This is a genomic window from Micrococcus sp. iso_239 (genome assembly GCF_056173395.1).
Genome location: NZ_CM149672.1, coordinates 1,474,125 through 1,529,760, shown reverse-complemented (window position 1 = coordinate 1,529,760; position 55,636 = coordinate 1,474,125). Strand labels below are relative to the sequence as shown.

Annotated in this window: 53 protein-coding genes, 6 pseudogenes and 1 other annotated feature (2 of these 60 only partly in view); of the genes and pseudogenes, 35 read left to right on the top strand and 24 right to left on the bottom strand. The window is 67.6% G+C overall.

Annotated features, from left to right (window positions below; translation table 11 throughout):
- Positions 1-129, bottom strand: partial view of a ferredoxin reductase gene (locus AC0VX2_RS07055; protein ID WP_043279907.1) — the beginning only. It extends 630 nt beyond the left edge of the window; the window shows 129 of its 759 coding nt (coding positions 1-129); the start codon lies at positions 127-129; its stop codon lies beyond the left edge, outside the window.
- Positions 129-722: a molybdopterin-dependent oxidoreductase gene (locus AC0VX2_RS07050; protein WP_067115756.1), complete on the bottom strand. Its 594-nt coding sequence runs from the start codon at positions 720-722 to the stop codon at positions 129-131. Before AC0VX2_RS07050 ends, AC0VX2_RS07055 begins: the two co-directional genes overlap by 1 nt.
- A 217-nt stretch (positions 723-939) precedes the next feature.
- Here AC0VX2_RS07050 and moaA point away from each other — a divergent pair, with 217 nt between their 5' ends.
- Both moaA and AC0VX2_RS07040 read left to right on the top strand, forming a co-directional pair.
- Positions 940-1,998 (top strand): GTP 3',8-cyclase MoaA, encoded by a 1,059-nt coding sequence (moaA, locus tag AC0VX2_RS07045; RefSeq protein ID WP_043279905.1) that lies wholly within the window; start codon positions 940-942, stop codon positions 1,996-1,998.
- Between the two features lie 2 nt (positions 1,999-2,000).
- Entirely contained in the window at positions 2,001-2,237 is a 237-nt protein-coding gene (locus AC0VX2_RS07040) for a MoaD/ThiS family protein (protein WP_020625377.1), read from the top strand.
- Positions 2,238-2,359: 122 nt separating this feature from the next.
- Here the strand turns inward: AC0VX2_RS07040 and AC0VX2_RS07035 are convergent, their stop codons facing one another.
- The 6 genes from AC0VX2_RS07035 to AC0VX2_RS07010 all read right to left on the bottom strand — a co-directional run bounded on the left by AC0VX2_RS07035 (position 2,360) and on the right by AC0VX2_RS07010 (position 7,327).
- Positions 2,360-2,629 (bottom strand): nucleoside/nucleotide kinase family protein, encoded by a 270-nt coding sequence (locus tag AC0VX2_RS07035; RefSeq protein WP_136940210.1) that lies wholly within the window; start codon positions 2,627-2,629, stop codon positions 2,360-2,362.
- 367 nt (positions 2,630-2,996) lie between these two features.
- A complete protein-coding gene (locus AC0VX2_RS07030) occupies positions 2,997-3,500 on the bottom strand; it encodes a redoxin domain-containing protein (RefSeq protein WP_020624684.1) in 504 nt (167 codons plus the stop codon).
- A 184-nt stretch (positions 3,501-3,684) separates the two neighbouring features.
- Complete coding sequence (locus tag AC0VX2_RS07025) at positions 3,685-4,098, bottom strand: molybdenum cofactor biosynthesis protein MoaE (protein ID WP_020628091.1); 414 nt, start codon at positions 4,096-4,098, stop codon at positions 3,685-3,687.
- Positions 4,091-5,047 (bottom strand): bifunctional molybdenum cofactor biosynthesis protein MoaC/MoaB, encoded by a 957-nt coding sequence (moaCB, locus tag AC0VX2_RS07020; RefSeq protein WP_043282516.1) that lies wholly within the window; start codon positions 5,045-5,047, stop codon positions 4,091-4,093. The genes AC0VX2_RS07025 and moaCB overlap by 8 nt, the downstream gene beginning before the upstream one ends.
- On the bottom strand, positions 5,044-6,234 hold the full coding sequence (locus AC0VX2_RS07015; RefSeq protein ID WP_043282517.1) for a molybdopterin molybdotransferase MoeA: 1,191 nt from the start codon (positions 6,232-6,234) through the stop codon (positions 5,044-5,046). Before AC0VX2_RS07015 ends, moaCB begins: the two co-directional genes overlap by 4 nt.
- Before the next feature lies 1 nt (position 6,235).
- Positions 6,236-7,327, bottom strand: a complete 1,092-nt coding sequence (locus tag AC0VX2_RS07010; protein WP_070709080.1) for a ThiF family adenylyltransferase — start codon at positions 7,325-7,327, stop codon at positions 6,236-6,238.
- A gap of 284 nt (positions 7,328-7,611) precedes the next feature.
- On the opposite strand from AC0VX2_RS07010, the gene modA reads away from it, so the two are divergent.
- Genes modA through AC0VX2_RS06990 form a run of 4 tightly spaced genes read left to right on the top strand, consistent with a single transcriptional unit; the run spans position 7,612 to position 10,366 of the window.
- Positions 7,612-8,289, top strand: coding sequence for a molybdate ABC transporter substrate-binding protein (gene modA, locus AC0VX2_RS07005; RefSeq protein WP_020622151.1), 678 nt, complete (start codon positions 7,612-7,614; stop codon positions 8,287-8,289).
- Positions 8,267-9,073: an ABC transporter permease gene (locus AC0VX2_RS07000; RefSeq protein WP_020622152.1), complete on the top strand. Its 807-nt coding sequence runs from the start codon at positions 8,267-8,269 to the stop codon at positions 9,071-9,073. The genes modA and AC0VX2_RS07000 overlap by 23 nt, the downstream gene beginning before the upstream one ends.
- Entirely contained in the window at positions 9,070-9,807 is a 738-nt protein-coding gene (locus AC0VX2_RS06995; RefSeq protein WP_020622153.1) for an ABC transporter ATP-binding protein, read from the top strand. The genes AC0VX2_RS07000 and AC0VX2_RS06995 overlap by 4 nt, the downstream gene beginning before the upstream one ends.
- The gene (locus AC0VX2_RS06990) at positions 9,791-10,366 is read left to right on the top strand and encodes a hypothetical protein (RefSeq protein WP_024357654.1); all 576 of its coding nucleotides are present in this window, start codon (positions 9,791-9,793) and stop codon (positions 10,364-10,366) included. The genes AC0VX2_RS06995 and AC0VX2_RS06990 overlap by 17 nt, the downstream gene beginning before the upstream one ends.
- 43 nt (positions 10,367-10,409) lie before the next feature.
- On the opposite strand, the gene AC0VX2_RS06985 is transcribed toward AC0VX2_RS06990, so the two are convergent.
- On the bottom strand, positions 10,410-10,787 hold the full coding sequence (locus tag AC0VX2_RS06985) for a winged helix-turn-helix transcriptional regulator (protein WP_020622155.1): 378 nt from the start codon (positions 10,785-10,787) through the stop codon (positions 10,410-10,412).
- Between the two features lie 241 nt (positions 10,788-11,028).
- Between AC0VX2_RS06985 and AC0VX2_RS06980 the strand changes: the two genes are divergently transcribed.
- The 13 genes from AC0VX2_RS06980 (at position 11,029) to AC0VX2_RS06920 (ending at position 24,303) form a co-directional block, all read left to right on the top strand.
- A complete protein-coding gene (locus AC0VX2_RS06980; protein ID WP_216442065.1) occupies positions 11,029-12,276 on the top strand; it encodes an IS256 family transposase in 1,248 nt (415 codons plus the stop codon).
- A gap of 238 nt (positions 12,277-12,514) precedes the next feature.
- The gene (locus AC0VX2_RS06975; protein WP_020624281.1) at positions 12,515-12,889 is read left to right on the top strand and encodes a hypothetical protein; all 375 of its coding nucleotides are present in this window, start codon (positions 12,515-12,517) and stop codon (positions 12,887-12,889) included.
- A 146-nt stretch (positions 12,890-13,035) separates the two neighbouring features.
- Positions 13,036-13,293 carry a helix-turn-helix transcriptional regulator gene (locus AC0VX2_RS06970; protein ID WP_020624282.1) on the top strand — a complete coding sequence of 86 codons (258 nt, stop codon included), beginning with the start codon at positions 13,036-13,038 and terminating at the stop codon, positions 13,291-13,293.
- A complete protein-coding gene (locus AC0VX2_RS06965) occupies positions 13,286-14,467 on the top strand; it encodes a tyrosine-type recombinase/integrase (RefSeq protein WP_043278721.1) in 1,182 nt (393 codons plus the stop codon). Before AC0VX2_RS06970 ends, AC0VX2_RS06965 begins: the two co-directional genes overlap by 8 nt.
- A gap of 93 nt (positions 14,468-14,560) precedes the next feature.
- Positions 14,561-15,358 (top strand): hypothetical protein, encoded by a 798-nt coding sequence (locus AC0VX2_RS06960; RefSeq protein WP_070709076.1) that lies wholly within the window; start codon positions 14,561-14,563, stop codon positions 15,356-15,358.
- Entirely contained in the window at positions 15,351-16,457 is a 1,107-nt protein-coding gene (locus tag AC0VX2_RS06955; RefSeq protein ID WP_070709075.1) for an XRE family transcriptional regulator, read from the top strand. The genes AC0VX2_RS06960 and AC0VX2_RS06955 overlap by 8 nt, the downstream gene beginning before the upstream one ends.
- Complete coding sequence (locus AC0VX2_RS06950) at positions 16,454-17,896, top strand: hypothetical protein (RefSeq protein WP_020624925.1); 1,443 nt, start codon at positions 16,454-16,456, stop codon at positions 17,894-17,896. The genes AC0VX2_RS06955 and AC0VX2_RS06950 overlap by 4 nt, the downstream gene beginning before the upstream one ends.
- Before the next feature lie 9 nt (positions 17,897-17,905).
- Positions 17,906-18,751, top strand: a complete 846-nt coding sequence (locus tag AC0VX2_RS06945; protein WP_251393503.1) for a hypothetical protein — start codon at positions 17,906-17,908, stop codon at positions 18,749-18,751.
- Positions 18,752-18,822: 71 nt separating this feature from the next.
- Positions 18,823-20,964, top strand: a complete 2,142-nt coding sequence (locus AC0VX2_RS06940) for a DEAD/DEAH box helicase (RefSeq protein ID WP_221845033.1) — start codon at positions 18,823-18,825, stop codon at positions 20,962-20,964.
- A 35-nt stretch (positions 20,965-20,999) separates the two neighbouring features.
- Positions 21,000-21,894, top strand: a protein-coding gene (locus tag AC0VX2_RS06935; RefSeq protein ID WP_136940265.1) for an IS5 family transposase whose coding sequence is annotated in 2 segments (ribosomal slippage) — positions 21,000-21,356 and positions 21,358-21,894 — 894 coding nt in all. Because the reading frame shifts where the segments join, the coding sequence is not laid out codon by codon here.
- Positions 21,864-22,781: a hypothetical protein gene (locus AC0VX2_RS06930; protein ID WP_144820293.1), complete on the top strand. Its 918-nt coding sequence runs from the start codon at positions 21,864-21,866 to the stop codon at positions 22,779-22,781. The genes AC0VX2_RS06935 and AC0VX2_RS06930 overlap by 31 nt, the downstream gene beginning before the upstream one ends.
- Positions 22,782-22,849: 68 nt before the next feature.
- A complete protein-coding gene (locus tag AC0VX2_RS06925) occupies positions 22,850-23,857 on the top strand; it encodes an IS481 family transposase (protein WP_136940067.1) in 1,008 nt (335 codons plus the stop codon).
- A gap of 65 nt (positions 23,858-23,922) precedes the next feature.
- Complete coding sequence (locus tag AC0VX2_RS06920; RefSeq protein ID WP_070709204.1) at positions 23,923-24,303, top strand: hypothetical protein; 381 nt, start codon at positions 23,923-23,925, stop codon at positions 24,301-24,303.
- Positions 24,304-24,483: 180 nt separating this feature from the next.
- On the opposite strand, the gene AC0VX2_RS06915 is transcribed toward AC0VX2_RS06920, so the two are convergent.
- The 4 genes and pseudogenes from AC0VX2_RS06915 to AC0VX2_RS06900 form a co-directional block, all read right to left on the bottom strand.
- Positions 24,484-25,266, bottom strand: a complete 783-nt coding sequence (locus tag AC0VX2_RS06915; RefSeq protein ID WP_020628264.1) for a HEPN domain-containing protein — start codon at positions 25,264-25,266, stop codon at positions 24,484-24,486.
- A 1-nt stretch (position 25,267) separates the two neighbouring features.
- Positions 25,268-25,624 (bottom strand): hypothetical protein, encoded by a 357-nt coding sequence (locus AC0VX2_RS06910; protein ID WP_020628263.1) that lies wholly within the window; start codon positions 25,622-25,624, stop codon positions 25,268-25,270.
- Positions 25,625-25,675: 51 nt separating this feature from the next.
- On the bottom strand, positions 25,676-26,458 hold the full coding sequence (locus AC0VX2_RS06905) for an AbiTii domain-containing protein (protein WP_070709208.1): 783 nt from the start codon (positions 26,456-26,458) through the stop codon (positions 25,676-25,678).
- A 674-nt stretch (positions 26,459-27,132) separates the two neighbouring features.
- Positions 27,133-27,468, bottom strand: a pseudogene (locus AC0VX2_RS06900) (integrase core domain-containing protein); the annotation flags it as partial.
- A gap of 213 nt (positions 27,469-27,681) precedes the next feature.
- Between AC0VX2_RS06900 and AC0VX2_RS06895 the strand changes: the two are divergent.
- Together AC0VX2_RS06895 and istB are read left to right on the top strand one after the other, a co-directional pair.
- Positions 27,682-29,205, top strand: coding sequence for an IS21-like element ISMlu14 family transposase (locus tag AC0VX2_RS06895; protein ID WP_031943827.1), 1,524 nt, complete (start codon positions 27,682-27,684; stop codon positions 29,203-29,205).
- Positions 29,202-29,987, top strand: coding sequence for an IS21-like element helper ATPase IstB (gene istB / locus AC0VX2_RS06890; RefSeq protein ID WP_010078636.1), 786 nt, complete (start codon positions 29,202-29,204; stop codon positions 29,985-29,987). Before AC0VX2_RS06895 ends, istB begins: the two co-directional genes overlap by 4 nt.
- Before the next feature lie 118 nt (positions 29,988-30,105).
- On the opposite strand, the pseudogene AC0VX2_RS06885 reads toward istB, so the two are convergent.
- The 4 genes and pseudogenes from AC0VX2_RS06885 to AC0VX2_RS06870 all read right to left on the bottom strand — a co-directional run.
- Positions 30,106-31,049: pseudogene (locus AC0VX2_RS06885) on the bottom strand (IS3 family transposase); the annotation flags it as partial.
- Positions 30,616-30,750, bottom strand: a sequence feature (AL1L pseudoknot). Its footprint overlaps the pseudogene before it by 135 nt.
- A gap of 59 nt (positions 31,050-31,108) precedes the next feature.
- Complete coding sequence (locus AC0VX2_RS06880; protein ID WP_010078466.1) at positions 31,109-31,306, bottom strand: hypothetical protein; 198 nt, start codon at positions 31,304-31,306, stop codon at positions 31,109-31,111.
- Positions 31,307-31,350: 44 nt separating this feature from the next.
- Entirely contained in the window at positions 31,351-31,677 is a 327-nt protein-coding gene (locus AC0VX2_RS06875) for a DUF3024 domain-containing protein (RefSeq protein ID WP_257997793.1), read from the bottom strand.
- Between the two features lie 68 nt (positions 31,678-31,745).
- Complete coding sequence (locus AC0VX2_RS06870; RefSeq protein ID WP_100057176.1) at positions 31,746-33,029, bottom strand: IS256 family transposase; 1,284 nt, start codon at positions 33,027-33,029, stop codon at positions 31,746-31,748.
- 137 nt (positions 33,030-33,166) lie between these two features.
- Here AC0VX2_RS06870 and AC0VX2_RS06865 point away from each other — a divergent pair.
- A pseudogene (locus tag AC0VX2_RS06865) lies at positions 33,167-33,607 on the top strand (ISL3 family transposase); the annotation flags it as partial.
- A gap of 7 nt (positions 33,608-33,614) precedes the next feature.
- Here the strand turns inward: AC0VX2_RS06865 and AC0VX2_RS06860 are convergent.
- Positions 33,615-34,753: pseudogene (locus tag AC0VX2_RS06860) on the bottom strand (IS1380 family transposase); the annotation flags it as partial.
- A gap of 46 nt (positions 34,754-34,799) precedes the next feature.
- On the opposite strand from AC0VX2_RS06860, the gene AC0VX2_RS06855 reads away from it, so the two are divergent.
- Positions 34,800-35,694 (top strand): IS5 family transposase gene (locus AC0VX2_RS06855; RefSeq protein WP_475432447.1). Its coding sequence is split into 2 segments (ribosomal slippage): positions 34,800-35,156 and positions 35,158-35,694, totalling 894 coding nucleotides; the frame shifts between segments, so codons are not numbered across the junction.
- On the opposite strand, the pseudogene AC0VX2_RS06850 reads toward AC0VX2_RS06855, so the two are convergent.
- Positions 35,692-35,889, bottom strand: a pseudogene (locus AC0VX2_RS06850) (IS1380 family transposase); the annotation flags it as partial. The gene AC0VX2_RS06855 and the pseudogene AC0VX2_RS06850 sit on opposite strands and share 3 nt — an antisense overlap.
- Before the next feature lie 172 nt (positions 35,890-36,061).
- Here AC0VX2_RS06850 and AC0VX2_RS06845 point away from each other — a divergent pair.
- Both AC0VX2_RS06845 and AC0VX2_RS06840 read left to right on the top strand, forming a co-directional pair.
- The gene (locus AC0VX2_RS06845; protein ID WP_043282823.1) at positions 36,062-37,204 is read left to right on the top strand and encodes a calcium/sodium antiporter; all 1,143 of its coding nucleotides are present in this window, start codon (positions 36,062-36,064) and stop codon (positions 37,202-37,204) included.
- A 141-nt stretch (positions 37,205-37,345) separates the two neighbouring features.
- Positions 37,346-37,708 (top strand): annotated as a pseudogene (locus AC0VX2_RS06840) (transposase); the annotation flags it as partial.
- A gap of 12 nt (positions 37,709-37,720) precedes the next feature.
- Here the strand turns inward: AC0VX2_RS06840 and AC0VX2_RS06835 are convergent.
- Positions 37,721-38,871 (bottom strand): IS3 family transposase gene (locus AC0VX2_RS06835; protein WP_206400145.1). Its coding sequence is split into 2 segments (ribosomal slippage): positions 37,721-38,601 and positions 38,601-38,871, totalling 1,152 coding nucleotides; the frame shifts between segments, so codons are not numbered across the junction.
- A 287-nt stretch (positions 38,872-39,158) separates the two neighbouring features.
- Complete coding sequence (locus tag AC0VX2_RS06830; protein ID WP_043278777.1) at positions 39,159-39,680, bottom strand: adenine phosphoribosyltransferase; 522 nt, start codon at positions 39,678-39,680, stop codon at positions 39,159-39,161.
- Between the two features lie 133 nt (positions 39,681-39,813).
- On the opposite strand from AC0VX2_RS06830, the gene AC0VX2_RS06825 reads away from it, so the two are divergent.
- The 8 genes from AC0VX2_RS06825 to AC0VX2_RS06790 all read left to right on the top strand — a co-directional run bounded on the left by AC0VX2_RS06825 (position 39,814) and on the right by AC0VX2_RS06790 (position 49,577).
- A complete protein-coding gene (locus AC0VX2_RS06825) occupies positions 39,814-41,316 on the top strand; it encodes a peptide MFS transporter (protein ID WP_475432444.1) in 1,503 nt (500 codons plus the stop codon).
- Positions 41,317-41,401: 85 nt separating this feature from the next.
- Entirely contained in the window at positions 41,402-41,788 is a 387-nt protein-coding gene (gene gcvH / locus AC0VX2_RS06820) for a glycine cleavage system protein GcvH (protein WP_002854607.1), read from the top strand.
- Positions 41,789-41,889: 101 nt separating this feature from the next.
- Complete coding sequence (locus tag AC0VX2_RS06815; protein WP_002854606.1) at positions 41,890-42,315, top strand: FHA domain-containing protein; 426 nt, start codon at positions 41,890-41,892, stop codon at positions 42,313-42,315.
- Positions 42,316-42,327: 12 nt separating this feature from the next.
- The gene (ftsR, locus tag AC0VX2_RS06810) at positions 42,328-43,071 is read left to right on the top strand and encodes a transcriptional regulator FtsR (RefSeq protein WP_136939949.1); all 744 of its coding nucleotides are present in this window, start codon (positions 42,328-42,330) and stop codon (positions 43,069-43,071) included.
- A complete protein-coding gene (locus AC0VX2_RS06805) occupies positions 43,064-43,579 on the top strand; it encodes a bifunctional nuclease family protein (protein WP_136939950.1) in 516 nt (171 codons plus the stop codon). The genes ftsR and AC0VX2_RS06805 overlap by 8 nt, the downstream gene beginning before the upstream one ends.
- A gap of 211 nt (positions 43,580-43,790) precedes the next feature.
- On the top strand, positions 43,791-44,354 hold the full coding sequence (locus AC0VX2_RS06800) for a MerR family transcriptional regulator (protein WP_136939951.1): 564 nt from the start codon (positions 43,791-43,793) through the stop codon (positions 44,352-44,354).
- A 158-nt stretch (positions 44,355-44,512) separates the two neighbouring features.
- Positions 44,513-48,031 carry a pyruvate carboxylase gene (locus AC0VX2_RS06795; RefSeq protein ID WP_136939952.1) on the top strand — a complete coding sequence of 1,173 codons (3,519 nt, stop codon included), beginning with the start codon at positions 44,513-44,515 and terminating at the stop codon, positions 48,029-48,031.
- Positions 48,032-48,113: 82 nt separating this feature from the next.
- Positions 48,114-49,577, top strand: coding sequence for a mycothione reductase (locus AC0VX2_RS06790; protein ID WP_355634381.1), 1,464 nt, complete (start codon positions 48,114-48,116; stop codon positions 49,575-49,577).
- Between the two features lie 63 nt (positions 49,578-49,640).
- On the opposite strand, the gene AC0VX2_RS06785 is transcribed toward AC0VX2_RS06790, so the two are convergent.
- A complete protein-coding gene (locus AC0VX2_RS06785) occupies positions 49,641-51,476 on the bottom strand; it encodes an AMP-dependent synthetase/ligase (protein WP_129866927.1) in 1,836 nt (611 codons plus the stop codon).
- A 114-nt stretch (positions 51,477-51,590) separates the two neighbouring features.
- Positions 51,591-52,361, bottom strand: a complete 771-nt coding sequence (locus AC0VX2_RS06780; protein WP_060974301.1) for an alpha/beta hydrolase — start codon at positions 52,359-52,361, stop codon at positions 51,591-51,593.
- A gap of 68 nt (positions 52,362-52,429) precedes the next feature.
- On the opposite strand from AC0VX2_RS06780, the gene AC0VX2_RS06775 reads away from it, so the two are divergent.
- Both AC0VX2_RS06775 and AC0VX2_RS06770 read left to right on the top strand, forming a co-directional pair.
- Positions 52,430-53,137 carry a lysophospholipid acyltransferase family protein gene (locus AC0VX2_RS06775; protein ID WP_098092486.1) on the top strand — a complete coding sequence of 236 codons (708 nt, stop codon included), beginning with the start codon at positions 52,430-52,432 and terminating at the stop codon, positions 53,135-53,137.
- Between the two features lie 71 nt (positions 53,138-53,208).
- Positions 53,209-54,621, top strand: coding sequence for a class II 3-deoxy-7-phosphoheptulonate synthase (locus AC0VX2_RS06770; RefSeq protein ID WP_036316682.1), 1,413 nt, complete (start codon positions 53,209-53,211; stop codon positions 54,619-54,621).
- A gap of 24 nt (positions 54,622-54,645) precedes the next feature.
- Here AC0VX2_RS06770 and pknB read toward each other — a convergent pair whose 3' ends face one another.
- Positions 54,646-55,636 carry the 3' portion of a Stk1 family PASTA domain-containing Ser/Thr kinase gene (gene pknB / locus AC0VX2_RS06765; protein WP_230297514.1) on the bottom strand. It continues 947 nt past the right edge of the window, so 991 of the gene's 1,938 nt are visible here — the last part of the coding sequence; the start codon falls outside the window, past its right edge; it ends in the stop codon at positions 54,646-54,648.

Here is a 55,636-nt window from a genome sequence, read left to right as displayed (position 1 = left end):
CGGCCACCCCGGGACATCGAGCACCAGCCGAACCGCAGTCGGCGTCTCTGGACGCACCTCCGAAACCGTGGCGACGAACCACGACGGCCTCACGCGGGGGCGAAGCGGAGCGAGCCGGGTCTGCTCCATCACCAGTAGCGTTCTTCCTTCCACGGATCACCGTAGATGTGATAGCCGCTCTGCTCCCAGAACCCAGGGTCGTTCGTCGGCATCATCGTCAATGCCCGGACCCACTTCGCGCTCTTCCAGAAGTACAGATGCGGGATCAGGAGACGTGCCGGCCCGCCGTGTTCTGCGTCGAGCGGTGCGCCTTCGGCCTCGGTCGCGATCCAGGCCTTGCCATCCAGGAGATCCTCAAGCGGCACATTCGTGGTGTAGCCGCCGTAGGAGTGCGCCATGACGTAGTCATGGGATGTCTCGACGTTCTCGAACAGCTTGTCCAGGCTCACCCCGCGCCAGGCCATGTCGAGCTTGGACCAGTGCGTGACGCAGTGGATGTCGACCGTGATGTCCTCGGCACCGAGCGCCAGGAACTGCTCCCAGTTCCAGTGATGCTCGGTACCGGTTTCATCGAGGATGGCGAAATCCCACGTCTCGGTATCGACATAGGGGGTGGGACCGGCGGTGAGCACCGGCCAGTTGTCGAACAGCGTCTGTCCCGGAGGGAGCTGATCATCGGGTCCACGCCGGCGTCCCGCGAATCCGCGAGTAGTGAACGACATACATCGCCCCTTCCGTCTTCTCTGGCTGTACACCACCGACGATATTGCGGGAGCTCTCTCGCTGATCGCCTGGTCCTGCGCGGAACTTGCCCATGACTGCAGGTGATGAGTCCCCGGCGTGAAAACGGGCCACTGTGCCGACCACACTGTGGAACAGGACGCCCCACCGGGCGACCTCGCCCCCCCCCCCGCAAGCATCGAGAAGAAGTCTGTGACCATGTGCCCTGTTGCGCTCGGCATGCCGACCGTTCGCCATCGCGCGCGCTCGACGGTCGGCCGACCCGAGACACCGTTTCTCGTGGACAGGTTCGGGCGCATCGCGCGAGACCTGCGCGTATCGATCACAAGCGCCTGCTCACTGCGTTGCACATACTGCATGCCGGCGGAAGGCCTGCCCATCGTCCCTCGCGGGGAGTTGCTGACTCCGGAAGAGATCGCGCGTCTGGTCACCATAGCCGTCCACGATCTCGGAGTCCGTGAGGTGCGCTTTACCGGCGGCGAGCCGCTTACGCGACCTGATCTGGTCGAGATCGTGCGCCAGACGACGACAGCCGTGCCCGGCCTGCCGGTGTCGATGACGACCAATGGGATCGGCCTCGACCGCAAGGCGCCGCAGCTTGTGGAGGCTGGACTGACGCGGATCAACGTGTCGCTGGACACGATCGACCGCGAGCATTTCGCCGCTGTCACCCGACGCGATCGCCTGCCTGCCGTGCTCAGGGGGATCGAGGCGGCACAGCACGCAGGGCTCAGCCCGATCAAGATCAACGCGGTGGCGCTGCGCGAGACCCTCGCGGATGCGCCCGACCTGCTGGCGTGGGCGCTTGCCAACGGCGTGCGGTTGCGGTTCATCGAACAGATGCCGCTGGATGCAGATCAGACATGGCGCAGAGACCACCTCGTCTCCGCCGAAGAACTTCTGTCTGTGCTCGGACGCCGATACCGGCTGACCCCGGCCGGGCGTGAAGACCCGTCCGCTCCCGCAGAGGAGTGGCTCGTCGACGGAGGCCCGGCCACCGTCGGCATCATCGGGTCCGTCACACGCAGCTTCTGCGACGCGTGCGACCGAACCAGGCTGACAGCCGAAGGCTCGGTACGTTCCTGTCTGTTCGGAGACGACGAGACAGACCTGCGCACGATGCTGCGAAGTGGAGCAGACGATGCCGCTATCGCCGACGCCTGGCGGGCGACGATGTGGGACAAACAGGCTGGGCACGGGATGGAAGAGAAGAGCTTTCGTCGACCGGCCCGTTCCATGGGAGCGATCGGAGGCTGACGATGTCACGCATACTCGTCCGATACTTCGCAGCCGCCGCTGAAGCGGCTGGCTGCGAAGAAGAGCACGTCGAGGCGACGACCCTCGGAGAGGCGAAGGACGCGCTCCTCACAGCTCACCCGGCACTCGAGCCGGTGATCGCAAAGGGGACATTCCTCGTCGACGGCATCGCCTCACGCGATCCCGCGCGACCGGTCTCCGCGCAGGTGGACGTGCTGCCCCCGTTCTCCGGCGGCTGAGCCAAACCACAAGCGGCTGAGGTCCGATCCACCGCGGGGGTCCACGTGTCGTGAACTGCATTCGTCTCCTGCGCTGCCATCCTCTTACGTGAGACGACCGCGGTGCTGCCCAGATCCTTGTCTCAGCAGGAATCGAAGTACAAGCGTTGGGGATGCATGCTGTCGCTCACCTCGTACACGGCATCGGATGATTCGCGTGGAATGTCCTCGCGCATGTAGCGGAGATGCCGTTCATGGGTGTCTGGGTGCGCCGGCTCACCGCCGTCGAGGAAGACGGTGAAGTGCCACGCCGAGCGCAGGCTAGAGCGCAGCAGTGACCAACCGTCGACAATCAGCATCCTGTCCTCAGGCGCGGCAGCGAGCTCGCTCTCAGGTCCGTTGTGGCGGAACATGCGCAGTATGGTTCGGACGGCGTCATCGTCCGTGAACGGGGCCGCGCTGAGACGAGTCGCGTGACGTCCCACTGCACGCAGCGCTGCCGCCAGGGCGTCGGCGAAGTGCATGCGGGCTGCAGCGTCCACGCCGTCGATGGCGACGAGTATCCGGCCGCGTGGGTTTCTGCTGAGGACCTCCTGAGCGAGCTCCTCCCAGACGGCTGTCCCAGTGGCACCTGAGGCGTTCGGAGACGAGGTCAACGTCGCTTCTCCGGCGGAACGATCAAGAGAGGATGTGTCTGCATCCTGTTCTGGTTGCGCACATCCTTGCCGACTGCTCTCGCAGCGGTCTGCATCCGCGCTCTCGAGATGGCATCGATGGTTTTCATCGGTCTGCCCGCTTCCGATTCGCATCCGCATGCTGAGGCAACTCCCGGATGAGTTCGAGGACATCGTCGGGAACGAGTTGTCCCAACGTTCCGCAGGAGTACACGCTGATCACGACCGTCCCATCGGGATCCAGCACGAATCCGGTCGTCTGCAACTGCGGCGGGTCCACGGTGACGAACGCTCCGGTCGCGGCCGCGATCTGCCCCACATCGGTGCTGTGTCCGATCGGAAAAGTCAGCCCATAGCGCGCCACGAGCTCCGCGGTTATCGGCTCCTCGTCCGCAGTCACCGCGACGACAGCGATACCCGCGGCGGACAAGCGTCGTAGGCCGCGCTGGAACGCACGCAGCTGCTCCACGCAAGGCCGGCAGCCTGCCCCGCGAGAGAAGAGAACCACGCCGTACTGCCCGGCGAATACGGCCGGGATCGTTCGGCGTGTGCCTCCCACCTCGACCAGCTCGAGGGCGGGGAACGCATCACCACCACGCAGCAACGACATCAGAGGCTCGCAAGAACGGTCCGAGCGGCCGCATCGGTGGGTGCGACGCGGGCGGCTTCTGACGGGGGAAGTCGGTTGCCATGAAAGTTGTGTGCTTCAGTCTCAATGCCAGTCATCTGGCGCCTCTTTCCTCGGTGATTGCACCATCGTTCACCCGGCGGGTTCGCTAGGTCGTGCGGTGTATCTACAACCCCACCCACTCCGATCTGCCGTCGGTGAAGTGCTGGTGCTTCCAGATCGGAACCTCTGCCTTGATCGCGTCGACGAGGTTCCCGCAGACGGCGAACGCCTCTGCCCGGTGCGGGGCGGCGACGACCGTGACCAGTGCGACGTCGCCGATCTCGAGGTGACCGATGCGGTGAGCGGCGACGACATCGCAGTCCGTGGTTTGAGCGATCCTCGTGCACACGTCGATGAGGATTCGTTCCGCGTCGGGGTGCGCCTCGTAGTCGAGAGAGCCGACGTCCTCTCCGTGATCATGGTCGCGCACGATGCCTTCGAAGGTGACCACCGCCCCGTTCTTCCTACTGCGTATCCGTGTTTCCAGCTGCGTCTTGTCCAGCGGAGCAGCGGTGACGAAACCGATCGGGTCAGGCATGTCCGCCGCCGGCCAGCTGGTCGTGCAGGTGTGGCAAGAGCGGCTCCAGTGCGATGAGGCCGTCTTCCACGCCGCGTGGCGATCCAGGCAGGTTGATGACGATCGTGCGTCCGGCGATCCCTGCAAGCGCCCTGCTGAGCGAGGCTGTCGGCGTCGCCGCGCGGCCCGCTGCACGGATGGCCTCGGCGATGCCGGGAAGTGCTCTCTCGATCACCGCGCTCGTCGCCTCGGGGGTGCGGTCCTCGGGATGCACCCCGGTGCCGCCGGTCGTGACGATCAATACCGGCTCGCTGGTGAGAGCATCCGTGAGCGCCTGATAGATATCCGCGTCAGCGACAACGACGGGCTCGTCTGGCTGATACCCGTGGTCGCGAAGCCAGCCTGCGATTGCCGGACCGGTGAGATCCTCGCGCGTACCGGCCGCGGTGCTCGTTGAGGAGACGATCACGACCGCCTGTCCGTGGTCTGCGGGCACGGATGCGCCTGCAACCCAGTGCCCGCGCTTTCCTCCGGTCTTCTCGATGAGGTGGATGTCTCCGAGCACGGCGGCCGGATCGACGGACTTGATCATGTCGTGCAGAGCGAGACCGGCGATGGCGACGGCGGTGAGGGCTTCCATCTCGGCCCCAGTCTTCGCCGTCGCTGCGACCGTGGCCCGGATCTCCACCGATGAGGTGCTGAGCTCGAAGTCCACGGTGACGGACTCCAGGGGCAATGTGTGCGCGAGGGGTACAAGTTCGCTGGTGCGCTTGGCGCCCTGGATGCCCGCGACCCGCGCTGTCGGGAGCGCGTCTGCTTTGCGCAGCTGGTTGGCGGCGAGCAGTTCCAGCACCGCCGGTGTCGTGTCGAGGCGGCCGGTCGCGATCGCCGTGCGCCGAGTGATCGCCTTCCCGCCGATGTCGATCATCCGCGATCGGCCGTGATCGTCGAGGTGCGGCAGTTCGTTCATAGATTCCAGGTCTCCACGCGTGTCCCGATGTCGAGGGTGACGGCATCGATCGGGACATCGATGAGCATGTCGGATGCCGCCATGGCGGCGACAAGGTGCGAGGAAGGGCCGCCAACCGGTGCCACCCGGCCTCCAGGCAACCCCACACCACGGCGGAACTGCCGTTTCCCGGCGACAGAGGTGAGGGGCTCGGCCAGGGTCCGCGGCTCGGGCTGTCGCGCGTGCAGTCCTGCTGCCTCACGGAGGACCGGCTCGATGAAGAGCATGAACGACAGCTGCGCGGACACGGGATTGCCTGGGAAGCACACCATGGGAACGCCTTTGTAGATGGCAGTGGCTTGGGGGCCGCCCGGCTGCATCGCGAGAGTATCGACGTGCGCCCCGAGCGGCTCCAGAAGCTCCCTCACGACTTCGTAGTTGCCTGCCGAGATGCCCCCGCTGGTGAGCAAGATCTCGGCTCCCGCCGCACACGACGCGTCGAGAGCGCGCGCGAACGCGGCCGTGTCATCGACGACACGATGCTCATCGACCAAGAGGGCGTCGGCGGTTCGTACCGCTGCGGCGAGTGCGGGGCCGTTGGCGTCGTAGATCTGGCCGGGAGCCAGAAGCTCACCGGGAGCGGCCAGCTCGCTTCCGGTCGAGATCACTGCGACACGTACCTGTGAGCGAACGGGGACGGACGCCACTCCCGCAGCTGCGAGCGCCGCCAGGTGGCGAGGAGCGAGCCGGAATCCATCAGACAACAGAGGCTCACCGACCGCGAGGTCAGAGCCGGCTTCACGCACGAACTCTCCGACGTCCGGCTTCCGCGTGAACGTCACTGTCGTTCCCTGGACGGTGGCGTGTTCGACAGGGACGACCGCATCGGCGTCGTCGGGGATCGGCGCACCGGTCATGACCCGGACGGTATGGCCAGGGCGAAGCGGCCCAGGTGTGCCAGGAGCAGCGGGGATCGCACCGCGCAGCGGCAGACTGCTTGGCGTCCGCGCGAGGTCAACCGTACGGACGGCGAAGCCGTCCATCTGTGAGTTCCGGAACGGGGGCAGATCTATCGGAGTCCGTATGGGGTGGGCAAGCACCCGATCTAGCGCGTCAGACAGGGCGACCTGCTCGACGGGGCGCTGGCTCACGGCGTTCAGGAGGGTGCGGACTCGGGCCGTGTGCTCAGCGACCGATGTGCGGGGCATGTCAGTACCTGCTCGCCGTGGGGTCGATGCGGACAGCCCAGGCATCGATGCCTCCGGTGAGGTGCCGCACATCGGAGAATCCGAGTTGGAGGAGCTGATCGAGCGCTTGGCGTGAGCGTGTGCCGCGGTGGCAGTACAGCACGATGGGGTGACCGGTGTCGAGTTCTGGTGCCCGGCGAGGGAGTTCGGTCAAGGGGATCAGCACGTTTCCCGGGATCGCTGCGATGTCGGCCTCCCACGGTTCGCGTACGTCGATCAGCAGCGGCGGGAAGGAAGCTGTGAGCAGGTCGCGCAGTTCCTCGGGCGAGACGGCGTTCTGATCGTCGGATGACAGCGGAGTGGTCTCGATGTTCTGCGCTGCGGCACGGGCGGACTCGTCGCGCCGGTAGGCGATCTCGCGGGTGCGGCCGGTGCGTGCGTCGTACGCGGCGACCCGGCCGATCAACGGCTCTCCGATGCCGGTGAGGAGCTTGAGTGCCTCGGTCGCCATGAACGCCCCGATGACGGCGCATACGCTCGGCAGCACGCCGATCATGTCGCAGGTGTCCGCACTGGAGTCCGGACCATGCGGGAACAAGTCGCGGTAGTCGGTGCCTCTGGCATCCCATGCCACGCCTGCTTGGCCGGCGTACCCCAGTGCTGACCCCCACACGAGCGGAATGCCGCGTTCGGCAGCAACACGGTCTGCCAGCATCACTGTTGCCGGGTTGTCGCTGGCATCGACGAGCACGTCCACACCGTGCAGCAGACCCTCGGCTGTCACGGCGTCGAAACGCCCCTCGACGGCGCGGAGCTCAGCATCAGGAGCGAGCGACGCGAGCCTTATGGTGGCTGAGACCGCTTTGCTGCGACCGATGTCGCCGGGCGTGTGCATCGTCTGCCGGTGCAGGTTCGATTCGGCGACAGTGTCGTCATCGACGATCGTGAGGCTGCCGACGCCTGCGGCAGCAAGGACCGGCAACAGGGTGCTGGCCAGCCCACCCGCGCCGATCACGAGCACATGCGCTCTCGAAAGACGCTCCTGAGCGGGAACGCCGAAGCCCGTGAGGACGCGCTGCCTCTGAAAGGTCGGAGAGAGCGGATTGACCGGCATGCCTTCAGGCTAGGGAGCCGGTCCCAGCGGGTGAGGTCGGAAGCGGCGAGACAGCAGAGAGCAGACAAAGCCCAGCAGTCGCAGGCCATTCTCACGACCTCGGCTACGGGAGGCTTGAGACAGGTCGGCAACTTCGTTCGCCTGACCGACCGTCTTTCAGAGGAGTTCCTGTCGTGCGTGCCCCCTCCCTCCTTGCGGCAGCCGCAGCGCTCCTTCTGCTCGCTGGATGCTCATCGCCCGGCACGGGAAGCGACGAATCGGATGTCGGGGCAAGCAAGGACGACATGACCTCCGGAACGGTGACAGTGTTGGCCGCAGCCTCCTTGACCGACGTGATCGACGTCCTCGCCGAGAGGTTCGAGGACGCGAACGCAGATGTCGACGTGGTCGCCAGCTATGGCGGATCGTCGGCGCTCGCCGAGCAGATCGTCTCCGGTGCCCCGGTGGACGTGTTCTTCTCAGCGAATGAGGCGACGATGCAGTCTGTTGTCGACGCAGGCCTGGCCGCCGATCCGGAAGTGCTCGTCACGAACACGCTGCAGATCGCGGTTCCCGCCGGGAACCCTGCAGGGATCACCGGTCTCGCCGACTTCGCACGGCCTGAGCTGACAATCGCATTGTGCGACACCGCGGTGCCGTGTGGAGCCGCAGCGCAGTCCCTGCTCGACCTTGCTGGTGTTCAGGCCCAACCGGACACACTTGAGGAGGACGTGCGTGCCGCACTGACGAAAGTCTCTCTGGGTGAGGCCGACGCCGCACTGGTCTACGTGACCGACGTCGTCGCAGCAGGGAGCGCGGTGGAAGGCATCGATGTGCCTGAGGCGCAGCAGGTGATCAACAACTATCCGGTCGCCCTTCTTGCCGAGGCACCGAACCCCGACGCAGGACAGGCGTTCATCGACTACCTCCGCTCCGATGAGGCACGTCAGGTCTTCGAGCATGCAGGCTTCGCGGCCCCGTGAACGCCGGCAGCCGGTCATCCTCGCCCTCGGGGTGATCGGTCTCGCGCTGCTCGTTCTCCCGCTGCTCGGACTCATCCTGCGTGCACCATGGGGCCAGCTGGGCGAACTCTTCGTTCGGCAAGAGGTACTGCAGGCGCTCGGGCTCTCGTTACTCACGGCGACGTTATCTACCGGCCTGAGTCTCATCCTCGGTATCCCGCTAGCCGTCCTGCTGAGCCATTCCGTTCACTGGAAGGTCCTGCCGCGCCGCCTCTTGCGGGCGGCGATCACTATCCCGCTGGTACTGCCTCCCGTTGTCGGCGGCATTGCGTTGCTTCTCCTGCTGGGACGGCGAGGCATCCTCGGGCAATGGCTCACGCAGGTCGGCATCACTATTCCTTTCACCACCGGTGCCGTTGTGCTCGCGCAAACCTTCGTCGCGATGCCCTTCCTCGTCTTCGCCGTCGAAGGCGCGCTGCGATCAGCGGACCGCCGCAGCGAACTAGCCGCCGCCTCCCTGGGCGCCAGCCCGTGGCAGATCTTCCGCCTCGTGACGGTTCCGCTGACCGCGCCTGGAATCGCCGCGGGCGCCGTGCTGTGCTTCGCCCGCGCGCTCGGCGAGTTCGGCGCGACTATCACGTTCGCCGGCTCCTTCCCCGGCGTGACGCGCACACTCCCGATCGCGTCGTACCTCGCGATGAACTCGGACCCCGACACCGCGATCGCCCTCGCACTCGTCCTGCTCGCGGTATCACTGGGTGTGCTCCTCGCACTCCGCGACCGATGGCTGCCAGGCACCGCATGACCTTCGAGCTCACCGTCTCCGCACGTATCCCACGCCCCGCCTTCGACGTAGTCGTGGAGCTGAAAGCGGATCCCGGAAGTGTGCTCGCCGTCGTCGGACCGAACGGTGCCGGAAAGTCCAGCGCCATCGCGGCGATCGCAGGCTTCACCGAGTCCCACGGCACGATTCGACTGGGGGACAAGGATCTGGCCGGTCTTCCTGCTGACCAGCGAAGGATCGGCGTCATGTTCCAAGACCTGCTCCTCTTCCCTCACCTCACGGTGCGCGAGAACGTCGCCTTCTCAGCCAAAGTCCGCGGTGGGCGTTGGTCCGCCGCCCGGCGCAGCGCAGACCCCTGGCTGTCTCGCTTCGGAATGGCGGACCTGGCAGAGAGATACCCCAGTGCACTCTCCGGCGGGCAAGCTCAGCGTGTAGCGCTAGCCCGTGCCCTCGCATCCGAGCCGAAGGCACTGCTCCTCGACGAGCCGCTCGCGGCGCTGGACGTGGAGTTCCGGGATGAAGTGCGTGCCGACCTCGGTCTGCGTCTCCGCCAGTTCGCCGGTCCGACGATCCTCGTCACACATGACCGTGAAGACGTCGAGGTGCTCGCTGACGAGGTGATCGTCCTTGAGGCAGGGCGCATCACGCAGCGAGGAAGCCTCGCCGATCTGGCACGAAATCCTGCGACCGCATGGATTGCCCGCTTCACAGGTGCCCAGGGAAGAAGGGACGCAGACGATGTCAGGTACGGATGATGACTTCCTCTTGGGGCTCGCCGGAGTATCGGGAACGATGCTCGGCACGTTCATCGTGGGCGTGTTCTTCTACATCGACTCGGAGATGCACCGCCGACTCGCAGCGTCGGAGGCTGCGGACCGGTATCTCCGTTCGTCGGTCCGCTGGGTCTTCACCGCCTACTCCATTCCGCTCCTTGTTCCGCTCGTGCTCGCGTCGCTTGATCCGCTCTGGGGCGCGCTGAGCTTCATCGTCCTCGGCATCCTCCTGGTAGCGATGACAGTGGAAACAGGACGTCGTATCCTCGCGAGGGGCGGGTCCGGCTCCTCACGCGCTCTATTCGTGAACGAATGGCTCTCGAGCGCCGGCATCGTCATCGCCATGGTCCTGCCATGGACATTGGGAGGCTGGGTGCCCGATCCGACTGAGTTCGTCCCCTCGCTGCTCATCCTTCTCGCGTGCGGCTTCGCGAGCACAGCGGCGCTGGTCATGACGCAGTTCGACGCGACGATGGGCATGGTGGACGCCGTCATGGGAGACAGAGAAGGCGCAAAGCCTGAACATCCGACAGAGAGCTGAGCCGCGCTCTTGCTTGGTCGCGAGGGGAAAGATGTCCCGACGTCTACTGTTCGTCTTCGTCGAAGGCGATGCGTGCGCGTTCAATGTTCGGCAGTTGCTCATCTGCCCAGGCGACGAGCGCGTCAATCGGCCCGCGCAACGTTTTGCCCAAGGCGGTGATCCCGTACTCGACGGCCACCGGCCGCGTGCTGATGACTCGGCGTTGCACGACTCCGTTTCGCTCCAGCCGACGCAACGTCGCCGTGAGGGACTTCTGCGTCACTCCCGGAATCGCACGCCGTAACTCGTTGAACCGACAGGGTCGCTCGCACAGTTCGTTGAGCACGCTGAGTGACCACTTGTCGAGCACCTGGTCGAGCAGCTCGCGATGCGGCGTCGCGATACGCAGCTCGCTTTCGCATACGGCGTCGGTATCGGCCATGAAACCAGGTCTCCTTGAAGTGTCCTTCAACTACCAAGTATCAATAGTAAACCACCAACGAAGAGGACCTTCTATGCCAGTCACACGCTTCAGTCCTGCCGGTCTCCAGCCAGGAACGAGTTGAGTCCCGGATAGTGGTGTAACCCTCCCCGGTGGCCACGACCATCTTCGAGACGGACGCGGTCACCGTGGGAGCCTTCGAGCGAACCTTCCACAGCACTCTCGAAAGGACATCACCACGATGACCGCTCCACACATTGTCGACCCTGAACGCCTGCTGCGCGAAGCTCTCGGGGAGGCCTCCCCAGACCTGCTGCGCCACCTGCTGCAGACCGTGATCAACGCACTGCTCTCCGCCGACGCTGACGCGGTCTGCGGCGCCGAGTACGGCCAGGCCTCCCAGAGCCGTACCGCACAGCGCAACGGCTACCGGCACCGACCCCTGGACACCCGCGCCGGCACGATCGATGTGGCCATCCCCAAACTCCGGGCCGGCACGTACTTCCCCGAATGGCTGCTCGAGCGCCGCAAACGGGCCGAGTCCGCACTGATCACCGTGGTCGCGGACTGCTACCTGGCCGGGGTCTCGACCCGGCGCATGGACAAGCTCGTACGGCAGCTGGGCATCGACTCGCTCTCGAAGTCCCAGGTCAGCCGGATGGCACAGGAGTTGGACGAGCACATCGAGGCTTTCCGCCACCGGCCGCTGGGCGAGGCCGGCCCGTTCGTGTTCCTCGCCGCCGACGCCCTGACCATGAAGGTGCGTGAGGGCGGGCGTGTGGTCAACGCGGTGGCCATGGTCGCCACCGGGGTCAACGCGGACGGGCGCCGCGAGGTCCTCGGGCTGAGGGTGGCCACCACGGAGTCCGGGGCGGGGTGGAACGAGTTCTTCGCGGACCTGGTGGCCCGGGGGCTGGCCGGGGTGGCACTGGTGACCTCGGACTCCCATCGCGGCCTCGTGGAAGCAGTGGCGGCGAACCTGCCCGGGGCCGTGTGGCAACGCTGCCGCACCCATTACGCGGCGAATCTGATGGCCGTGACCCCGAAGAGCATGTGGCCGGCGGTGAAGGCCATGCTGCACAGCGTGTATGACCAGCCCGACGGGCCGGCCGTGCACGCCCAGTTCGAGCGCCTGTTGGACTACGTGCAGGACAGGTTGCCCGCGGTGGCCGCCCACTTAGACGCCGCTCGACAGGACATCCTCGCGTTCACCTCGTTCCCGAGGGACGTGTGGTGCCAGATCTGGTCGAACAACCCCGCCGAGCGGCTGAACCGGGAGATCCGGCGCCGCACGGACTCGGTAGGGATCTTCCCGAACCGGGATGCCGTGGTGCGCCTGGTCGGGGCCGTGCTGGCCGAGCAGACAGATGAATGGGCCGAAGGCCGCCGGTATCTCGGCCTGGAACTGCTCGCCCGGTGCCGTGAGCCCCTGACCACGGAGCAAGAGACCGTGATGAGCACGGAGGTGATGCCGACCCTGCAGACCTGACAGGTACAAGCCCCCTACAACCTCGAAGACGGTTACACCACTTCCAGGGACTTGACCCAGGCAGGTGCGCGAGCGCCGTCCGAACGAGCAGGCGCACCTCTTACGGATGTCGCCGGGGAGTCGTACCCTGGGAGCGAGGCAGATTCCTCCTTGATCTGGCGTCTCTCTGTGGACAGGCCCTCCGGCCACTCTCTACGCACTGTCTCGTCACCTGACCGTGCCACGAGAGGACAACGCCATGATCCGGCTGCTCTGGGCGCTCAGCGCCCAAGCCCGCTACTACCTGCGGCGCTACATGCCCACCAACATCGCACTCGACGCGATCCGCACTCGCCGCGGCCTGAAATGGGGCATCCCCGCGATGCTCGTCGCCGTGCCGTACTTCCTCGCCGCGAACTACTGCCTCACACTGATCGAGCATGGCGGTCCCGGGTGGTTGAACCTCCTCGTGCTCGTGTTCTGCTGGAATGCGCTCAAGTTCCTCATCATGGGTCCGATCAGCCTCGTCCTCCTCATCCGCGCTCGACTAGAGGAGTCGGCAACCCGACGCCGCGACCGTCGTGCGCTTCGGCCGATTGAGCCTGCTGAGCCGACAACGGCGCACGTGCGATAGGAACTGCGCGGCGACCTCGCCCGTACCGTTCGAATAGCGACGCGGTTACGGCCTGCGGTGATTCGCGTGCCCGGCGGCGGGCAATTCGACCGAGGGAGTAGAGGCGGGGGAACGGACCCGCTCGTTCGTCCTTCGAGACTGGAGGGATGAATCACCACCCGTCCAGCCCGCACGGCCTGGAACCGCTCCTGAACATCGACGAACTCGCCGACTACCTCGGCGTGCCCGTCTCCACCATCTACGACTGGCGCACCAACGGCAAAGGCCCCCGCGCCTACCGCTTCGGCAAGCGCATCATGTTCGGTATCACCGACATCCGTGCGTGGATGGACACCATGCGTGAGCCCGCCGCCTCTACCGGCGCGGCTACCTTTCCTGGAGCGGGGGAGGGTGCGCGTGGGTAGGCCCCGCACGCCGATCGGCACCTTCGGAGTCATCGCCACCCGTGTCCAGCCGAACGGCAACCATGTCGCCCGCGCCCGGTACCGGGACTGGGACGGCAGCAACCGGCTCGTGCAGGCCACCGGTGCTTCACGCGCTGCCGCGGAGCGCAAGCTCAAGCAGAAGCTCGCCGAACGCTCCCTCTACCAGCCCGGATTCAACGGGATGAGCGCCGACAGCCCCTTCCCGGAACTCGTCGCCTACTGGCTGGAAGACATGGAGATAGAAGACCGCCTCTCACGAACCACCAGGCAGCTCTACGAGCGGGACATGCGTGCCCTTGTTCTCCCGGCGTTCAAGGACCTGACCCTTCGCGAGATCGGGGTCGCCGGCTGCGACTACTTCCTTAAGCAACTCGCCAGACGCAGCTACAGCCGTGCCAAGCACGCCCGCGTCGTCCTCCGCCTCGCACTCGCGCTCGCGGTCCGTCACGAGATCCTTCCTCGCAACCCGATGGATCACGTCTCCCGGCTGCACCGGAAGAAGACCATCCCGGACGCGTTCACGATCGGCGAGGTGCAGGACATCCGTGCAGCGATCAAGGCGTGGGAGTCACGGCGGATACTGGCGGGACCGAGGCCGGATCGGCAGCTCGGGCAGATCGTCGAGGTCATGCTCGGCACCTCCGCCCGTATCGGCGAAGTCCTCGCCATCCGCCTCCAGGATCTCGACCTGGGCGGACCGATCCCGACGGCGCGGATCGCCGGGACGATCATCAGCCGCAAGGGTGAGCCGACGCACCGGCAGGGCCATCCGAAGACGGATCGCTCGGTTCGCCGCGTCGCCCTGCCGGCGTTCGCGCTGCATGCCATCCGCTCGCGCCTACTGCGTAGCGGCGACACCGAACCTCACGCGCTCCTGTTCAGCACGAGGGTCGGGACGCCGCACACGACGAACAACATCCGCAGGCTCCTGCGCGACGTGATGGACGCTGCCGGGATCGAGAACGTCACTCCACACCGCTTTCGCCGCACCGTCGCCACGGTCGTCAACGACGCGCAAGGCGCGCTCCTCGCTTCGGAACTCCTCGGGCACACCGACCCGCGGATCACGATGCAGCACTACATTCACCGAGATGAGACTGTGAACCCCGCCACCGCCGAGTACCTCGAGCGAGCTTTCGGAAGAGCGGGGTGAGGACCCGTGCGCACGAAGCAAATTAGAAGACACAAGACACGCTGGGAGTGAAAACTAGTGCGCAACTTACTGACCTGGGTGTAGGCTGACCTTGTGACTGCTGAAGACGACGCCATCGCGAGCCTCCGGACCTCCGGCCTCCTCGACGTGCTCGCGTGGGCCGCGCCAGCAGCCTTCGCCGCCACCGATCAGATTTATGACGAGGACGCCGGACATGACCAGGGAGTCATCGGCTACCTGAACTTCAAGCACCTCAAGGATCTGATGGACCGCGCGACCTCGAACGGGCGGTTCGCTCTGGGTGAAGATGTGGATGGAACTGGTTCAGATGTTCTCGAGCGCGGTCTCGCGCCCGAGGCGTTCCGGTCTATGCCGTCACTTTCTCCCGAGGCGATTGCGCGGAGCAACTACCGGCAGTCACCAGGCTGGGCGGCCGACGGGCACCGTGTGCTGCTGCAGTCCTATATCTTCGGCCGCATCGACGACATCAAGTGGGTGGAGCGCAGCGATGCCAAGCGCCGAGTCGCCTCCCAGCAGTTCATCGGCGGGAACACGCTGTTCGACGACGCCGACTTCGGCCTGGAGTCGATTCCCGGTATCCCTGATGATGACGAGTTCGTCGGTGTGACGCTCGTGGCGGCACATGCCTTCAACCCGATCACTAAGCAGTTCGAGGTCTACGTCGGCCAAAGCAAGAACCCCGTTCATCCCGAGGACTCCTGCTGGCACTGGCGTCAGTTGCTGCTTTCAGGCGGGACTCCGATGGCCGGCACGGGTGTGCGTGTGCCGCCCGCCCTGCCTGGGGATTCGGCATCGACCAATGTGGACGATGTTGTTGTGCGAATGAAGAAGCCGCTCGCGGGCGAGGGGGCGGGCGCGGCGAATGGATAGCCTGCGCCGACCGTCCCAGACGCTCGCCGCCGCGGCCACATTTTTCAACGGCGAGCGTCTAGCAATGGCGCGACAACTCGCAGGGCTAAAGAAGGCGCATCTCGCTGCCCTGATCGAAATGTCGCCGGCTTCAGTGACAGCGTGGGAGAGTGGCGCGAAGCAACCCAACCGGGCCACTGTGGCGAAGCTGGCGCTTGCCCTGAAAGTCGAGCCGCAGTTCTTCGGCGGAGGCGCCCCACCACGAGTGAACAAGCCGCACTTCCGGTCGCTCCGCTCCACCCCGCAGATCGCTCAGGATGAAGCCGAAGCGTATGGGCAGTTCGTCGCCGAGGTGACCGGCATGCTGGAAAACGCCGTCGAGTTTCCGGAAGCGCTGCTGCCCGATCTGCCTGTCGACCCTGAAGAGGGCACAACAACTCCGGAAGAGGCAGCCAGGGATGCCCGTGGGTTCTTCGGCGTCGGCCCAGGACCGATCCAGCATGTGATCCGCCTCGCCGAGCGTGCGGGCGTAGTCGTCGTCTTCAGTGAGCCGGGGATTGCGGCTATCGACGCCTACTCCCTGCACACGGCCACGCGGCCGATTGTCGTTCTGAATCCCGCCAAGGACGACTACTACCGGCAGCGGTTCGACGTCGCCCACGAGCTCGGGCATCTGATCATGCATCACGACGCCGAACCCGGCGGGAAGATCGCTGAAGAGCAGGCTCATCGATTCGCATCCGAGTTCCTTATGCCTGCGGAGGAGATCGCCCCGTTCCTGCCGAGTTCTACGGCTGGCCGTGCATGGGCACAGCTCGCGGAGCTCAAGGAGCATTGGGGAGTCAGCCTGGCAGCGCTGCTGTACAGGGCTCGTGCACTCGGCATCATGGGCGACGTCTCATACCGGAACGCCATGATCCGCATGTCACAGAACGGCTGGCGCCGCGCCGAGCCCGGCCGGGTCGCATCACTTGAGATGCCCTCGATACTGCCGCGCGCCCGTGAGGTCATGAGCTCCGCAGGGATCGACGACGACAGATTCCTCTCGGGATCGGGTCTCCCTGCCCATCTCTACGAGATAGCCGCATCTCGCGTTCCGCTGACCGGGGATCGATCGTGAGATTCTCGGAAGCCTTCGGGATCGAGCGCTCCGAGGCAGACGACTGGTTTGATCCACACCTCACCATCGACACCAAGCTCTTCATTGACCCGTTGCTTCTTCTCGAAGCGGGCGGCGAATGGGCACAAGCGCACAACGAGCTGATCGCCCACTTCGTCCACTGTTACGGCCTCGTCGCCAGGGCAACGAGCACCACCTCGGTGTCAGCACAGGCGGCGCGGCGACTGCTCACTTTCCCGGAGCCCTTCGAGCTCGGCCTCGGATATACGGCGGAAGGAACCCGTGGTTCCGGCGCCGGCGATCGCTTCGCGGCGCGGATGGCGGACGGTATTGCCGTTGCGATCGCCGCAGGCCTCGGGCAGCCCGAGCACATCGAGGAAATCGGCATCCTGAACGAGGGAATCGGGGCGGATCGGATCTCCGATGCGACCGCCAATGTCATCAAGAGCCGCCTGATCGCATACACGCAGGCCATCGCAACGAACCACAACGTCCCGCTCGACCAGCACAAGGTCCGGCATGCTCGTGTCAGCTTGGACAGCGCCAGATGGCATGACGAGGACGTTGCCCTTCCCACCAACCCTGTCACTGGGCGCCCGGTGATCCTCGTCCCGGCGTTCCTCCTCAACGGCCTGCCGACGTTGAACGCGGATGACTGGTTCGACTCACACTTCAATGACGACATCCGCTTGTCGCTCAACCTCCAGGTCGGCCAGGCAGTGACTAAGGCGAGCATCGTCGCTTTCGCTCGCCAGCACCCCGATCGAGTCCGGGACTGGGCGCGAGCCCAGACCAGCCGGGAAGACCTCATCGGCTACGACTTCGGCGCTGACCCGCTCGGGGTCGTTCAGTGGGACCGGGAACCGGCACGATACGCCGCTGAGAATCCGCTCCCGCCGCGCACGATCACAACTCACGATGATCTCGTCGACCTCGCCGCGGAAGTCGTGGAACAGTTCCGGCATTTCATCGAAGACCAGCGAGGCTGGAGCCTGCTGTGGAACGATGACGGCTCGGAGAAACCCGAAGAGGCAGCACAGCTGGTGTTCCTGGGCATAGCTCAGCAGTACCTCCGGCAGTTCGATGTCGAGCTCGACCGCGAAGTCGAGCTCGGACGCGGTCCGGTCGATTTCAAAGCATCCTCAGGCACATCTGCCCGTCTGCTGATCGAAGTCAAGAAGCTCCACAACGGCAGGTTCTGGAACGGGCTGCGGTACCAGCTCCCGAGCTATCTGCAATCCGACAACGCCACCAAAGGCTGGTTCATCGCGCTGCAATACCGGAGCAACAAGGCCGCCGTGGACCGCCTCTGCGCACTTCCGGCCGAGGTGTCCGAAGTCTCGACTGCGACGGGCAAGGAGATCCGCTTCACCGCGGTCGATGCTCGCCGACCGCTCTCCGCATCCAAGATCAACGGCGATCCGCAACTCGACAGATAGGTCGTAATTATGAGTTCACCAGCCTTCTTGACTCCGCTTTTGACACTTGAAGAAAGCGATGGCAAGTCGAAGGTTGAGTATGTCGTCGGTGGCGAGCAATTGGTAGATGATGCGCGTGACCTTGCCGCCGCGATCATCGCTGACGATGCGATGGTCGTTGCATGCGGGAAATCACCGGTACTCGACCGGTGGCGCACGCGTCGTGACGGGGGCGCACCCTCGACGGGAGCGCAACTAGAAGCCGTCAAGGCATTTGTTTCCATCGGCTTCGGCCTTCCGGATGCTCCGAAGCCCGCCGATCATGTACAAGGGCACGTCGCGGAGTTGCTCTGGCACCGCGTTGTGGCCGAGCGTACATCCTGTCGGGACGGACGCACTCTCGTAGAAGCGCCACCCATCAAGGCCGATGCACTCGAACCAGGGGGAGATGGGCTCGTCGTCTACGAGGACTCTTGCGGAACCCTCGTTTTCCGGCTCTGGGAGATTAAGAAGCACGACGCAGATGCTCGGATATCGAAAACGATCAACCGGGCGGCGAAACAGTTGCGCAAGAGAGGCCACCACTACCTTGCCAAGCTCGCGGGACCGGCGACCCTCACTGCTGAAGGTGCCCTGGGGGAGCTTTACGACGGCATGGTTGACCTCTGGTTCGAACGGAGCGCAAGAGCAGGCGTGGGAGTCTCCGTAGGGGCGTCTCTCGAACATCGCCCACGAAACAGCAACACGTTCAGATCGCTCGGCACACAATTCCCGGAGTTTGTGGCGGCTGGGCAAACCGAGTCAATCGTTATTGCGTTGCCGGACTTTCCTGAGTTTGCCTCGAAGGTAAAGGAGATCGTATGGAGCGGTTTCTAGACATACATCTGCTCGGGGAAGCGCTTGCGGGTCGCTCCGGTCTCCCGACGGCTGAGCGATTGCAAGAGCGAATGGCGCAGGCTGAAATCGCCCTAGTGCTTGATCGTCCATCTGTTGATGAGAAGCTAATTAAGACAGCATGGTACTTGCATGGCGTGGCGTCGGTAAGTGATGCGCGTCAACGCTACTCGGCAGCTCGCCAACGTCAGGCGTTCTTGGTGAGCGCCCATATTTTCGATCTTGCTCTGGCTCGAAATGACTGGAGCGATGAAGAACGCCTATCAATCGGATTTGCTGCTGCGATCGGGTATCGCCGAGGTGGTCGTGACCCAAACGCGTCCGCGATCATAACCCGACTTCAGCCCCTCTTAGGTGGAGCAGATAGCACGCAAGAACCGTCACTTGAGAATCTCTCCGTACGCGCCGGACTTGTATTTTTGAGCTTCGATGCTAAACGAGCCTTCGGTTGGCTGGCTCGGTGGCGCAGATACTTCGCGTCAATAGCACAGCAGTCGGCGATGGACAGCCTGCGCTCAACGGCCCTCGGTTCGCTGCAGACGCTCGTCCTGGCTGTGGAAGACATACTCTCGTACCTGACGCGTGGAGATTATGAACGCTACAGTCAGGGGTCTCAACGACTGCCGGAGGTAGCGACTGGCGAAACCGGGGGCGCTTCGCTCGACGCGCGTTGGGTCGCTACACATCTACTGAACTTCGCGACCATCGCGGAGGCGGGCTCACCCTGGAACCCGTCGATCCTGCCGCCAGACGTACCGATCGCCGTACGCCAGGCTTTCGCGGTTGGAAGCCCTGCCGTGCTGACACTCTGGGAGCCGCAGCGAGATCTGCTCACCGGAGAACCATCGCCGTGCTCGCCGGAAGTCAAGCGAATGGTACTTTCCGTTCCCACAAGCGGGGGGAAGACACTCGTCGCTCAAATGCTCGCCGTCGCGCATCTGGCGCAGACGGACACGAGTATCTGCTTTGTCGTGCCAACAAGAAGTCTTGGTCGAGAAATTCGGCGCGCGATGAGCGCACGAGTTCGTATTCTCCAGAAAGAGGTCGGAGCGGAAAAGACTGACTTCTCCGCCTGGCTGGGAGAATTGGGCCTCTCGCTTTCGGAGGTTGAGCAGGCCGACGTCGATGTTATGACCCCGGAAAGGCTCAGTCATCTCCTGAGAAACGACTTCGAAGCGGTGCTCGACAAGTACAGTCTGTTCATTTTCGATGAGGCTCAGTTGTTGAAGGAGAAGGGGCGTGGCTTCGTCCTTGAATCCGTGATATCTGCCCTGAACCTGCAAACACAGGGCCGACCGCATCGCATAATTCTCCTTTCGGCCGCGATGGGAAACGTCGGTGGGATCGCTCAGTGGCTTGATCCAAACGGCGGTGCCCTGAGTCAGACAAGTGACTGGCGGGGGCCCAGGCGACTGCATGCAGTCTTCAATACCGAAGCGCAGTGGGATCAGACCGTCGTTGAAGGAGGGGCCGGGTCCGTGTGGCCCTACCGGCACACCACGCCGCTCTCGGGACTGATCCGATTGCGGCTCGGAAACGGGAGCACCAAGTCACTCCGCACTCAAGGGGACACGGGTTGGCGTCTAGTCCGAAAGTCGAAGGACGGGGGAGAGCGTCCAGCTGAAGTGAAGGTCGATTCTTCACGAAACACGAAACACTATTCGATTGCCAGCGGCATGATTACCGCTCTAGGGCACGCAGGATCGGTACTAGTTGTTGCGTCAACAAAGAAGCAAGCCCAGACGCTCGCTCGTGGCATCGCGGACGAGCTTGATGAGCAGCCGCAACTGGCCGCGCTGGTTGACTTTGTACGCCAACAGTTGGGCGACGCACATCCACTCGTCGGCACGCTTAGGCGAGGCGTGGGATTCCATCATGCAGGGTTGCCCGTCGAGGTGCTCGAAGCGCTTGAGGCTGCCGTGCGAAGTGATGATCTCCTCTATCTGACTTGCACTTCAACGCTTACGGACGGGGTGAACTTGCCGGTCAGGACCGTCGTTCTATACGACACTCCATACCCAGACCAGCCCGAAGATACCCGCTTACGCGGTGCCCGGCTCGTGAACGCAATGGGACGGGCAGGGCGTGCAGGACGCGAGACTGAGGGCTGGATCGTACTAGTAAGGGCGGCCTCGCCGAGCAGTCAGGACTTCGCCGACCTCAACCCTGACGATCAGGACCTAGGGCGTGTCTGAGAATAGATGCACGAGTCAGCTGAGACCCTGGGGACATGTCCCGGTTCCAGATGCTCTCCGACGCCCAATGGGAGTTGATCGCCCCGATGCTCCCGACCCGGACCGGCCGCGCCGGCAGGCCGTTCGCCGACGCCCGCACCATGGTGGAGGCGATCATCTACCGATACAGGTGCGGAATCGCTTGGAGGGATCTGCCCGAGGTCTACGGGCCCTGGCAGACCGTGTGGACCTGGCATCGGCGCTTGGCCGAAGAAGGCACATGGGACACGGTGCTGGCCACGCTGACCGCCGCCGCTGACGCCGAAGGCCTGATCGATTGGTCGGTCTCGGTGGACTCCACGATCGCCCGCGCGCATCAGCACGCGACGAACATCACCCGCCTCACAGGGGGATGGGTCGAACTACAAGAATCCGCGTGAGGAGCCGGCCGATCACGGCATCGGGCGCTCCCGTGGCGGGCTGAGCACGAAGATCCATCAGCTCGTGGACGGGACCGGGCTGCCGCTGGTCAGCCTGATCACCCCCGGCCAGGCAGGGGACTCCCCGATGCTGCTTCCTCTTCTGGAGCAGCTGCGCGTGACCCGGCCAGTAGGGCGGCCCCGGACCCGCCCTGCGGCGGTGCTGGGCGATAAGGCGTACTCCTCCCGGGCGATCCGCACTCACCTACGTGCCCGTGGGATCAAAGCGGTCATCCCCGAACCGGCCGACCAGCAGGGCCACCGCAGACGGCGCGGTGCCCGCGGCGGGCGCCCCGTCAGCCTCGACGCGGACGCCTACAAGGGCCGCAACGTCATCGAGCGTCAGTACGCTCACCTGAAGCAGTGGCGGGGTCTGGCGACCCGGTATGACAAGTACGCGATCATCTACAGGGCCGCTGTGGTCCTGAATGCTGTGCTCGCATGGTCAAAACGATTGTCAGACATGCCCTAGAGGTCACGTCCTCCCTGCTGACTGACTCCGCACTCCAGGCTGTTGCCCAACTCGAAGGTGTTCAAAGGGCTGACGCCGACGCAGTGTTCGCAGCCAACGGTGCGGCTGCGGACTTTATCAGCTTCGTCTGGATGATGCTGGCCGCGGCCGAGCGGGAACTGACCAGCCCAGAGATGGTCGACCTCGACACGGTGGTGGGGTTCACCCTGGCGGCAAATCAATCCACCCAAGCTAGAACGCGATATACACGACTCGCGGGGCGAGCGCGGGAGGCCTATGTATCTGTCGATTCCGCTGCCCGTCAGAGATGGTCGCGGATCGGCTGCTCTATCGGTTCCGCTCGTAAGATTGATGAATGGGCGTCGCAGATTGCCCGTGCCCTGATCTCCGCAGACGTAACTTCTGTCTCTACGGCTCTAGAAGCGGTGGGAATCCTTCGTCCGACGATCGCAGAGTTGCTCCGGCTTCCTGAAGCACCTCGATGGGGATTTCGCGAGTCTGTACAGGGCGCGACTCTGGATGTAGATGCCGCCGAAGTCTTGCGCGACTGGCTCGAAGGTGCTTCGCTACCGCAGCTGGCAAAGAGTCACTTGGGCGCCGTCGCCGATCCCGCATGGAGGATTGAACAGATAGTCACTGCGACCACAGAGCACTTCGAGCACTATCTGTCGTGGACAGTTGGAGCGCTCATCGACCTCGTAAACACGCACCTGCAAGCAGCCGGCGGTGACGAACTCGTTTGTCCAGAACTCGGTGGGTACATCAGGTACGGAGTCAGCACGCCGGTCGCGCTCGCACTCGTGACCGAAGGTATTCGTTCACGACGGATCGCCAACCTAGTTGTTGTGGGTCATGAGGTTCTTGACACGAGGCACGGGCTGAGATGAGACGAGCGGGCTCCGCCCCGCAGGATGGGAATTGCGACATCCACTCATCCGCGGAAGGAAGCCCGCTCGTGACTCACGCTAACGCACCTCTGACCCCCACCGGCCGGCTGCGCATGGTCCACCGCCACCTGAACGACGGGATCCCGCAGTCCCACGTGGCCGCGGAGTTCCGCGTCAGTCGGCCCACGGTGGCCACCTGGGTCGCCCGCTACCGTGCCGAAGGCGAGGCAGGACTGCAAGACCGGTCGAGCCGGCCCCATCGCTCACCTGCCCGGCTCGACCCCGCGATCGTGGCCGAGCTGGAGGCCCTGCGCCGGGCCGAGAAGTGGTCCGCCCGGCGCATCCATCACCACCTCGCCTCCGAAGGCCACCAGGTGTGCCTGCGCACCGTGGGGAGGTGGCTGCACCGACTCGGGATCTCCCGCCTACGGGACCTGACCCCAGCCGGAGAAGACCTCCGCCAACGACCCCAGAAGATCACCGCCCGCGGCCCGGGGCACATGGTGCACCTGGACGTGAAGAAAATCGGGCGCATCCCTGAAGGGGGAGGCTGGCGCGCCCACGGAAGAGACAGTGAGGCAGGGCGTGCTTCCAAGCGGGGGTCTGGCCAGCGGGTCGGCTACACCTACCTGCACTCGGCGATCGACGGGTACACCCGCCTGGCGTACACCGAGGCGTTGGAGGACGAGAAGGCGGTGACCACGATCGGGTTCTTCTGCCGGGCGAGGGCGTTCTTCGCCGCCCACGGCATCACCGTGGACCGGGTGATCACGGACAACGGCAACAACTACCGGGCCGTGGACTTCACCCGGAAGGTGGTCTCGCTCGGGGGCCGGCATCACCGGATCCGCCCCTACACCCCGCGTCACAACGGGAAGGTCGAACGTTACAACCGGCTGATGGTCGATGAGGTCCTCTACGCCCGCCCCTACACCTCAGAGCGGGCTCGGCGTGAGGCCCTTCAGGTGTGGGTGAATCACTACAACTACCATCGGCCGCATACCTCCTGCGGAGATGCTCCACCGGCCTCGTTGGCCCCGGTGCGTGTCAACAACGTCATGCCCTCCTACACCTAGTGGCAAGTCGCTTCGATCGGGTAGCGGAACTGGACGTGTTGAGAGAGCATCTGGCATCACTAGGCGTGTCCGGCTGGCGCCAAGAGTTTGCCGCATCGACCTCTGAGGTAATTGATCTCCTCGACTTTACGCGTCAGCGACGGCGAAGCCTGCTGAAGAACTTGCTCGATCGCAACGTGGCGAACGTGCCTGTCCACCTTCAGGCTGCGCCTACTACAGGCTCTATCCCGCTACGCCTGGCGGAGATAGAGGGCGAGACTCATCCCGCTCCGTTCGGCCTCTACCAAGGCGTGCAGCTGTTGGGGACGATCTCGGCCAGAGACCACTCAGATATCCAGAGCATTTTGGACACGGGGTTTGCGCTTCGAGTCGAGCTTGAGCATCCCGACGGGCGTGACCAGTTGCAGATCACGTTGCTTGATCCTCTTGATGATCGTCTCTTCTGACCCCCACGTGGGGGACCAAACACATGCAATTCATGCTTCTCGTGACATCCTCTGCATTATCTGAGGCCTAGAACTACGCGGATTCGGGCCTCGACGACGCCGTTTGGACGTTTCGCGGTCAACTTCACGATGTAGATGCCGGGCTGAGCCGATCGAGCGTTCGTTCCTCACGCCCAACGATTATTGAGGAGACCTGCTGCTCAGTGAACTTGTGTCGGCCGCGACCAGCCCGATCTGATTGGCTGCGTGCTCGACCATCGAGCGGACGGTCGCAATCAAGGCTGGCACCTCGTCGGCTGTTACTCCTAAGACGCCGTCGCCGTACCTCGCGGCCCCTCGTTCTCGCCGGAGCCGCTGGAGCGTGGCGAAGAAGCCTTCCGGCGCATTGCCAAGCCGTTCGTTCTCACGCAGCCACCGATCTCGCACGTTGTGGAACTTCGTCTCCTGCGACTGCGCGAGCATCTGCGCCTGAACGGTGAGTTCCGCCGCGGAGAGGAGATTGTCGACGGCTGGTCGCAGCGCGAACTCCCGGACCGCTTCGACTACGTCGAGGTAGTCGTCAGCAAGGCTGAGCAACTCGGCACTGCGCTGTTTGTTGTAGCGCAAGTCGAAGGCAATGTATGCGGACTCGCCGACGATGATGTAGGCCAGCCATCCGCTGTTCGGGTCGACATCGACAGGCCAGAAGGCTTCGAGACTGCTGATGTTCTCTGCAGTGACCGGCTCGCCCTTCTTGATGGGCGCCGATGCGACCGCCCGCGCCTGCAGCGACACCTCCTCGTTGATTCGGACGATCGGTGCACCACCCGATGGCGGGAGCTCAACCACCGCGCGGTACACGTGCGCCCGCGTGAGCTCGGTTGCGCGCTGTTCGAGGTCGCGATCAATCCACGTTGCGAAGAGGTTCTCGACGAGATGTTCACCGAACGTCTCTTCGCCGCCAGGAAGTTGGAGATCGCTCATGTCAATGCAGAAGCGTGACAGGTAGTTCGGCCTGCGTATCGTGACCGTTGACGTGTGCGTAGGCCGCGATCGTGCCCACCGCGTCCAGGCCCAGACTTGCGTCGTGGAAGTGCACCGTCACGGCGTCCTTCGTGGCCGTGACGGACGAGGCCTCGTAGTTAGCCTGGGTGGCACTGGCGTTGTCGAAGACCCACGCCGTGATCGCGTCGCCGAAGCGAACGCCGAGTCGTTTTCCGCCGTTGCCGGTCGGGTCGTAGTAATAGATGCCATAGCCGAAGAACTCGACATCGCCGACATCGACTGGCTCTCCGAGCCCCCACGTAATGGTGACGCTGTCGGTTCCCACTTCCGCCAGCACGGACGTGACTGTTCGGGGTGTATGCGTGGTCATGGCTTCCTCTCGATTACCTCACCAGATCGGCAGTTGGAGTGCCGCGATGACCGTTCCTGCGATCGTGGCGAGTCCAACGGCCGCTGCACCGACGAGCTTTGCTCGCGTCCAGAAGCGCGGCTTCGCTTCTTCGGGGGCAGCAGTGATCGTGCTGCCGTCCGCGGCCTGTGCGATGCTCACGCGGTTCCCGCGCCCGTTGATGACGAAGTTCACGGCGTTGGCTGCCTGCGTTGGGGTTGGTAGGTTCTGGCCCTGTGGGGTTGCGGAGCGCAGCTCGGCGATGAGTTCGGCTAAGCGAGTGCGAATCTGGTCGAGCACGCCTGCGAGCGCGATAGTGCTGACGCTCCAGTAGAGCGCAGTGATGTGGCCGTTCATCTCCCGGGTGCCGTTCATATAGGTGACGAGGTCGGGAGCACCCGGTGGCTGGAGCTTGACCATTCTGTCGGTTCGGTGCTGATCCACCATGCTGTGGATCTCGCTCACGCCCATTCGAAGTGGAACTTGCTCGTTGATTTCGTCGCGAGCGAAGTCGGGAATGTCCATCGCGCCGATTGTCTCGTGGCGCACGATCCCGCCTGGAACGGTGCCGTCGATTTGCAGCGGAGCGGACACAGTTCGGTACAGGGGCAGCTCCGCGTCCCGCCCGTAGCCGCGGAGCTCTACCGACGCCCAGTTGCGAAGCTCGGGTGAGCCTGCGCTTCCGCCGAGCAGGATGAGTTTGCGGAGCAGAGTGTCGAGCGGTTTCTCATCGAGAAGGTCACGCTCGATTTGCGCCATGAGATCCGGTGGACGTTTGATCACAGCCAAATTATCTCCTCCACCGCCGACACCTCGGGGCGACCACGACGATGCCGCAGGGGATCAGTCTCGCTCATGCATGTCGCTGAGCATCGGTCGGCGGGCTGTTGGTGCGTCGCGGGGGAGAAGGGCAAGAACCCCCTTATCGAAGTCACGCCCGCTGACGAAGCGAAGAGCGTGTCGGCCGGATCTCTGACCATCTGCGCGCCAACGAAGCTCCTTTTCAGGCTCCCGCGCGCCTTCGGGGAGGGGGACCAATTGGGGACCAAAATCATGCGAACCATGCATCTCGTGACGTGCTCAGCATGATCTGAGGTCCGGAATCACGCGAATTTCGGTCTCGATCGCACCGTCTGGACGCCTGGGGGTCAAGAGGTCGTGGGTTCAAATCCCGCTAGCCCGACCACGTTCCCACGGGTCAGAGTCCGCATCTGACGAGGGAAAATGGAATGAGGCCCAGGTACTCCCTCGAGGGGAGCGCCTGGGCCTCTTTCCGTGCCTGACATATTCCTTAGCACAAACTGATCGAGACAGACCCTACGGTTCGGCGTTCGGCTCGACTTATATCCCCGGGAATTCAGAACTTCCTCAGTGGCCGAGCGGCTCGATCCAAAATCGATCTCGTCGGTGACCAGAGCGTTGGCCCTGAAGCCCCCTGGGTCTGATGGAGACTCGCGCTATTTGATTCCGACCAGCTGTTCGCGGCCGGCTTCGACAGCATAGAACGTGTCCTCGAACTCGGCGGGTGGGACGTCGCCGAGGTAGCCGTGGAGGCGTTGCGTGTTGTGCCAGGACACCCACCCGAGGGTCGCGAGCTCGAGGTCCTCGACCGTCCGCCAGGGACCTGGCCGTGCGGGTCCGCGGACGTGCTCGGCCTTGTAATAGCCGTTCACGGTCTCGGCCAGGGCGTTGTCATAGCTGTCCCCGACGGTCCCGATCGACGGTGTCGCTCCGATCTCGGCGAGGCGTTCGCCGTAGCGAATGGAGGTGAATTGAGACCCCGCGTCGCTGTGTGTAAGCGGCCATGAAAAGCTGCCCATAGGTGGCCAGGGAATGACCCGCTGACGGCCATGAGGACTGCCCAGTGATGGCCACGGGAACTGCCCGGTGCTGGCCATCTGGTTTGCCCGCGTTGCTCGTTGCCCGCCGCGTCGTGAGCCGGCGGGGGCCTCCTCCCCGGGTTGGATATCGGTGTCGAATCGAATCCAGCGAGGAAGAGGCCCTGAATGAAGGATGCCGCAGAAACCATGAAAATACTCAGTGCCTATGACCTGACCAAGTCATTGCGGGGCGCCGCCGAGCTGGCCGGTTGCTCCCATCACACCGTGGCCCGGCTGGTGCGGGCCCGCGACGCCGGCCAGACCCCTGGATCCGGAGCCAGCCGCCCGAAGGTCACCGATGTCTGGCTGCCCAAGATCGAGGAATGGGTCGAGGCCTCCACGGGCAGGATCCGCGCCGATGTCGTGCACGCCAAGCTCACCGCAATGGGCTACACCGGCTCTGAGCGCTCCACCCGGCGGGCGGTGGCCGAGGTGAAGGCCGCCTGGCGGGCCGGGAAGCGCCGGGTGCACCGGCCCTGGATCACCGAGCCGGGCGCATGGCTGCAGTACGACTTCGGCGATGGGCCGGCGATCGACGGGGCCAAGACGGTGCTGTTCGTGGCCTGGCTGGCCTGGTCCCGCTACCGGATCGTCATCGCCCTGCGTGATAGGACGGCTCCGAGTGTGTTCGCCGCCCTGGACCGGTGCTTCCGGCTGATCGGGGGCGCGCCGACCTATGTGCTGACGGATAACGAGAAGACAGTGACGGTCTCTCATGTGGCCGGGGTGCCGGTGCGTAACCAGGCCACCGTGGCGTTCGCTCGGCATTACGGCGTGGAGGTGCTGACCTGCCAGCCAGCGGATCCGGCCGCCAAGGGCGGGGTGGAGAACGCGGTGAAGCTGGCCAAGGCCGACCTGGTCCCGAAGGACACCAACCTGCGGGACCAGTACGCCTCGTTCGCTGAGCTCGAGGCCGCCTGCGCGGGGTTCATGGCCATGGTGAACTCCCGGGAGCACCGGGTGACCCGGCGCCGCCCGGACCACATGCTCGCCGAGGAGACCAGCGCGTTGCATCGGATCCCCGCCACGGCGCACACCGTGGCCTACGGGGTGGGACGGAAGGTGCCGGAGAACACGCCGATGGTCTCCTTCGAAAACGCCCAGTACTCGGTGCCCGCGCACCTGCTCGGGGCCGAGGTGTTCGTGCGCCATCACGGCACCGGACCGGACTCGATGGTGGTGATCATGCACGCCGGTGCGCAGGGGCCGGTGGAGGTCGCCCGGCACCGGGTGGCCCGGCCCGGGTCCCCGGCCATCGACGACGCGCACTTCCCCGGCCACGAGACGGACAAGGTGCCCGGGGACTACACCCCGGTGCCCCGTTCGGCGGCGGAGGCCGAGTTCCTGGCCATCGGGGCCGGAGCGAGGACCTGGCTGGTGGAGGCCGCCGCGGCCGGCACCAGCCGGATCGGTCAGAAGATGGCCGAGGCCGTCACCCTGGCCAAGCTCGCCGGCACCGACCAGGTCGACCGCGCCCTCGGGGTGGCCGCGGTGCACCAGCGCTTCGCCCACGGCGACCTGGCCTCCCTGCTCACCGCCGCCGGCCACCGCACCGGGATGCACACCGCCACCGAGGAACGGTCCCTGACCCAGGGCACCGCCGGCTGGGCCGGCCTCGGTACCTCCAACACCGAGGGGGCAGCCCGGTGAGCATCCACACCCCGAACACCGCCGCACCGGCGCTGCCGGCCGATTTGGAGGCGCTGTTGCGGCAGCTGAAGATGCCCCACGCCCGCGGTATCGCCGCCGAGGTACTGGCCACCGCCCGGGCCCAACGCTGGGAGCCGGCCGAGGTCCTCAAGGCCCTGCTGGTCGAGGAGACCACCGGTCGGGCCCGATCCATGCTCGCCGCCCGGCGCAAGGCCGCCGGGTTCCCCACCGGCAAGACCTTCACGACCTGGGATCCGGGCGCCTCCTCGATCCCGGCCCCGACCCAGCAGTCCCTGCGCACCCTGGAATGGCTCTCGCGCAGAGAGAACCTCGTGGTCTGCGGGCCCTCCGGCACCGGCAAGACCTTCTTCCTCGAGGCCCTGGGCCAGCAGGCCGTGGAGGAGGGCAAGCGGGTGGCCTGGTTCACCCTGGAGGACCTCGGGGCGATGATCCGGGCCCACCGGCCCGATGACACCATCACCAAAGCCGTCGCCCGAATCCTGCGCGCCGACCTGATCGTCATCGACGACATCGGCCTGCTGCCGGTCGCCGACGATGCCGCCGAGGGCCTCTACCGCATCGTGGACGCCGCCTACGAGAAACGCTCCGTAGCGATCAGCTCGAACCTGCACCCGGCCGGCTTCGACGAGCTGATGCCCAAGACCCTGGCCACCGCCACCGTGGACCGGCTCCTGCACCACGCCCACGTGTGCCAGACCACCGGAGACTCCGTACGGATGACCCAGGCAATGGCCGGGAAGGGAGTCATGCCACTGAACTGATCCCATCACGGTGGCCAGCACCACCACCCAAACGGGCAAACCAGCTGGCCACCAGTGGGCAGTTCTGATGGCCACCAGCGGGAAGAAACACTGGCCGCCTATGGGCAGAACTCAATGGCCCTTGACAGCTGTGGCAGCGCAGGTCCTCGTGGCGAGCGCCGCGGGACCAGCGGGCCATCTCGATCGCGTCGAGGACCATCTCGGTGCGCATGTGTGACGCGCACCGCCACCCGACGATCATCCGGGAGAACGCGTCGACGATGAAGCAGACGTACGCGACGCCGGCCCACGTCGGCACGAACGCCAGGTCGGTGACCCAGAGCCGGTTCGGGGCAGGCGCGGTGAACTCCCGCTTCACGAGGTCCGGGTGCCGCGCCGCGGTCGGATCTGGCCGGGTCGTCTTCACCCGCTTCGACCTGGTCGCGCCCTTAATCCCTGCGGCGCGCATGAGCCGGCCCGTCTGATCTCGGCCGATGTCGATCCCGGCGCGACGCGCGGTCTTCCAGAGCTTTCTGACCCCGTAGACGCGGTAGTTCGTCTCCTAGAGCTCGACCAGCTGCGGGATCAGCTCCTCGTCCCGCACCGCGCGAGCCGAGGGGGCGCGGGTCTTGGCGGCGTAGTAGCTGCTCGGAGCCACCTGCAGCAGCCTGCAGATGAGCTCGACTCCGAGCCGGCGAGCGTCGACCAGGTCATCCTTGTTCGCGTCGATGAACGCGACTACTTCCGGTAGTGGCGGTCGAGCTCCGCCCCGAAGAAAGACGCAGCACGCTTGAGGACCTCGTTGGCCCGCCGCAACTCCCGGACTTCCTGCTCCAGTTCACGCACCCGCCGCGCCTCAGCGCTGCTCACGCCAGAGGTGACGCCGTCGTCGATGTCGGCTTGCTTGACCCACATCCGCACGGACTCGACCCCGTACCCGAGCTGCGTCGCGACCCGATTGACGGTCCCATGCTCGGTCCCCAGCTCGGCACGCAGCGTCCTCACCATCCGGACCGCCGCGGCCTTCTCCTCCGGCGAATACCGACGCGTCGTCGGCTTCCCCGCTGTCTGCTCTTTCGGCATAACTCCATCCTCGTTTCCAAGGTCAGGAGTCTCCAACAAACCCAGGGCGCTTCAATCGGTCAGGAAGGCAGCAGGAGCACCTTGATGTCGTAGTCGAGCTTGCAGAGATAGAAGATCAACTCGACGACGGGACGGTGACTATCCCAGCGGGGCTGTGAGGGGCCGATCTCGCAGAACCTTGCGGCAAACTCAACCTTCTCGCGCGCGGCCGGGATCGATGCGCGGAAGGCCGCTTCATCCCATTGCTCTTCGCTCATACTCCCGACCGTAGCGGTGAGTACCGACACGGCCGTGGGAGCTCTCAGCCCCAGAAGATCGGATCCTGGTGGCTGCCGATGTAGTCGAGCAGACTCTGGACGTTCTTCGTCGGGCGCCTCTTCGTGTACTCGTGGAACTTCATGTGCCGGTCACGCCAGTAGATGCTCCACTGGCCGGTCTTGACGGTGTATCGCAGGCGCGCGACCGGGAACCGCGTCCAGTCGCCCTGCCCGTCCCACGGCGGCCGCGTCTCGATGATCGTGACGTGCCGGTCGGCGATCTCGGCTTCTACTCTCACCTGATCCCACAGGTGCTCGGGCACGCGTTCACGGCACCAGCGGCCGATGCGCAGCAGGTCGGTCTCGGGCATAGCCATGGTCAAGTCCTTTTGAGTGGTGTATCGAGGCTTTGTCGGGTTCCTCGTGGTCGGGTGGGTTGTCAGGCGGCGAGTGCCGCGTGGCCGGGGTCGTCGGTCATGGTGTCGCTGACCTGTAGGGCGGCTTGTTCAGCCGCGGCTTTCGCGGCTGCTTCGGCGAGCATCGTGTCGGTCGCGGTCAGCAATTCCAGGCTCATGTAGCGCCGTGATTCGGTCCATTCGTCGTGCTGCTCGGCCAGCACCGCGCCGAGGAGTCTAATCACCGCGACTCGGCTGGGGAAGATGCCGACGACGTCGGTGCGTCTCCGGATCTCCTTGTTGAGCCGTTCGTTCGGGTTGTTCGACCAGATCTTCTTCCACACCTCCTTCGGGAACTTCGTGAACGTGAGCACCTCATCGCGGGCGCCCTCGAGGTGCTCGGCAGCGGCCGGCAGATGGGTGGCCAGGCTGTCGATCATGTGCTCGTACTGGGCGATCACCGCCTCGACGTCGGGCTGGGTGTAGACGCTGTGCAGCAGCGCTTTCACCGCGGGCCACTGCGACTTCGGGCACACCGCCATCAGGTTGGCCGCGTAGTGGGTGCGGCAGCGCTGCCACTGCGCCGTCCCGAACACCGCCCCGGCCGCTTCGACCAGCCCGGCATGGGCATCGGAGGTGATCAGCTCCACCCCCGACAGGCCGCGGGCAGCCAGATCACGGAAGAACCCGAGCCACCCCTCCCTGGTCTCCGCGGTGCCCAGTTGCAGGCCGAGGATCTCGCGGTAGCCGTCGTTGTTGATGCCGGTGGCGACCATGGCGGCGACCTTGACGACCCGGCCGTGTTCACGCACTTTGAGCACGAGCGCGTCGGCGGCGACAAACCGATACGGCCCAGCATCGAGCGGCCGGGTGCGGAACGCTTCGACCGGTGCATCCAGGTCTTTACTCATCTCTGAGACCTGCGATTTCGACAGGCCCGTGATGCCGAGAGTCTGCACCAGTTTGTCCATCCGGCGGGTGGAGACGCCGAGCAGGTAGCAGGTGGCGACCACCGTGGTCAGCGCTGCCTCGGCGCGGCGGCGCCGCTCCAGGAGCCAGTCGGGAAAGTAGGTGCCTTCGCGCAGTTTCGGGATCGCGACGTCGATGGTGCCGGCGCGGGTGTCCAGGTCCCGGTGCCGGTAGCCGTTACGCCGGTTGGTGCGCTCATCCGAGCGGGCGCCGTAGGCGGCGCCGCACACGCTGTCAGCCTCGGCCGACAGCAGGGCATTGATGAAGGTGGTGAGCATCTGACGCATCAAGTCCGGCGAGGCCTGGGTGAGCAGATCGGACAGAAACGCCTGGGGGTCGATATCGTGGGGAGCGGTCATCGCGGGTGTCCCTTTCGAGTGGGATGTGAGAGTTTCCTCGAAAGCCTCCCGCGGTGACCGCTTCTACTTCGCGGTCGACACGCCAACCGGAGTCAACGTGCTGCGGGATTCGTACACCACTCTGCCGGACGCAACTGCGCCGCACCCTCCACACCGGGATGAGCCTGCTGACCGACCGCCAAAAAGAACACCTCAGCGTCCTCTTCGCCCACGAGAAGCACGCCGCGGTCGAAGCGGCCTGGGAGATCTACCAGGCCATGGTCGCCGCGTATCGAGAATTCGACCGCGCAAAGGCTAAGGCCAAGATGGAGAAGGTGATCGCGGCGCTGAGCAAGAAGGTCCCCGACACCCTCGAGGAACTGGGCAAGCTCGGCCGGACACTGACCAAACGCGCCGCCGACGTGCTGGCGTTCTTCGAGCGACTGGGCACCAGCAACGGTCCGACGGAGGCGATCAACGGCCGGCTCGAACACCTGCGCGGCTCCGCCCTCGGCTTCCGCAACCTCACCAACTACATCGCCCGCAGCCTCCTCGAATCAGGCGGCTTCAGACCCTTGCTACACCCTCAAATGCGATGAGCCTCGAATGCAGGATCTTGTGCCGACAGCGGCGCACGATGGTCGCGGGGATCTCGAACAACCGTGCGCGAAACCGTTTGGGCTCCCAGCGACGTGCATCATGGCCGGCCAGCGCGATGGCCTGCATCCAGGCGACGATGACGCCGGCGAGCTGGACGATCTGGCACCAGACCTGGTTCTGCGCGAATCCCTGCAGCGGGAACTTCATCAGGCCCATGTCCTTGGCGTTGCGGATCCGGTCCTCGCAGCGCGCGCGGCGGCGGTGACGCAGCTCCAGCACTGGAAGCTGGCCGCGTGGGGCGTTGGTCGCGAACGCAGTGATCCGCATCCCTTTGTGATCGGTGATCCGTAGCTGCACTCCGGGGTGGGGGCGTTCCTTCCTTACGGTTACCCGCATTCCGGGGGCCACCCGGGCAGGTCCAGTAGTCCGGTCAGTTCCGCGACCCATGCCCCATCGCGGATCCCTTCGGTGTCGGTGTCGTAGGCAGGAGTCCACGCCTTCGCCTCATCAATACGTTCCAACAGGTCAGGAGTGTTCGCGGGGAGGGTGAACCCGACTGAGTAGGCCAGACGCTGCCGCTCCAGCCAGCCCGCGAAGTCCTTGGGGCCGCCGGCCCCGTCGGTGCGAATCAGGACCTTTTTCGATCCCCGCCCGCCCCGGCCCAGCAGGGCCGGTGGGAGCTGCGCAAGGGCCAGACGGGTGACGGCGATGTGATCGCTGGCGGTGTTCGAGCCCGCGTTGCCGGGGCGAAGGTGGATCGCGAGCGGTTCCCCGGTTCCTTCGCTGCCGTGGTCCAGGAACGCGTACAGAGGGTGGTAGCCGAAGCCGCGTTTGAACGTCGGGGCGGCTTGCTCCTTCTCACTGTGGACGTTGATCAGGGTGGCGTCGAGGTCGATGACCAGCGGGGTCTTCGCGCTCGTCCCCTCGGCCGGGGAATGCTCGCCGGCCAGGGCCCAGGCCTGCTCGCGCGCGGTCCTGCGAGCCCTGGCGATCGCGGTCATCACGGCGGGCGCGTCCTCAGCGAGGGTGGTGAGCGTGCGGGAGATCGTTGGGGCCGAGGCGACGTCACCGAACAGGCCCGGCTCGCACCGCAGCAGGTCGGTGTCACGGGCGACCTCCCCGCCCACCGCGAGAGTCATCGCTAGGGCGTGTCTGAGAATAGATGCACGAGTCAGCTGAGACCCTGGGGACATGTCCCGGTTCCAGATGCTCTCCGACGCCCAATGGGAGTTGATCGCCCCGATGCTCCCGACCCGGACCGGCCGCGCCGGCAGGCCGTTCGCCGACGCCCGCACCATGGTGGAGGCGATCATCTACCGATACAGGTGCGGAATCGCTTGGAGGGATCTGCCCGAGGTCTACGGGCCCTGGCAGACCGTGTGGACCTGGCATCGGCGCTTGGCCGAAGAAGGCACATGGGACACGGTGCTGGCCACGCTGACCGCCGCCGCTGACGCCGAAGGCCTGATCGATTGGTCGGTCTCGGTGGACTCCACGATCGCCCGCGCGCATCAGCACGCGACGAACATCACCCGCCTCACAGGGGGATGGGTCGAACTACAAGAATCCGCGTGAGGAGCCGGCCGATCACGGCATCGGGCGCTCCCGTGGCGGGCTGAGCACGAAGATCCATCAGCTCGTGGACGGGACCGGGCTGCCGCTGGTCAGCCTGATCACCCCCGGCCAGGCAGGGGACTCCCCGATGCTGCTTCCTCTTCTGGAGCAGCTGCGCGTGACCCGGCCAGTAGGGCGGCCCCGGACCCGCCCTGCGGCGGTGCTGGGCGATAAGGCGTACTCCTCCCGGGCGATCCGCACTCACCTACGTGCCCGTGGGATCAAAGCGGTCATCCCCGAACCGGCCGACCAGCAGGGCCACCGCAGACGGCGCGGTGCCCGCGGCGGGCGCCCCATTGGCCTCGACGCGGACGCCTACAAGGGCCGCAATGTCATCGAGCGTCAGTACGCGCACCTGAAGCAGTGGCGGGGTCTGGCGACCCGGTATGACAAGTACGCGATCATCTACAGGGCCGCTGTGGTCCTGAATGCTGTGCTCGCATGGTCAAAACGATTGTCAGACATGCCCTAGGTCCAGCAGGACCTTGGAGGCGTGATGCTCGGCCAGCGGTTTCGTCCATGAACCCAACGCTTCACGCAGCGAAGAGGCGAGGCCGGTGGCGTGGATCGTGTCGGTCAGCAGCACCGCGCCCGCATGCGAGGCCGCCGGGACCTCAGCGACGTCCACACGCGGGCGGGGGTAGAAGAACACGGTAGGGTGGGACACCTGAAAGGTGCTCCTTCCGGCCAGGGATTACGAGACTCGACACCCCGTATCATCCCAGGCCAGGAGCACCTTTCTCTATGACGCCCACCCGTCGAGACCACACCCCAGTGAAATCTCGAGGTCAGCGGGTGCTCGTGGCAGGGCCTGAACTGTGGTCCGTACACTCCTACTCATGGATGCGCTTGATATTGGACGGATCGTGGCCGGACTGGTGCTGCTGGTCTTGGGTGGGGAATTTTTGGTGCGTGGGGCGTCAGCACTGGCCGGACGTTTCGGGATTTCGTCATTGGTGATCGGTCTCACCGTAGTGTCAGCGGCGACGTCGGCACCCGAGTTCGCAGTGAGCGTCGGTGCTGTACTGCGTGATGAACCGGGGCTTGCCGTGGGCAATGCGGTTGGCAGCAACATCATTAATGTCCTGCTCATCCTGGGACTGTCCGCGCTGGTCGTTCCCCTCGCTGTAAAGCGGAGGCTGATCCGCTTTGACCTGCCCCTGATGGTCGTCTTGTCAGTTCTACTGCTCCTTGTGTCCCTGGATGGGAGGATCAGTGCGGTGGACGGGCTGATACTATTTTTCGGTGTGGTGGTCCACACCATAATGTCCGTGGTGATTAGTCGGCGGGACGCCAAGACCGCGGTGAATGCCCGGGAAGGGACAGGAGATTCGGCAACCGTCGATCCAGCCGACGAGGAAGGGGCTGCGCTAGGCGCCTCGGTCAGCAGGTCGCTCTTCTTTGTGCTGCTGGGGGTCGCGTTGCTGGTCGCCGGTGCCACGCTGCTCGTGGAAGGAGCAGTGAACATAGCCACCACGTTGGGCGTAAGCAGCCTCGTGGTCGGACTGACCGTTGTGGCTGTCGGGACATCGCTGCCCGAGCTGGCGACGTCCATCATTGCCGTGCGTCGCGGTGAACGCGACCTAGCGGTGGGCAACGTGGTCGGCAGCAATATCTTCAACATAGGGGTAGTGCTAGGACTAACCGCGCTCATCTCTCTTGAGGGCATTCCCGTATCCGGCGCCGCAGTGGCCTTCGATATCCCAGTAATGCTGGCGGCCGCAGTGGCACTACTGCCGATCGCGTTCACGGGCTTCGCGGTGGCGCGTTGGGAGGGCGGCTTGTTCGTGGTTTTGTACGCCGCCTACACCGGATACCTTGTGCTGGCTGCCACAGCGCACGATGCACTGGAGGGATTCACCGTAGCCATGGCGTGGTTCGTGCTGCCGTTAATCGCACTGACGCTCATTTCCTTTACAGCCTACGAAATCGGGCTCCGCAAGGGACGCCGAGACCTGGACCAGACCACGACTTCGACGTAGACCGTCGAGTGCATTCGGCTGCTGGCTTCATTCAGGTCGTCGGCTGAATGTAAATCGGCAAGAGATGACTGTCGGTTGGTGGTGTCATAGCGTCGTAGCAACACTCCCGGTCGGTGGGGGCTCGAGGCGAGGAGGCCTGGGATGGTGCGGCGGCGACTCACGTTCACGGAGCGGATGGAGATCTCGACGGGATCGAAGGCCGGGTGGGGAGTCCGGAAGATCGCGTCTCACCTGGGTAGATGCCCTTCGGTGGTCTCCAGAGAGCTTCGACCGAACTCGACGAAGACGCGCGGCTATCAAGCCGTGACCGCGGACGTGAAAGCGCAACGCCAGCGCTCTCGCCCACAGGTCCGGAAAGTGGCAAAGGACCCGGTACTCGAGGCCCGCGTCAACGCCGACCTCGCAGCGTCATGGATGCCGAACGAGATCGCGGGTCGCTTGCGTCTGGAGGCCGCAGACCCGACCGTTGAACGCATGGCGAACTCTCCCGACGCTCAGGGCCGTGAGCCGCCCCCTTCATTCGGTCCGGACGTTCTGTGAGTCGTCGGTTTCCATTTGATGGGTGCACTGCCGAGCGTACTCGGCTGGGGTTAGGTAGCCGAGCGAGGAGTGCCGGCGGTGGTGGTTGTACTCGTCCTTCCAGTCGCCGATGATGACCTGTGCGTGCAGCAGCGAGTAGAAGCTGTTGATGTTGAGGCACTCGTCGCGGATCCGGCTGTTGAACGACTCGACGTACCCGTTGCGCCACGGCGAGCCCGGAGGGATGTAGGACAGGCCGGTGCGGGTGCCGGCCCAGTCGGCCATCGCCTCGCTGATGAACTCCGGCCCGTTGTCCGACCTGAGCACCGCCGGGGCGCCCCGGGCGGCGACGAGGTCCTCGAGGTGGGCGGTGAGTCGGTCGGCGGTAATCGAGCGCTCCACGAGCCCGCCGATGCACTCCCGGGTGTGTTCGTCGACGATCGAGCAGATCTTGATCGGTCGTCCGTGCTCGTCGGCGTCGAACTGGAAGTCCACCGCCCACACCACGTTCGGCGCGTCCGCCGTCGGCGCGTCGACGGTCGAGGACCCGACGCGCTTGCGTCGACGCCGCTGCGGGACCCGGAGCCCTTCGTCACGCCACAGGCGTTGGATCTTCTTGTGGTTCACCACCCACCCCTCGGCGCGGGCGTCGTGATACGCCCGCCGATACCCGTAGCGGGGATGGTCCTTCGCCCAGGCGCGCAGCCACTTCCTGAGCGCCCGATCCGGGTCCGCGACCGTGTCGCCCTTGAGCGGTCGCCGGTACGCGGAGCGGCTCAGCCCGACCAGACGGCACGCCATCCGTTCGCTCACCCGCAACTTGCGCTTGAGGTGATCGACGGCGGCGCGGCGCCTGTCCGGGCTTAGAAGTTTCCCTCAGCCAGCTCCTTGAGCGCGGCCTTCTCCAGCTCCGCTTCCGCGAGCAGACGCTTCAGGGTCGCGTTCTGCTTCTCCAGCTCCTTCAGGCGCTTTGCGTCGTCGGCCTTGAGGCCGCCGTACTGGTTCCGCCACCGGTAGTACGTCTGCTCGGACACCCCGAGCTCCCGGCACACCGCCGCGACGTCCTGACCATCGGCGAGCATCCTGTCGGCCTGCCCGAGCTTACGGACGACCTGCTCGGGGGTGTGACGCTTCCTGCTGTTCGTCATGATCTGACCAGTCTCCCTGCCCGCGACCGCGGGCAACAGGACGACTCTCATAACGACTGGACCTACGAAACGGGGTCAGCCCAGGCGGTCGCCCGGGCTCCGCGTCGACTCGCGTGCCGTGGCCAGGAGCTCGGCCAGTTCCGCGGTTCTCCGCGCTTGTTGGCAGTAGTTTCGCAGCAGCCCGACCACATTCACGAGGCCGGAGTCCTGCAGCGCAGGGCTCCGGCTTCGTCGTACCCGGGGCCGGGCCACCTTTGCCGCCACTCCCCGTCGGTCGGGCGGGCGGTTCAGGCTGCGAACAGCACGTGCGTGTCCGGCACGACGGCCCGGCCGCCGAGGGCCCTGAGTTCCAGCAGGCAGGCCGCGCCCACCACCTCCGCACCCCGTGCCTCGATGAGCCGTCGGCCGGCGGCGAGGGTGCCGCCCGTGGCGAGGACGTCGTCGAGCAGGAGCACCCGTGACCCGGCCCGCAGGTCCTCGGAGACCTCGATGCTCGCGGTCCCGTACTCCAGCGTGTAGTCCGCGCGGGCTGCGGGCGCCGGGAGGCGCCCGGCCTTGCGCAGCGGCACGAGGCCGGTGCCTGTCAGGACGGCGGCCGCCCCGGCGAGCAGGAACCCGCGGGCCTCGAGGCCGGCCACGAGGTCGAACCGCCCCTCGAACGGCGCCACCAGGGCCTCAACACACTCCCTCAGGGCGCGGGCGTCGGCGAGCAGGGGCGTGATGTCCTGGAAGGCCACGCCCGGGCTGGGATGGTCGGGGACCACACGGATGAGCGAGCGGGCACGGGCGATCTCGGAGGTGACGGACACGGCCTCCACTCTAGGACGTACGCCGCCCGGGCCGCGGATGTGATCGGCGTCATCGGGCGGGGAGTTTGCTCTGGCTCCCTCAGGGGAGGACAGTAGATCGGTGGAAAATCCCCAGAATCCTCTCGCGGGCCGCGTGCCCGACGTCGAGCCGTCCGCCCGCGTGGCGGCGTCGACGGCCACCCGTCCCGACGACGCCACCCCCGACTGGCGCGGCCGCCCGTTCCTCGGCCAGCCCGGCCCGCTGGCGAACCTGTTCTCCGTGGAGCTGTGGGAGCGCTTCTCCTTCTACGGCATGCAGGCGATGCTCGTGTACTACATGTCCTGGACCGCCGCGGAGGGCGGCCTCGGGATCGACCCGGCCGTGGCCACGGGCATCGTCGGCGCCTACGGCGGCATGGTGTACGTGTTCTGCATCCTCGGCGGCTGGGTCGCCGACCGCCTGCTCGGTTCCGAGCGCACCATGTTCGTCAGCGCCGTCGGGATCATGTTGGGCCACATCGCGCTGGCCCTCGTCCCGGGCGTCCCGGGCCTGACCCTGGGCCTCGTGCTCGTCGCCGTCGGTTCGGGCGGCCTCAAGGCCAACGCCACGAACCTCGTCGGCTCCCTGTACTCCCGCGAGGACCCCAAGCGCGATGCCGGCTTCTCCATCTTCTACATGGGCGTGAACATCGGCGCCCTCTTCGGCCCGCTGCTCACCGGCCTGGCGCGCGACACGATGGGCTTCCACGTGGGCTTCGGCCTCGCCGCCGCCGGCATGGCCATCGGCCTGACGCAGTACGCCCTGACCCGCAAGAACCTGCCCACGGACGTGCACCGGGTCCCGGATCCGCTGCCGCGGTCGCAGTACGGCCGCTGGGGCCTGATCGGCCTGGGGATGGTCGCCGTCGTCGTGGCCCTGTTCCTCACGGACGTCATCACCCTGGACAACCTCTCCGACGCCGTCGTCGTGCTCGCCGCCGTCGCGGCCATCGCGATCTTCGCGGTCCTGCTGACCTCGACGAAGGTCTCGGAGGAGGAGCGCTCGCGCGTGAAGGCGTTCATCCCGCTGTTCATCGGCACGTCCGTGTTCTTCGCCCTCTTCCAGCAGCAGTTCACCGTGATCGCGCTGTACTCCGAGCACCGCCTCGACCGGAACCTGTTCGGCTGGCTCATGCCCATGGAGTGGGTCAACTCCATCAACCCGATCTTCATCATCGTGTTCGCCCCGGTGTTCGCCGCGCTGTGGACCAAGCTGGGCACCCGCCAGCCCGCCACCCCGGTGAAGTTCGGCATCGGCATCGTCCTGATCGGCATCGCCTTCCTGCTGTTCATCCCGGTGGCCGACATCGCCGCCGTGCCGCTGCTGTGGCTGACGCTGATCCTCTTCGTCTGCACCATGGGCGAGCTGCTCGTCTCCCCGGTGGGCCTCTCCCTGGCCACCAAGGTCGCCCCGCGCAGCTTCCCGGTGATGATGGTGTCGCTGTACAACCTGTCCGTCGCCCTGGGCACGGCCCTGGCCGGCTCCCTGGCCGGCTCCTACTCGGAGCAGAACGAGGTGGGCTACTTCGGCACGATCGGTGCGGTCACCCTCGGCGTGGGCCTGATCGTGCTGGCCATCGCCAAGCCGGTGCGTCGCGGCATGCGCGGCGTGCTCTGAGCACGCCAGTGGCGCGAATCACGCGCCGCTCGGTAGTCTGCGAGACGACGTCATCCCTCCCGACCACACAAAGGACGCGCACTCCATGAGCTCCATCCCCGAAGGCCTGAAGTACTCCGCCGAGCACGAGTGGATCGCCGAGGCCGGTGCCGCCGGCACGGTCCGCGTGGGCATCACCGACTTCGCCCAGGATGCGCTGGGTGACGTCGTGTACGTGGACCTGCCGGAGGTCGGCACCGAGGTCACCGCGGGCACCGCGGTGGGCGAGGTCGAGTCCACGAAGTCCGTCTCGGACATCTACGCCCCGGTCTCCGGCACCGTGGCCGCCGTCAACGACGAGCTCGACGGCGAGCCCGGCCTGGTCAACTCCGCCCCCTACGAGGGCGGCTGGCTGTTCGAGATCACCCTCGCGGACGAGGCCCAGCTCGAGGGCCTCATGGACGCCGAGGGCTACGCCTCGCACACCAGCTGAGCCCCGTCCGCCGTCGCCCCGCCGCCGGCCGGCGGGGCGACGGCGTCCCCTTCGTCTCTCCCTCCGGCGCCGCGGCGCCGGCCCCCGCACAGGAGCACCCCATGAACCAGCCCGGACGTGAACCGGACCTGTCCACATCCGCCATCAACCTCACCGAGCTGGCGCCGCTGGTCTCGGCGGACCTCACCCGTGAGGAGTCGGACGCGATCCGCGCCCTCCCGGCCGGTTCCGCGCTGCTGCTCGCCCACGAGGGCCCGGACCAGTCGGCCCGCTTCCTGCTGGACGAGGACGTGGTCTCCGTGGGGCGCCACCCGGACGCGGACATCTTCCTCGACGACGTCACCGTCTCCCGTCGTCACGCGGAGTTCCGGGCCGAGGACGGCGGCCACCGGCTCGTGGACCTGAACTCCCTCAACGGCACCTTCGTGAACCACGACCGCGTGGACGAGATCCTGCTGCGCTCCGGGATGCACGTGCAGATCGGCAAGTACCGGCTCACGTACTACGCCGGGCCGGCGCGGGGCTGAGCCGTCATCCTCGTGACCGATCCGCGCCCGCGCCCCGACGCCGTCCCCACCGCCCGCCCTGCGGGCCGGCTGGGCATCGGCGAGGTCGTAGCCTCCCTCGAAGTCGAATTCCCCGGCGTCACCGCGTCCAAGGTGCGCTTCCTGGAGGAGCGTGGCCTCGTGCTGCCCGAGCGGACCAGCGCCGGCTACCGGCGCTTCCGGCCCGAGGACGTGGACCGGCTCCGGTTCGTCCTCGCCCTGCAGCGCGACCACTTCCTGCCGCTCAAGGTGATCGCCGAACACCTGGCCGCGCTGGACCGCGGTGAACGCCCCACCGGCCTGCCCGGAACCGCGGCGGCCCCGGCGTCCTCGGACGCGGAGCGGCTCGGCCGCGAGGTCGCCGGGGGCCGCCGGTCGTGGACCCGTGCCGAGCTCGCCGCCGAATCCGGGGCGGGCGAGGAGCTGCTGGCCGAGCTGGATCAGTACTCGCTCCTGCCCGTCGATCCCGACGGCGGCTACCCGAGCCACGCGATGGACGTGGCCCGGGCCGCCGTCGTGCTCGCGGGCCACGGCCTGGAGCCCCGGCACCTGCGCCCGCTGCGGGCCGCCGCCGACCGCGAACTGGGCCTGGTGGAGCGTGCCGTCGCCCCGCTGCAGGCCCGCCGCGACGCCGGCACCCGCCCCCGCGTGGCCCGCTCGGCACGGGAGATCGCGCAGGCCAGCCTGCGGCTGCACGCGGCCCTCGTGGCCGAGGGGCTGGAGCAGTGGGATGACTGAGCCGCGCCCCGTGCCCGCCGACGACGTCGGCGACGTGCCGCTCTCCGTGCTCGGCGTGCGCGTCGAGCTGCCCGAGCAGCACCACGTGATCCTGCTGGTGGATCCGCCTGGCCGCACGATGGTCCCGCTGTGGGTGGGCGCGCCCGAGGCCGCCGCCGCCGCGCTCGCGCTCGAGGGCGTCCGCGCGCCCCGGCCCCTCACCCATGAGCTGCTCCTGGCCGCCGTCGACGCCCTGGGTGCCGAGGTCGTGCGGGTGCGGCTCACCGAGGTCCGGGGCGAGGTCGTGCACGCCGAGCTCGTGCTCTCCACGGGCGCCCGGGTCGACGCCCGCGCGTCGGACGCCGTCGTGGTCGCCCTGCGCGCCGACGCCCCCGTGCTCGGCAGCCCCGCCGTGCTCGCGGACGCCGGCATGCCGGCGCGGACGGGGGAGGAGGACGCCGGCCAGGAGCGCGCCGTCGAGGACTTCCGCGACTTCCTGGACACGGTGCGCCCCGAGGACTTCGCCTGAGCGGAGCCGGGGCGACACGGCGCGGCCTCGCCGCCAGCTTCGTTGACCGCCCCCGGACCCGCGCGTACCTTCGAGGGAAAGAGGGCCCCGCCACCCGGGGCGCCTCCGTCGTCCTCCCCACGGTCACCGGGGAGCGCCGCCACGGTCACCGGCGGCACATGACGGTCGCGTCCCCTTCCCGCACCGGGGGCCCCGCACCAGGAGGTTCCCCGTGACACCCACTGCAGGTCCTGGCCGGCCCCCCGCGCTCGGCACCCAGGGCACGCTCTTCGACGAGGGCGCGACCCGGGGCGACGACGTCGGCTTCCGCGGTCCCACCGCGTGCAAGGCCGCCGGCATCACCTATCGCCAGCTCGACTACTGGGCCCGCACGGACCTCGTGGCCCCCACGGTCCGCAGCGCCTCCGGCTCCGGCTCCCAGCGGCTCTACTCGTTCCGCGACATCCTCGTCCTCAAGGTGGTCAAGCGCCTCCTGGACACCGGCGTCTCGCTCCAGCAGATCCGCACCGCCGTGGGCCACCTGCGCGAGCGGGGGGTCGAGGACCTGGCGCAGATCACCCTGATGAGCGACGGCGCCTCGGTGTACGAGTGCACCTCGGCGGACGAGGTCGTGGACCTCGTCCAGGGCGGCCAGGGCGTCTTCGGGATCGCCGTCGGCCGCGTGTGGCGCGAGGTCGAGGGCAGCCTCGCCGAGCTGCCCCGCGAGAGCGTGGTCGGCGCCCCCGAGCCGGGGGACGAGCTGGCCGGGCGGCGTCGGGCCCGCCGCTCCGCCTGACCCTCCTCCGCGGGGCGCCCGCGGCCGACGCCGGCCCCGGCACGAGGCCGGGCCGGCGTCGGCGCCCCACAGCGCCGAACCAGTCATCTTTCGTCTCGCAGCGGTGACTGTGTGCGACATGAGGCGGAACTCCGGCGCGGTGTGACACACTCCCAACCATGACCGCACCTGTCGAGAACTTCACCCCTCCAGAGGACGCGGCCGGGTCGACCGGAGCCGGCGCCGTCTTCTCCAAGGTCTTGGTGGCCAACCGCGGCGAGATCGCCGTCCGCGCCTTCCGCGCCTGCTACGAGCTGGGCGCCCGCACCGTCGCCGTCTTCCCCTACGAGGACCGCAATTCGATCCACCGCCAGAAGGCGGACGAGGCCTACCGCATCGGCGACGAGGGCCACCCCGTGCGCGCCTACCTCGACGTGGACGAGATCATCCGCGTGGCGAAGGACGCCGGGGCCGACGCGATCTACCCGGGCTACGGCTTCCTGTCGGAGAACGCCGGCCTGGCCCGCGCCGCGGCCGAGAACGGGATCACCTTCGTCGGCCCGCCCGCCGACGTCCTCGAGCTGACCGGCAACAAGGTCGAGGCCCTGCGCGCGGCCAAGCGCGCGGGCATCCCCACCCTGGCCTCCTCGGACCCGAGCGCCGACGTCGAGTGGCTCCTGGAGCAGGCCGAGGAGATCGGCTTCCCCATCTTCGTCAAGGCCGTCGCCGGCGGCGGCGGCCGCGGCATGCGCCGCGTCGAGCGCCGCGAGGACCTGCGCGGCTCCCTCGAGGCCGCGATGCGCGAGGCGGACACCGCCTTCGGCGACCCCACCGTGTTCCTCGAGCAGGCCGTCCTGCGGCCGCGGCACATCGAGGTGCAGATCCTCGCCGACGGCGAGGGCAACGTCGTGCACCTCTTCGAGCGGGACTGCTCGCTCCAGCGCCGTCACCAGAAGGTCATCGAGATGGCCCCGGCCCCGAACCTGGACGAGGAGATCCGGCAGGCCCTGCACCGGGACGCCGTCGCCTTCGCCAAGGAGATGGGGTACGTCAACGCGGGCACCGTCGAGTTCCTCGTGGACACGGCGGGCGAGCGTGCGGGCCAGCACGTGTTCATCGAGATGAACCCCCGCATCCAGGTGGAGCACACCGTGACCGAGGAGGTCACGGACGTGGACCTGGTGGGCGCGCAGCTGCGCATCGCCGCCGGCGCCACCCTGCCCGAGCTGGGCATCACCCAGGACGCCCTCCAGGTGCGCGGCTTCGCCATCCAGTGCCGCATCACCACCGAGGACCCGGCCAACGGCTTCCGCCCGGACACCGGCACCATCACCGCCTACCGCTCGGCCGGCGGCTCCGGTGTGCGCCTCGACGGCGGCACCATCTACGCCGGTGCGGAGATCAGCCCCCACTTCGACTCCATGCTGGTCAAGCTCACCTGCCGCGGACGCGACTACGCCACGGCCGTGCGCCGCGTGCGCCGCGCCCTGGCCGAGTTCCGCGTGCGCGGCGTGGCCACCAACATCCCGTTCCTGATGAACGTGATGGACGACCCGCAGTTCGTCAGCGGCGACGTCGCCACGGACTTCATCGACAAGCACCCCGAGCTGGCCACGGTGAACCGCTCCCAGGACCGCGGCTCCAAGGCCCTGCAGTACCTCGTGGACGTCACGGTCAACCAGCCGCACGGCCCGCGCATCGAGGGCATCGACCCCCGCGACCGCCTCCCGGAGCACCCGGGTGACAAGCACCAGGAGCCGGACCGCTCGCCCTTCGACGGCCCGAGCCGGAACGAGGACGCGGCGCCCCCGCACGGCTGGCGTCAGGTGCTGCTGGAGCAGGGCCCCGAGGGCTTCGCCCGCACCCTGCGCGAGCAGACCGCGCTGGCCGTCACGGACACCACGTTCCGCGACGCCCACCAGTCCCTGCTGGCCACCCGCGTCCGCACGCGCGACCTGCTGGCCGCCGCGCCCGCCGTCGCGCACACCCTGCCGGGGCTGCTCTCGGTGGAGGCCTGGGGCGGGGCGACGTACGACGTCGCGCTGCGCTTCCTCCACGAGGACCCGTGGCAGCGCCTCGAGCTGCTGCGCGCGGAGCTGCCGAACATCCCGATCCAGATGCTGCTGCGCGGCCGCAACACGGTGGGCTACACGCCGTACCCCACTAAGGTGACGGACGCGTTCGTGGCCGAGGCCGCGGCGTCCGGCGTCGACGTGTTCCGCATCTTCGACGCCCTCAACGACGTCGAGCAGATCACCCCGGCCATCGAGGCGGTGCGTGCCACGGGCACCGCCGTGGCCGAGGCGGCCCTGTGCTACACGGGCAACATGACGGACCCGAAGGAGACGCTCTACACGCTCGACTACTACCTGGGCCTCGCCCGCCGGATGGTCGACGCCGGCGCCCACGTCCTGGCGATCAAGGACATGGCGGGCCTGCTGCGGCCCGCCGCCGCGCGCGAGCTCGTCACCGCCCTGCGCGCCGAGTTCGACCTGCCCGTGCACCTGCACACGCACGACACCGCCGGCGGCCAGCTGGCCACCCTGCTCGCGGCGGCGGAGGCCGGCGTGGACGCCGTCGACGCGGCCACCGCGTCCATGGCGGGCACCACCAGCCAGGTGCCGCTGTCCGCCCTGGTCGCGGCGCTCGAGCACACCGAGCGGGACACCGGTCTCGGCCTCGAGGCCGCCACCGCGATGGAGCCCTACTGGGAGTCCGTCCGCTCGGCGTACGCGCCCTTCGAGGCGGGGCTGCCCGCCCCGACCGGCCGCGTGTACCACCACGAGATCCCGGGCGGCCAGCTGTCCAACCTGCGCACGCAGGCGATCGCCCTCGGCCTGGGGGAGCGGTTCGAGGCCATCGAGTCGATGTACGCCGCGGCCGACGACCTGCTCGGCCACCTCGTCAAGGTCACCCCGTCCTCCAAGGTGGTGGGCGATCTGGCACTGCAGCTGGTCGGCTCCGGTGTGGACCCGAAGGAGTTCGCGGAGCGTCCGCAGGAGTTCGACATCCCGGACTCCGTGATCGGCTTCCTGCGCGGCGAGCTCGGCGACCCGCCCGGCGGCTGGCCGGAGCCCTTCCGGACCAAGGCCCTCCAGGGTCGCCGCGAGGGCGCGGGCATGGTGGAGATCTCCGCGGAGGACTCGACCGCCCTCGCCGAGGCCGGACAGACCCGCCGCGCGGTGCTGAACCGCCTGCTCTTCCCCGGCCCCACGAAGGAGTTCGAGGCGCACCGCGAGGAGTTCGGGGACACCGTCACCCTGCACACCCGCGACTTCCTCTACGGCCTCGTCCCCGGGCGTGAGCACGTCATCTCGCTCGGACGCGGTGTCCGGCTGCTCGCCACCCTCATGTCCGTCTCCGAGCCGGACGAGAAGGGCATGCGCACGGTGATGGTCACCCTGAACGGCCAGCTGCGCCAGATGACCGTCCGGGACCGCTCGATCGAGTCCACCGTGCGGACCGCGGAGAAGGCGGACCCCGGCACCCCCGGCCACGTCGCCGCCCCGTTCGCGGGCTCGGTCACCGTCCAGGTGGCCGAGGGCGACGCCGTCGAGGTCGGCCAGGCGGTGGCCACGATCGAGGCGATGAAGATGGAGGCCACGATCACGGCCCAGGCCGCGGGCACCGTGCGCCGCGTGGTCACGGAGGGCGTCACGCCCGTCAACGGCGGAGACCTGCTGCTCGTGATCGAGTGAGCCCCGCGTGAGCCCGCCGCCGGCGGGCCGCCCCACGGGCCCGGACGCCACCGCGTCCGGGCCCGTGCCTATCCTGGGAGGCATGGCCACCTCTGCGGAACACCACGACCTGCTCATCATCGGCTCCGGATCGGGGAACTCCCTGATCAGCGAACACTGGAAGGGCCGGAGCGTCGTGATCGCCGACTCCGGCACGTTCGGCGGCACCTGCCTGAACGTCGGCTGCATCCCCACCAAGATGTACGCTTACCCGGCCGGCCTGGCCGCGCTGCCCCCCGAGGCTCGGAGCCTCGGGGTGGGGCTGGAGTTCACGGGCGCCGACTTCCCGGCCATCCGGGACCGCATCTTCACGCGCATCGACGGCATCAGCCGCGACGGGCTCCGCTACCGCCGGGACGATCTGGACTACACGAGCGTGATCCAGGAGGAGGTCCGCTTCGTCGGTCCCCGCCGCGTGCGCACCGCCTCGGGCCGGGAGATCACGGCGGACCAGGTGGTGGTCGCCGCGGGGTCGCGGCCCACCCTCCCGGCGATCCCGGGCCTGGACCTGCCGTCGGTGCACACCTCGGACACCGTGATGCGGATGGATCGGCTGCCGCGGCGGCTGCTCGTGGTGGGCGGCGGGTTCATCGCCTGCGAGTTCGCCTCCGTCTTCGCCGGGCTGGGGACCGAGGTCGTCCAGGTCAACCGCGGCCACCGGCTGCTCAAGCAGCACGACATGTCCGTGTCCACGACGTTCACGAAGATCGCGGCCCGGCGGTGGGACCTGCGCACGGGGTGGACCCCGGCCGGGATCGAACCGGTCGAGGACGCCGAGCGGGCCGCGGACGGCTGGGTCCGGGCGCACCTGGATCGCGCGGAGGGCCAGGAGCAGACCGGCATCGTGGAGGAGGCCATCGAGGCGGACGCGGTGCTGATCGCGGTCGGCCGGACGCCCAACACGGACCGCCTCGACCCCGCCGCCGCGGGACTGGACGTCACCGACGGCGGCGTCCTGGCCAGCGACGAGCATCAGCGCGCACTCTCCGACGGTGCTCCGGTGGAGGGGGTCTACGTGCTCGGGGATGTCGCCAACACGTGGCAGCTCAAGCACGTGGCCAACCACGAGGCCCGCGTCGTCGCGCACAACCTGGAGCATCCGGACGACCTTCGCGCCAACACGCTCGGCCCCGTGCCGGCGGCCGTGTTCACCCATCCGCAGGCGGCCTCCGTCGGGCTCACGGTGGAGCAGGCGCTCGCCGACTACGGCGCGGACGCGATCACGGTGAAGACCCAGTCCTTCGGGGACGTCGCCTACGGCTGGGCCATGGAGGACACCGAGGGCGTGTGCACCGTCGTCGCGGAGAAGGCCACGGGACGGATCCTGGGCGGGCACATCCTGGGGCACGAGGCCGCGAACCTCATCCAGCCGCTCGTGACCGGCATGGCGTTTGGCATCGACGCCCACCGGCTCGCGCGGGGCCAGTACTGGCCCCACCCGGCCCTCACCGAGGTCGTCGAGAACGCGCTGCTGGGCCTGGACGTGCCGGACTCCGGTCTGCTCTGACCGGACCCGCGGGGACGACGACGCCCGGCCGCGGGGGCCGGGCGCCGTCGTCGAAGGGGGCGTTCAGTTCTGCGGGGCGGGCTCCCCGTAGATGTCCGCGATCTGCGCGACGAAGTCCTTCATGATCGCCGACCGGCGCATTTTCAGGGACGGGGTCACATGGCCCTCCTCCAGGGAGAAGTCGCGGTCGAGGATGCGGAACTCCCGGATCCCCTCGGCGCGCGAGACCAGGCTGTTGGCCTTGTCCACGGCCTCCTGGATGTGGCGGCGCACCGCGTCCTCGCGTGCGGCCGCAGCGACGTCGAGGTCCTTCGGCAGCCCGTTCGCGGCGAGCCACGCGGGCAGGGTGTCGGTGTCGAGGGTGACGATCGCCGCGATGAAGGGCTTGCCGTCGCCGACCACCATCACCTGGGAGACGAGCGCGTCGCTGCGGATCGCGTCCTCAAGCATCGCCGGTGCCACGTTCTTGCCGCCGGCCGTCACCAGCAGCTCCTTCTTGCGGCCGGTGATCGTGAGGAAGCCGTCGTCGTCCAGGGCCCCGAGGTCGCCGGTGCGGAACCAGCCGTCCTCGAAGGCCTCCTCGTTCGCCTCCGGCCGGTTGTGGTAGCCGCGCATCAGCGAGGTGCCGCGCGTGAGGATCTCGCCGTCCTCGGCGATCCGCACCTGGTTGCCGCCGAGGGGGTGTCCGACCGTGCCGATCTTCAGCCGGTCCGGCCGGCCCACGGTGATGGGGGCCGTCGTCTCGGTGAGGCCGTAGCCCTCGAGGATGGTCACGCCCACGCCGCGGAAGAAGTGCGCCAGGTCGGTGGAGAGGGGGCCGCCGCCGGAGACCGCGTACGCGAGCCGGCCGCCCATGGCCGTCCGGATCCGGCGGTAGATCAGCGCGGAGTAGAACGCGCGCTGCAGCCGCAGGGGCGCCGTCATCTGGCCCGAGTCCAGCGCCCGGGACCAGCGGATCGCCACGTCCGCGCCACGGCGGAAGATCTTCTCCTTGCCGCCGCTCTGCGCGTTGAGCAGCGCCGCGTTGTAGATCTTCTCGAACACGCGCGGCACGGCCAGCACGAAGCTCGGCTGGAAGGTCTGCAGCGAGACCGAGAGCCGCTTGATGTCCGAGACGTGCCCGCAGCGTGCGCCCGCGGCGACGGTGAGCACCGAGACGAAGCGCGCGAACACGTGCGCCAGGGGGATGAACAGCACGGTGGAGGTGTCCTGGCGGACGACGTCGCCGAGCGAGGAGGACAGGGTCTGGTTGACGAGCTCCGCGAAGTTCTCGTGCGTGAGCTCGCAGCCCTTGGGCCGGCCCGTGGTGCCGGAGGTGTAGATGATGGTCGCCAGGTCGGCCAGGCCGGCGGAGGACCGGCGCGTCTCGAGCTCCTCATCGGTGACGTCCGTGCCCAGGGCGACGAGCGCCTCGAGACCGGAGCCGGGGGCGCCGTCGGCCGGGTCCATCGTCCACAGGCCGATCAGCTCCGGCAGGCCCTCGCGCTGCACCGCGTCCCGCACCGTCTTGGCGAGGTTCTCGTTCCCGGTCACGACGGCGCGCACGTGCGAGTCCTCGATGATCCAGGACACCTGGCTGACGGAGGAGGTCTCGTACACGGGCACGGTGACCGCGCCGGCATACCAGATGGCGAAGTCGACCAGTGTCCACTCCAGGCGGGTGGAGGCCAGGAGCCCGACCGTCTCCCCGGGCTGGATCCCGGCGGCGATCAGCCCCTTGGCCAGGGCCCGCACGCGCTCGCGGGCGTCCCGGGCGGAGACGTCCGTCCACTGGTCCTGCGCGTCGGGCACCGCGAAGAGGCCGTGGTCGGGACGCTCCGTGGCCTGGCGTTCCAGGAAGTCCGTGATGTTCGCCTCCGGGGACAGGCGGGGGTGGTACGGCTCGCTGATCTCGTGCATGGGACTCCTCGGGCGTTGGGTCGGTCCCGCCGACCGGTGGTCGGCGGAACGGAAGTATGTGTGAGTCGTGTCACGCACACTCTACAACCGGCAGCGGCAGGGTCCGGGCGCGACTCAGTGCGTCGTCATGGCGGCGACCGCGCTCCGGCCGTGGTCGATCAGCAGCGGCAGGTCGTGGTCGAGCGTGGCGACGTGGCGGCTGCGGGGCAGTCCCACCACCTCCACGGGGGCCTGGCGCAGGCCCCGCACCAGGGTCCGGTGGCTCGAGGCGGGCACGACGGCGTCGCGGGCGGACCGGTAGACCGTCACGGGAGCGGTGATCCGCGGCAGGGCGCGGCGGGCGGCCCGCTGGATGCGGCCGACGGCGGCGACGCCGGCCACCGGCGTGCGGGGGTAGGCGCGCTCGCGTGCCGTCGGGTCCGCGATGTCGTCCGCGATCGGGGCGACCGTGGGGACGAACGGGGCCAGCAACGGGGCGAAGGGGGCGAGGGGGCTGGCGAAGCGCAGCGCGGGGTTCACCACGAGCACGCCGGCCACGGGTCGGTGGGCCGCGGCGTCGAGCGCGAGGGCGCCGCCCATCGAGATGCCCGCCATGACCACGCGGCCGTGTCGGGCGAGCTCGAGGTCCACGACGGCCCGGACGGCGGCGCGGATCTCGTCCGCACCCGTGGCGGCCAGGTCCTCCCACCGCGTGCCGTGCCCCGGCAGCAGGGGCACGCTCACGGGGGAGCCGCCTGCCGCGAGCCCCTCGGCCCAGGCGCGGACGGAGGCCGGAGTCGAGGTGAACCCGTGCAGGAGCACGACGCAGTGGTCGCGCCGGGCGGGAGCGGCGGGCATGAGGCGCAGGGGCAGGTCTTCGGGGGCGACGGCGACGGGGCGGGGCATGCTCCCAGGGTAAGGCAGGCGGACCGTACGATGGGCAGGCACCCGACCGCCCCGACCGGAAGGCCCTCGTGTCCACGTTCTACTGGTCCGCCAAGACGTTCGCCGTGGCTCCGGCCACCCGCCTGCTGTTCCGCCCCTGGGTGAAGGGCCTCGCGAACGTGCCGGCCGAGGGCCCGGCGATCCTGGCCAGCAACCACCTGTCCGTCTCGGATTCGGTGTTCATGCCGGCCATGCTCGACCGCCAGGTGCACTTCCTGGCCAAGCACGAGTACTTCACCGGCCCGGGCGTGAAGGGGTGGGTCACCCGCCGGTTCTTCGAGGCCGCGAACCAGCTGCCCATGGACCGCTCCGGCGGAGAGGCGTCCCTGCGCTCGCTGGACGCGGGCCTCGCGGCGCTGCGGGAGGGCCGGCTGCTCGGGATCTACCCGGAGGGCACCCGCAGCCCGGACGGGCGGCTGCATCGCGGCAAGATCGGCGTGGCCAAGCTCGCGCTGGCCTCGGGCGTGCCCGTGGTGCCCATCGCGATGATCGGCACGGACCGGGTCCAGCCGATCGGCCACGTGCTGCCGCGGATCCGGCGCCTGGGCATGATCTTCGGCGAGCCGCTGGACTTCTCCGGCCGTGCCGCGGCAGCCGACGACCGCCGGGTGCTGCGGGAGGTGACGGACGAGATCATGGAGGCCATCCGGCGCCTGTCGGGCCAGGAATACGTGGACACCTACGCGGCGGACGTGAAGGCGGGCCGGGTGGCCGCTCCGCCGCGCGCCGGCGACTGAGCGGGGCCCGCGCGTCGTCATCCGGGGACGCCCAGACCGGGGCGCGGCACGCGGCCCCTAGCCTGGTGTGCATGACTGAAGACCCCCGCGAGAAGATCCTGGCCTTCGGCACCGCCATCTCGGAGGGCGCCGCCGACATCCCCGGCCTGGACCACTGGCGCTCGCTGCCGATCGCACAGGCGCCGTCCTGGGCGGACGAGGCCGACCACCGCGCCGCCGTCGCCGAGCTGAGCGCCCTGCCCCCGCTCGTCTTCGCGGGCGAGGTCGACCTGCTGCGCGCCCGTCTGGCCGACGTCGCCCAGGGCCGCGCGTTCCTCCTGCAGGGCGGCGACTGCGCCGAGACGTTCGCCGGGTCCACCGCCAACCGGATCAGCGCCCGGGTGAAGACCATCCTGCAGATGGCCGCAGTGCTGACCTACGGCGCCTCCATGCCGGTCGTGAAGATGGGCCGGATCGCCGGCCAGTTCGCCAAGCCGCGGTCCTCGGACACGGAGACCCGCGACGGCGTCACGCTGCCCAGCTTCCGCGGCGAGATCGTGAACGGCTACGAGTTCACCGAGCAGGCCCGCCGGCACGACGCCCGGCGGATGGTGCAGGCGTACCACACCTCCGCCTCCACCCTGAATCTGGTCCGCGCCTTCACCCAGGGCGGCTTCGCCGATCTGCGCAGCGTGCACCAGTGGAACCAGGGCTTCATGGCCAACCCGGCCTACGCCCAGTACGAGGAGATGGCCGCCGAGATCGACCGCGCGGTCCGCTTCATGAACGCCGCGGGCGTGGACTTCGAGGCCATGCGCCGCACCGAGTTCTACTCGGCCCACGAGGCGCTCCTGCTCGACTACGAGCGCGCCCTGACCCGCGTGGACTCGCGCAGCGGCGACCCCTACGCCACGAGCGCCCACTTCCTGTGGATCGGCGAGCGCACCCGCCAGGTGGACGGCGCCCACGTCGACTTCCTCTCCCGGGTCCGCAACCCGATCGGCGTGAAGCTCGGCCCGACCACCACGGTCGCGGACGCGCTCGAGCTCGCCGAGCGGCTGGACCCGGAGCGCGAGCCGGGCCGCCTGACCTTCATCACCCGCATGGGCGCGGAGCGGATCCGGGACGTGCTCCCCGGCATCGTCGAGGGCGTCCGGGACGCGGGGCTGGAGCCGGTGTGGGTCACCGACCCCATGCACGGCAACACCGTGACCGCGGCCAACGGCTACAAGACCCGCCGGTTCGAGGACGTGATGGACGAGGTCAGCGGCTTCTTCGAGGTGCACCGCGAGCTCGGCACGCACCCGGGCGGCATGCACGTCGAGCTGACCGGCGACGACGTCGCCGAGTGCCTGGGCGGCTCCGACCCGATCAACGAGGCCGACTTCGACGCCCGCTACGAGACGCTGTGCGACCCGCGGCTGAACCACCAGCAGTCCCTGGAGATGGCGTTCAAGGTCACCGAGGCCCTCTCCCACCCCGAGCGCCGCGCGCCGCGGGCCTGACCGCGCGGCCGGGCACGCCCCGGCTCAGCCGACCCAGACGTGGACCGCGGTGCCCTCGGGCAGGGCGGTCCCGGCGGCGGGGGACTGGTGCAGGACCCGGGACTCGCCCCGGCCGGAGAGCGGCAGCGGCAGGCGATGCACGCGGGCGTCCCAGCCGTCGTCCGCCAGCGTCGTGCCCGCCATCTCCGAATCCTGCCCGGTCACGTCCGGCACCGGGCGCACGGCGCGGCCTTCGGAGAGCACCACGCGGACCGCGGTGCCCGGCGTCGCCTGCTCGCCGGGGGCCGGGTGCTGCTCGATCACGGCCCCGGCCGGCACTGCGGGATCGGTGCGGCGCTCCGCGACCTCCACGGTGAATCGGGCGTCCCGGGCCACGCCGTGGGCCCGCCGGATCACGACGCCGGTCAGGTCCGGCACCGGCACCGGCGCGGGGCCGGCGGAGACGGTGAGCTCGACGGGGGTGCCGCGCCCTGCCGGCTCCCCGGCCGCGGGCGAGCTGGCGACGACCGTGCCCTCCGTGCGGAGTTCGTCGTGCCGGGCCGTGACCGCCGCGGTGAAGCCCGCGGCGGTCAGCCGTTCCTCCGCCGCCTCCCGGGCCAGCCCGTCGAGGTCGGGGACCACCGCCACACCTCCGACTCCGAGGCCGCCGGAGCCCAGCGTCCAGCCCAGCAGCAGGGCGACGCCGGTGAGCAGCAGGGTCACGGCCGCGCCGATCGCGGCGGTCCGGCCGGTGCCCTGGCCGAGGTCGAGGGCGGGGCGGCGGGCCGCCCGACGCAGCCGCCGCGGGGACTCGCGCCCCGGATGCCGGTCCGCCGGAGCGGGGTCGAGCCCGAGCGGGCCGATCGGCTCCGCCGGATGCGCGGCGGGCCGCCGGTCGGCCCCGCGCGTCGCCGCACGGGTGTCGATGACGTCGGTCATGTCCGCGTCGAGGTCGGACTCGGCCAGGGCGGGGAGCAGGCGCGTCGCGTGGTGGTCGCCGGCGTCGAGGGCCCGGGTCTCCAGGTTCCCGTCCGGG

Excerpts from the sequence above, each read along its gene's own strand:
- AC0VX2_RS07050 (WP_067115756.1), bottom strand. The coding sequence starts at position 722 with ATGTCGTTCACTACTCGCGGATTCGCGGGACGCCGGCGTGGACCCGAT.
- moaA (WP_043279905.1), top strand. The coding sequence starts at position 940 with ATGTGCCCTGTTGCGCTCGGCATGCCGACCGTTCGCCATCGCGCGCGC.
- AC0VX2_RS07040 (WP_020625377.1), top strand. The coding sequence starts at position 2,001 with ATGTCACGCATACTCGTCCGATACTTCGCAGCCGCCGCTGAAGCGGCT.
- AC0VX2_RS07035 (WP_136940210.1), bottom strand. The coding sequence starts at position 2,629 with ATGTTCCGCCACAACGGACCTGAGAGCGAGCTCGCTGCCGCGCCTGAG.
- AC0VX2_RS07030 (WP_020624684.1), bottom strand. The coding sequence starts at position 3,500 with ATGTCGTTGCTGCGTGGTGGTGATGCGTTCCCCGCCCTCGAGCTGGTC.
- AC0VX2_RS07025 (WP_020628091.1), bottom strand. The coding sequence starts at position 4,098 with ATGCCTGACCCGATCGGTTTCGTCACCGCTGCTCCGCTGGACAAGACG.
- moaCB (WP_043282516.1), bottom strand. The coding sequence starts at position 5,047 with ATGAACGAACTGCCGCACCTCGACGATCACGGCCGATCGCGGATGATC.
- AC0VX2_RS07015 (WP_043282517.1), bottom strand. The coding sequence starts at position 6,234 with ATGCCCCGCACATCGGTCGCTGAGCACACGGCCCGAGTCCGCACCCTC.
- AC0VX2_RS07010 (WP_070709080.1), bottom strand. The coding sequence starts at position 7,327 with ATGCCGGTCAATCCGCTCTCTCCGACCTTTCAGAGGCAGCGCGTCCTC.
- modA (WP_020622151.1), top strand. The coding sequence starts at position 7,612 with ATGACCTCCGGAACGGTGACAGTGTTGGCCGCAGCCTCCTTGACCGAC.
- AC0VX2_RS07000 (WP_020622152.1), top strand. The coding sequence starts at position 8,267 with ATGCAGGCTTCGCGGCCCCGTGAACGCCGGCAGCCGGTCATCCTCGCC.
- AC0VX2_RS06995 (WP_020622153.1), top strand. The coding sequence starts at position 9,070 with ATGACCTTCGAGCTCACCGTCTCCGCACGTATCCCACGCCCCGCCTTC.
- AC0VX2_RS06990 (WP_024357654.1), top strand. The coding sequence starts at position 9,791 with ATGTCAGGTACGGATGATGACTTCCTCTTGGGGCTCGCCGGAGTATCG.
- AC0VX2_RS06985 (WP_020622155.1), bottom strand. The coding sequence starts at position 10,787 with ATGGCCGATACCGACGCCGTATGCGAAAGCGAGCTGCGTATCGCGACG.
- AC0VX2_RS06980 (WP_216442065.1), top strand. The coding sequence starts at position 11,029 with ATGACCGCTCCACACATTGTCGACCCTGAACGCCTGCTGCGCGAAGCT.
- AC0VX2_RS06975 (WP_020624281.1), top strand. The coding sequence starts at position 12,515 with ATGATCCGGCTGCTCTGGGCGCTCAGCGCCCAAGCCCGCTACTACCTG.
- AC0VX2_RS06970 (WP_020624282.1), top strand. The coding sequence starts at position 13,036 with ATGAATCACCACCCGTCCAGCCCGCACGGCCTGGAACCGCTCCTGAAC.
- AC0VX2_RS06955 (WP_070709075.1), top strand. The coding sequence starts at position 15,351 with ATGGATAGCCTGCGCCGACCGTCCCAGACGCTCGCCGCCGCGGCCACA.
- AC0VX2_RS06945 (WP_251393503.1), top strand. The coding sequence starts at position 17,906 with ATGAGTTCACCAGCCTTCTTGACTCCGCTTTTGACACTTGAAGAAAGC.
- AC0VX2_RS06940 (WP_221845033.1), top strand. The coding sequence starts at position 18,823 with ATGGCGCAGGCTGAAATCGCCCTAGTGCTTGATCGTCCATCTGTTGAT.
- AC0VX2_RS06930 (WP_144820293.1), top strand. The coding sequence starts at position 21,864 with ATGGTCAAAACGATTGTCAGACATGCCCTAGAGGTCACGTCCTCCCTG.
- AC0VX2_RS06915 (WP_020628264.1), bottom strand. The coding sequence starts at position 25,266 with ATGAGCGATCTCCAACTTCCTGGCGGCGAAGAGACGTTCGGTGAACAT.
- AC0VX2_RS06895 (WP_031943827.1), top strand. The coding sequence starts at position 27,682 with ATGAAGGATGCCGCAGAAACCATGAAAATACTCAGTGCCTATGACCTG.
- AC0VX2_RS06880 (WP_010078466.1), bottom strand. The coding sequence starts at position 31,306 with ATGAGCGAAGAGCAATGGGATGAAGCGGCCTTCCGCGCATCGATCCCG.
- AC0VX2_RS06875 (WP_257997793.1), bottom strand. The coding sequence starts at position 31,677 with ATGCCCGAGACCGACCTGCTGCGCATCGGCCGCTGGTGCCGTGAACGC.
- AC0VX2_RS06870 (WP_100057176.1), bottom strand. The coding sequence starts at position 33,029 with ATGACCGCTCCCCACGATATCGACCCCCAGGCGTTTCTGTCCGATCTG.
- AC0VX2_RS06845 (WP_043282823.1), top strand. The coding sequence starts at position 36,062 with ATGGATGCGCTTGATATTGGACGGATCGTGGCCGGACTGGTGCTGCTG.
- gcvH (WP_002854607.1), top strand. The coding sequence starts at position 41,402 with ATGAGCTCCATCCCCGAAGGCCTGAAGTACTCCGCCGAGCACGAGTGG.
- AC0VX2_RS06815 (WP_002854606.1), top strand. The coding sequence starts at position 41,890 with ATGAACCAGCCCGGACGTGAACCGGACCTGTCCACATCCGCCATCAAC.
- AC0VX2_RS06805 (WP_136939950.1), top strand. The coding sequence starts at position 43,064 with ATGACTGAGCCGCGCCCCGTGCCCGCCGACGACGTCGGCGACGTGCCG.
- AC0VX2_RS06795 (WP_136939952.1), top strand. The coding sequence starts at position 44,513 with ATGACCGCACCTGTCGAGAACTTCACCCCTCCAGAGGACGCGGCCGGG.
- AC0VX2_RS06790 (WP_355634381.1), top strand. The coding sequence starts at position 48,114 with ATGGCCACCTCTGCGGAACACCACGACCTGCTCATCATCGGCTCCGGA.
- AC0VX2_RS06785 (WP_129866927.1), bottom strand. The coding sequence starts at position 51,476 with ATGCACGAGATCAGCGAGCCGTACCACCCCCGCCTGTCCCCGGAGGCG.
- AC0VX2_RS06780 (WP_060974301.1), bottom strand. The coding sequence starts at position 52,361 with ATGCCCCGCCCCGTCGCCGTCGCCCCCGAAGACCTGCCCCTGCGCCTC.
- AC0VX2_RS06770 (WP_036316682.1), top strand. The coding sequence starts at position 53,209 with ATGACTGAAGACCCCCGCGAGAAGATCCTGGCCTTCGGCACCGCCATC.